This window comes from Pseudomonas sp. A25(2017) (assembly GCF_002001065.1).
GTDB lineage: Bacteria > Pseudomonadota > Gammaproteobacteria > Pseudomonadales > Pseudomonadaceae > Aquipseudomonas > Aquipseudomonas kilonensis.
In genome coordinates this window covers 1-56,568 of the sequence record NZ_MUOA01000076.1, presented here as the reverse complement: position 1 = coordinate 56,568, position 56,568 = coordinate 1, and the positions used below count along the sequence as shown (strand labels likewise).

Below are 56,568 nucleotides of genomic sequence, written 5' to 3'. Positions count from 1 at the left end.
GTTGGGATGACCTGATCTTCACCCATATTTCCGCAAAGGTTCCCGGTACCGAGGATTTCCTGATCAACCCGTTCGGGATGATGTTCCATGAAATCACCGCCTCGAGCCTGGTCAAGGTCGATCAGGCCGGCAACAAATTGATGGACAGCCCCTACGAGATCAACCCGGCCGGCTACACCATCCACAGCGCGGTGCATGAGGTGCGCCATGATGTGGCCTGTGTGCTGCACACCCACACCGCTGCTGGCGTGGCGGTATCGGCCCAGAAGCAGGGGGTGCTGCCGATCAGCCAGCAATCGCTGTTCGTGCTGTCGAGCCTGGCTTATCACGCCTACGAAGGGGTGGCCTTGAATCACGAAGAAAAGGCTCGCTTGCAGGCGGACCTGGGCGAGAGCAACTTTCTGATGCTGCACAACCATGGCTTGCTGACCTGCGGCGGGACCATCGCCGATACCTTCCTGATGATGTTCACCTTTCAGCGGGCCTGTGACATTCAGGTCCTGGCGCAGAGCGGCGGGGCCGAACTGATTGCCATCGAGCCGCAGATCCTGGCTGGCGCCCGGGCGATGATCGCCGGGGTGACCAAAAGCGCCCAGGGCATGGGCGGCGCGTTGGCCTGGCCGGCGTTGTTGCGCAAGCTCGATCAACAAGATGCCGGGTATAGAAGTTGATGGCCCTGGCCCAGATTCCCCTGCGTATCTGGCGCCAGCGCAGCCAGATCTTCATGTTCCGTGGCCATGCCATCCGTTACTGGGTGGCCGGGCAGGGTGAGCCGCTGCTGCTGATCCACGGTTTTCCCACCGCCAGCTGGGATTGGCATTACCTGTGGCAACCGCTGGTGCAACGCTACCGGGTGATCGCGTGTGACATGCTCGGTTTCGGTGACTCCGCCAAACCGACGGATCACGTCTACAGCCTGCTGGAGCAAGCCGATCTGCAACAGGCCCTGCTCGCGCACCTGAATGTGCGGGGCGCGCTGCATGTGCTGGCCCACGATTACGGCGACAGCGTGGCCCAGGAGCTGCTGGCGCGGCATTACGAAGCGCGCATCCACCTCGCCAGTTGTGTCTTTCTCAATGGCGGCCTGTTCCCGGAAACCCACCGCCCGGTCTGGGCCCAGAAACTCTTGCTCAGCCCGCTGGGGTGGCTGTTGGGGCGGGCGTTCTCCCGGGAAAGCCTGGTCAGCAGCTTTCGGCAGATTTTCGGCCCCAGGACCACCCCCACTGAAAGCGAGTTGGATGATTTCTGGAGCCTGGTGCAAGCCCATCACGGTCCGAGGATCATGCACAAGCTCATCGCCTATATTCCCGAACGCCGTGTGCAGCGTGATCGCTGGGTGCAGGCGATGCAGCGCGGCGACGTGCCGTTGCGGGTGATCGACGGCGCGCTCGACCCGATTTCCGGTGAACACATGGTGGCGCGCTACGAGGCCCTGATCCCAAACCCTGACACGGTGTTGCTGCCCGACATCGGTCATTACCCGCACATCGAGGCACCCGTGCAGGTGCTCAAGCATTACCTGGCGTTTCGCGAAGCCATCGCCGCACCGCACAGACAAATGGCCTGTTCATGACGACTTGGCATTGCAGCAGACCTGTGGGAGCGGGTTTGTGTGGGAGCGGGCTTGCTCGCGAAGGCGTCAGCACATCCAGCATCTATCCTGACTGAAAGACCGCTTTCGCGAGCAAGCCCGCTCCCACAGTTTTTCGGGTGTTTACGAGATTGCATTCCACTGCAAATCCCTTGTGGGAGCGAGCCTGCTCGCGATAGCGGTGCCTCTGCCAGCAGGAAAATCGAATATGCCGCTGTGGCCTGGGCCTGCATCATCCCCTCACCTTATCGGTCACTATTCACTTGCAACCGTGTTGATTGTGACCGGCCGACTTGTGCCGGACACTCGTGCCCATTGTCCTGTCCGCCTGCTGGAGTTCTGCCATGAGTGAGTCTGTGCGCTTCGAAGATAAAGTCGTGATCGTCACGGGGGCCGGCGGAGGCCTGGGACGCGCACATGCGCTGCTGTTCGCCAGGCAAGGTGCGAAAGTGCTGGTCAACGACCTTGGCGGCTCGGCTCAAGGGGAAGGGGCCAACGCCTCGGCAGCAGACCGGGTGGTCGCCGAAATCCGCGAGGCGGGCGGCATCGCCGAGGCCAACCACGACTCGGTGACCGATGGCGACAAGCTGGTACAAAACGCCCTCGACGCGTTCGGTCGCGTCGACGTGGTGGTCAACAACGCCGGGATCCTGCGGGACAAGACGTTCCACAAAATGGACGACGCCGATTGGGACCTGGTCTACCGCGTCCACGTCGAGGGCGCCTACAAGGTCACCCGGGCCGCGTGGCCGCACCTGCGTGAGCAAAACTACGGGCGAGTGATCTTCACCGCTTCCACCTCGGGCATCTACGGCAACTTCGGCCAATCCAACTACGGCATGGCCAAGCTCGGCCTCTATGGTTTGACTCGGACCCTGGCTATCGAAGGCCGCAAGAACAACATCCTGGTCAATGCCATCGCCCCCACCGGCGGCACGCGCATGACCGAAGGCCTGATCCCGCCGCAGGTATTCGAACAACTCAAGCCCGAACTCGTCAGCCCGCTGGTGGTGTACCTGGCCAGTGAGAATTGCCAGGAAACCTCCGGCCTGTTCGAAGTGGGCGGCGGCTGGATGGGCAAGGTGCGCTGGGAGCGCAGCCTGGGCGCGGGCTTCGATCCGCGCAAAGGCTTTTCGCCCGAAGACGTCGCCGCCCATTGGCAGCAGATCTGCGACTTCGAGGATGCGGTGCACCCGAACGACAACCTGGAAGCCTTGAAAGAAATGATGGCGAACCTGCAACGCCACGCCATCTAGACCTCACTGCCCGGGTCGGTTGCCGTCAGCCGCGGCAACCGTGCTCATGGACAATACTTTCGCCAGGGCCGCCGGGTTCTCGGCGGTCTCGATACCCATCACACCGTCATATCTCGCCGGGCGGAAGTGCCCTTGGGAATCAGTGACGAGGTCGACGATTTCAATGCAGTCGAAGTCTCGTTCAGGTTGCGTCGATTCCCCCAACTGCTCATCCCCGAATGCCAGGCGCACTGTTTTTGTCCGCATAAAAAAGGCCGCTGCAAAAAGCAGCGGCCTAAGCGTGACGTTGCAAAGGAGCTACAAACCAACGTCGGTAAACACGGGATGATGGACCGATACGCCAATCCATCCGAAGACGGTGTGCCAGGCATGAGGGATGCCATGAGGCTTGTGCTTGCAGGCCCGTTGCCCTGAAAGCCCGGCCAGCATAGGCATCGAGCCTTGCGGGAAACAGCCCGGATCCGGACATGCACCGTTGCAAGGCGCGTAACAGTCGAAGGCCGGGCATGAGTATGCGCGGCGCTGATGACCCATCATCCAGTCCATCCATGCACGGCGCAAAGGCCCGGGCCGCATGGGCTGTAATCCTTTTTAGGTACAGCGCGAATACCTCCTTGGTGCGCTTATCGCCCATGGCGTGCGGCAGTAGGGTGAAGCTTCTGTCACTCACCGGGGAAGACGCATGACAACAATAACAATGCGCGCCATCTTCAAGCCGCAGGCGCTGGCCGTTGCGGTGGCCTTGGGTTGCTGTGCCCAGGCGCAGGCCGTTTCATTCAACATTGGCGAGATCGAGGGTCAGTTCGATTCGTCGCTGTCCGTGGGCGCGAGCTGGGGCATGCGCGACGCGGACAAGGACCTGATCGGCACGGTCAACGGCGGTACGGGCCAGTCCTCCACCGGTGACGATGGGCGGCAGAACTTCAAGAAAGGCGAGACCTTTTCCAAAATCTTCAAAGGCCTGCACGACCTCGAACTCAAGTACGGCGATACCGGCGTGTTCGTGCGCGGCAAGTACTGGTATGACTTCGAACTCAAGGACGAGAGCCGTCCGTTCAAGGACATCAGCGACAGCAATCGCAAGGAAGGCGCCAAGTCCTCGGGGGCGCAGATTCTCGATGCCTTCGTCTATCACAACTATTCCATCGCCGATTTGCCGGGCACTGTGCGCGCCGGTAAGCAGGTGGTCAGTTGGGGGGAAAGTACCTTCATCGGCAACTCCATCAACAGCATCAACCCGGTGGACGTGTCCGCGTTCCGTCGCCCCGGTGCGGAGATCAAGGAAGGCCTGATCCCGGTGAACATGCTGTTCGCCTCCCAGGGTTTGACTGACAAGCTGACCATCGAAGGGTTCTACCAACTGGAGTGGGACCAGACGGTTGTTGATAACTGCGGTACGTTCTTCGGCAATGACGTGGTGGCCGATGGTTGCACCAGTGGCTACACCGTGGGCAGCCCGGCGATTGCGCCGTTCGTGCCATTGACTCAGGCCTTTGGCCAGGGCATTGAGGTGAATGACGAAGGCGTTGTCATTGCTCGCAGCGGCGACCGTGACGCCCGTGATTCCGGCCAGTGGGGCACGGCGTTGCGCTGGCTCGGCGATGACACCGAGTACGGCCTGTACTTCATGAACTATCACAGCCGCACGCCTACTGTCGGCACCACCACGGCAGACGCCTCTACGCTGGCCGTGCTTGGGAACCTGGGGCCAGGGGGTATGATCCCGATTGCCGAAGGACTTGCCCCCGGCAGCGGTGCGGGCCTGGCGCAAAGCGTGATGCTGGGACGCGGTCAGTACTACCTCGAGTACCCCGAGGACATTCGCCTGTACGGCGCCAGTTTCTCCACGACGTTGCCCACCGGTACCGCGTGGACCGGCGAAGTCAGCTACCGCCCCAACGCACCGGTGCAGGTCAATACCAACGACCTGACCCTGGCGCTGCTTAACCCGATTGCCGGTGGCGCGGCTTCACCCATCGCGACCTCGGCCGGGGCGGACAACACCGGCTACCGTCGCAAGGAAATCACCCAGGTCCAGAGCACCCTGACGCACTTCTTCGATCAGGTACTGGGCGCCGATCGCCTGACCCTGGTCGGCGAGGCGGCGGTGGTGCACGTCGGCGGTTTGGAATCGAAGGACAAGCTGCGTTACGGCCGCGATTCGGTCTACGGCCAGTACGGGTTCAATGGCGACACCGATGGCTTCGTCACCTCGACGTCCTGGGGCTATCGCGCCCGGGCGATTCTCGATTATTCCAACGTGATCGGCGGGGTGAACTTCAAGCCCAACGTGTCCTGGTCCCATGACGTGGCCGGCTATGGCCCCAACGGCCTGTTCAACGAAGGCGCCAAGGCCGTCAGCCTCGGTGTCGATGCCGATTACCGCAACACCTACACCGCCAGCCTCAGCTACACCGACTTTTTTGGCGGCGATTACAACGTTCTCGAAGACCGCGACTTTCTCGCGTTGAGCTTCGGCGTGAACTTCTGATCTGGCTGACAAGGAAAACCCAATGCGCAAGATGATCCTGCAATGCGGTGCCCTGGCCTTGAGCCTGCTGGCCGTGAACGTGATGGCGGCGGTCTCGCCGGAGGAAGCGAACAAACTGGGCACCAGCCTGACGCCGTTGGGCGCGGAAAAAGCCGGCAATGCCGATGGCTCGATTCCGGCCTGGACCGGCGGCATTGCGAAAAACGCCGGGGCCGTGGACAGCAAGGGCTTTTTGGCCGACCCATTCGCCAATGAAAAACCGTTGTTCACCATCACCGCCGCGACCGTGGACAAGTACAAGGACAAGCTGTCCGAAGGTCAGGTCGCGATGTTCAAGCGCTACCCGCAAACCTACAAGATCCCGGTCTACCCGACCCATCGAAGCGTGGGCCTGCCGCCGGAAATCTACGAGTCGGCCAAGCGTAGCTCCCTCAACGTCACGTCCATCAACGACGGTAACGGCCTGTCCAATTTCACCGGCAACCGCTACTACGCCTTTCCGATTCCGAAGAACGGCGTGGAAGTGCTGTGGAACCACGTCACCCGTTATCACGGTGGCAACCTGCGCCGGGTCATCACCCAGGTCACGCCGCAAACCAATGGCAGCTTCACGCCGATCCGCTTCGAAGAAGAAATCGCCGTGCCGTTCCTGATCAAGGACGCCGACCCGGAAAAGGCCAGCAACGTGCTGACCTATTTCAAGCAGTCGGTCACCGCCCCGGCGCGCCTGGCCGGTAACGTGCTGCTGGTGCATGAGACCCTCGACCAAGTGAAGGAACCGCGCCTGGCCTGGATCTACAACGCCGGCCAACGTCGTGTGCGTCGCGCCCCGCAAGTGGCCTACGACGGCCCGGGCACCGCCGCCGACGGGTTGCGCACCTCCGACAACTTCGACCTGTTTTCCGGCGCGCCGGACCGTTACGACTGGAAGCTGATCGGCAAGAAGGAAATGTACATCCCGTACAACAGCTACAAGCTCGATTCGCCAAGCCTCAAGTACGACGATGTGATCAAGGCCGGTCACATCAACCAGGACCTGACCCGTTATGAATTGCACCGCGTCTGGGAAGTGGAAGGTACGGTCAAGCCCAGCGAGCGGCACATCTATGCCAAGCGTCACATGTACTTCGACGAGGACAGCTGGCAGGCGGCGCTGGTGGATCACTACGACGGTCGCGGCCAACTGTGGCGGGTGGCCGAAGGTCATGCCCAGTTCTACTATGACCATCAGAACCCGGGCTACACCCTCGAGGCGCTCTACGACATCATCGCCGGTCGCTACATCGCGCTGGGGATGAAGAACGAAGAGAAACACAGCTACCAATACGGTTTCGAAGCCAAGGCAGCCGACTACACGCCGGCGGCGCTGCGTTCGGAGGGGGTTCGATAAGTCTGACTGTTGGAAAGATAACTGTGGCGAAGGGATTTATCTGTGGGAGCAAGGCTTGCCCGCGATGGCCGCACCGTGGTCTGAAAGCTGAACCGCGTTATCGTTCATCGCGGGCAAGCCTTGCTCCCACAGTGAATCCTTTCCCCACAAGGTTGTGTCTGATTTGATCATCGTGATCGACCGGCAGCGCTCCTGCCGGTCGTTTTTTTATGGGCGCCAATCAGCGCGCTGAATACTTCTCCAAAGCTCGGCGACACAGGACTAGGGTGGTGAGATAACAATAAACAGGATCTTCCCCCATGACCGCCATGACTCCGTGTCCGGACCGTCCAGGATTGCTGCCGCGCCTGTCCTCGACGCATCTGCCGCGGCGGTCCCTGAGCGAGCCGCTGCTGACGTCCGAAGCGCGGGTAAAACTGCTCTGCGCGCCCGCGGGCAGTGGCAAGAGTGCGTTGTTCGCCGAGTGCTTCCTGCAGGCCCCCAGCGACTGTCGACTGCATTGGTTGCCACTGGGGGGCGCGGCGTTGAGCGCGGCGCAAATGTGCGAGCAGCTGGCCCAGGCCCTCGGGTTGCCCCTGCAGGACGAAGCGGGACTGCTGGCCCACCTGGCGCGTTTGCAAACCCCCACATGGTTGTTCCTGGATGATTACTGCCGGGCGCCGAATCCCGAACTGGACCAGTTGCTCGACCGTCTGTTGAACACCAGCAGTCCGGCGTTGCACCTGTGGTTGAATGGCCGCCGCCGTCCCCACTGCAACTGGCCGCGGCTGTTGCTTGATGACGAGCTGCACGAGTTTGATGCGCAGGCGTTGTTCTTCACCCCTGACGATATCCAGCCACTGCTTCGTCATCTGCCCGGCCCCCAGGCTGCCCGCACCGCCCGCGAGGTGATTCAGCGCAACGGTGGCTGGTGTGCCGGGGTGCGCATCACCTTGCTTTCGCGCTGCGAATGGGCGCGCAGTCAGGCGACGCCAGGACGACCGGGGACCTTGCTCGACTACTTGGAGTACGAACTGTTCAGCACCCTGACCCCGGATCTGGCGCAGGCCTGGCGTGTGCTGGCGCATCTGCCGCGCTTCAATGCCCGGTTGTGTGAACACCTGTTCGGCGACACCGTGGGTGCGCAATGCCTGCCGTTGTTGCTGGAGCTGGGGTGTTTCATCGAGCCGTGGGAACAGACCTCGGATTGGTTGCAGATTTTCCCGGCCCTGGCCCGGCTGGTGCGCGAAGAGCCCTGGTCGCAGGGGCGTTCCTGGCATCGACGGGCCTGTCAGTGGTTTGCTGCCGAGCAGGACTGGCAAATGGCGTTCGAGCAAGCCATGTTGGCCGAGGAGTTCGAGACTGCCGTGAGTTTCTTGCAGCATCTGAGCTTCGAGCACGTCTTGCAGCGCCGCAACGTGGTGCTGTTGCTGGGCTTGCACGATCAACAAGGCGAAGCGCTGAGCCTCGGTACGCCGCAATCGGTGGGGTTGGTCACCGCTGCGCTGTTGTTCGCCGGACGCTTCGACGCGGCATCGACATGCATTGAGCAACTGGCCCGGTTCATGCCGCAGCCTTCGGCCTGCCGGCAGCGACAGGTGCTGGCCAGGTGGCTGGTCTTGCAGGGCTGGTTGTCGCACCTCTCGGGTGATGGTGAACTGGCGCGCGAGCATTTCCTCCAGGCCCAGGCCAGTCTGGACCCCGACGCCTGGGCCCAACGGGTGCTGTGCCTGGGAGGGCTGACGCAGCAGGCGCTGATTGCAGGCGAACTGGCTTCTGCGCATCGGATCAACCGCCAGGCACTGTGCCTGGCGCGTGCGCAAGGCTCGCTGGTATTCGAAGGGTTGCTGGAACTGGACCACGCCCAAGTCCTGGAACAACGTGGCGCGCCTCACCGAGCGGATCATCTGCTGGCCGCCGTTCAGGCGCTGCTGGATAAACCGGGCCAGGATTTTTCCCCGTTGTTGGGACGTATTGCCCTGCGGCGCGGGCGCCTGGCATTGCGCATGGGCTTCGAGGAACGGGCCGCCGAGCAGTTTCAAACGGGCCTGGAAACGGGCCTGCACAGCCAGGACAAACAGGTGCTCTATGGCTTTCTCGGCAAGGCCAGCGTGGCGGCCAACCAGGGCGACTATGGCGAGGCTTTCATGCAATTGCGCGATGCCGAGCGGATCATGCAGCAGCGGCACATCCCCGACACCGTTTACCGTGGCGTGTTGTTGCAAACCAGTTGCCAGTTCTGGTTGCAACAGGGGCGGGCGGAACTGGCCCATGAGGCCTTGACCCGCGTCTTGCGCCATTTTCACGGACCGCAGGCCAAGCACGCACCTCCCGCGACCCTGGAGTTGATTGCGCGGCTTGAATACCTGTTGGTGTTGGCCGAGGTCTACCTGCAACGGGCACAGGATCCGCAGGCGCGCCTGCAAGCCATGATCGACCGGGCACAACAGAGTGAAATGCACAGCTTGGAAACCGAACTGCATCTGGTATTGACGGAGGTTGTCTGGTTGTCCGGCGATCGTTCCCAGGCCCGGACACTCCTGCAAGAGGGGCTCAAGCGAGTCACTTGCTGGCGGGCCCAGCAAGCCTTGTGCGAGCTGCGCTTGCGCCAGCCCGAGTTGGTGCGCTGGGCACAATCGGCAGAGCCGGTCGAGCTGCCTGCCAGCACCGAGGACACCTTGCTCAGTCATCGCGAACTGGAAGTCCTGGAGCTGATTGCGCAAGGTCATTCAAACCAACAGATTGCCGAAAAGCTGTTCATATCGTTGCACACGGTGAAAACCCATTCGCGGCGGATCCACAGCAAGTTGGGCGTCCAGCGGCGTACGCAGGCGGTGGCAAAAGCCAAGGTCATGGGGGTGATGGGCTAATGTCCCCATCGGCAACTGATCACCCTCATCTCAATGATCTAGTGATCAGGATTGTCCCGGATTTACTGGGCTGATCCCGGACCCGCTTCATACCCCATCCGCCAACTCACGGCCCGGGTCGCCGCCAACAGGCGTTGCGCCGCCGGGCCGTTTTCGTCGGCGTGGAACAGCGAGGTCGGACCAACGATGGTCATCACCGCTTTCACCTCGCCGACGGCATTGAAGACCGGAGCGGACAAGGCATCCACGCCCGGCATCAGCAAACCATGCACATGGTGCAGGCCGCGACTGCGAATCTGCTCGCACAGGGCGGCATAGACGTGGTCGTCGGCCAGAGCGTGGCGCTCGGTGCCCTGTACTTCCTGCTCGCGCAAGCCGATGGTCTCGCGCGCCGGCAGATAAGCGCTGAACACCAGCCCGGTGGACGAACTGAGCAGTGGCAATACCGAGCCCAGTTGCGTCACCACGGTCACGGCCCGCACGGCGGGTTCGATGCGCACCACGGTCGCGCCATGGTTGCCCCACACCGCCAGGAAGCAGGTTTCGTTCAAGTCGTCGCGCAATTCGGCCAGGGGCAGGGCGGCCACTTGCAGCACGTCCATGCCGTTGAGCGCTGCCAGGCCTACGCGCAGGGCCTCGCGGCCCAGGCCGTAGTGGTTGGTGGCGGCGTTCTGCTCGGCAAACCCACTGGCGATCAAGGCCTGCAGATACCGATGAACCTTGCTCGCCGGCATTTGCACGTGTTCGGCCAGCCGCGACAGCGACGTGGAGGGCGACAGTTCGGCCAGGGCCTTGAGGATGTCGGTGCCGACTTCGGCCGAGCGGACTTTCTGTTTACCGTTGCTGAGCGGGGTTTCCATAAAGGCGCAGGGTCCAGAGGCGAATGGGCGTCTTTATAGCTTGACGGTCGCCGTCGAGCAAATTACGTTATGCGTAATTGAATTACGATAAAAATAACCCGGTGCGCCTCAACCACTCCGTTGAGTGACGGGCCGCATTCCTGGAGGCTCCATGAACCTCGATTCCCCAGCGTCGGACCTGGCTTACCAATCAGGCTTGGGCAACGAATTTGCCAGCGAGGCATTGCCTGGCGCACTGCCCGTCGGCCAGAACTCGCCGCAGAAAGCCCCGTACGGTCTCTATGCCGAGTTGTTCTCCGGCACGGCGTTCACCATGGCCCGCAGTGAAGCGCGGCGTACCTGGATGTATCGCATCCGGCCGTCGGCCAATCACCCGGCCTTCACCAAGCTCGAACGGCAACTGGCGGGAGGCCCGTTGGGCGACGTCACGCCCAATCGCCTGCGTTGGAACCCGCTGGAGATTCCCGCCGAGCCCACCGATTTCATCGATGGGCTGGTGTGCATGGCGGCCAATGCCGGTGCGGACAAACCGGCCGGCATCAGCCTTTATCAGTACCGGGCCAACCGCTCCATGGAGCGGGTATTTTTCAATGCCGACGGTGAATGGCTGATCGTGCCGCAACTGGGACGGCTGCGGATCACCACCGAGTTGGGCGTGCTGGAACTGGCACCGCTGGAAATCGTCGTGCTGCCCCGGGGCCTGAAATTTCGCATTGAACTGCTCGACCCGCAGGCCCGTGGTTACCTCGCCGAAAACCATGGCGCGCCGCTGCGCCTGCCGGACCTCGGGCCCATCGGCAGCAATGGCCTGGCGAACCCGCGGGACTTCCTGACGCCGGTCGCCCATTACGAAAACCTCGCGCAACCGACCCCGCTGGTGCAGAAATTTCTCGGTGAGTTGTGGGGTTGCGAGCTGGATCATTCGCCCCTCGACGTGGTGGCCTGGCACGGCAACAACGTGCCGTATAAATATGATCTGCGCCGCTTCAACACCCTTGGCACGGTCAGCTTCGATCACCCGGACCCGTCGATTTTCACCGTGCTGACCTCGCCCACCAGCGTCCACGGCCTGGCCAACCTCGATTTCGTGATCTTCCCGCCACGCTGGATGGTGGCGGAAAACACCTTCCGTCCGCCGTGGTTCCACCGCAACCTGATGAACGAATTCATGGGCCTGATCCAGGGTGCCTACGATGCCAAGGCCGAAGGTTTCCTGCCGGGCGGCGCGTCCTTGCACAGCTGCATGAGTGCCCATGGCCCGGACGGCGAGACCTGTACCAAGGCAATCAACGCTGAACTTCAACCAGCGAAAATCGACAACACCATGGCGTTCATGTTCGAGACCAGCCAAGTGCTGCGTCCAAGCCGTTTCGCCCTGGACTGCCCGCAATTGCAAACCGACTACGATGCATGTTGGGCCTCGCTGCCTGTCACGTTCGACCCGACCCGGAGATAACCCATGACTCAACTTTCCCCTGCCCGTAGCTGGGTCGCCTGTGCCAACGGCCATGCGGACTTCCCGTTGCAGAACCTGCCATTGGGTATCTTCAGTGTCGATGGCGGTGCCCTGCGCAGCGGCGTGGCGATTGGCGAGCGGATTTTCGATCTGCAGGCGGCGCTGCACGCGGGCTTGTTTGACGGCGCGGCACGCCAAGCTGTCGAAGCCATGGCCGACGGCCAGTTGAATGCATTTTTCGACCTGGGCCGAGGCGCCCGGGTTGCCCTGCGTGAACGACTGCTGGAACTGCTGCGCGAGGACAGCTCCCTGCGTGGCAAGGTAGAAGCCCTGGGCGCGAAATTGCTGCTCCTCGCTGCCGACTGCCAAATGCACTTGCCGGCCAGGATCAACGACTACACCGACTTCTACGTCGGTATCGAGCACGCGCAGAATGTCGGCAAGCTGTTCCGCCCCGACAATCCGTTGCTGCCCAACTACAAATACGTCCCCATCGGTTACCACGGTCGCGCCTCGACCATTCGCCCGTCCGGCACCGACGTGCGCCGTCCCAAGGGCCAGACCCTGCCAGCGGGCCAGGCCGAGCCGACCTTCGGCCCGTGTGCGCGACTGGACTATGAGCTGGAGCTGGGCATCTGGATTGGCAAGGGCAATGCCCTGGGCGAACCGATCCCCATCGGCGATGCCGCCGAGCACATCGGCGGGTTCTGCCTGCTCAACGACTGGTCGGCCCGAGATATCCAGGCGTGGGAATACCAGCCCTTGGGACCATTTCTGTCGAAGAGTTTCCTGACCAGTATTTCGCCATGGGTGGTGACGGCTGAAGCCCTGGAACCGTTCCGTCGCCCGCAACCGGCACGCCCGGAAAGCGATCCGCAACCGCTGCCGTATCTGCTGGACAAGCGTGACCAGGCCGGCGGTGCCTTCGACATCGAACTGGAAGTCCTGTTGCTGACCGAGGCCATGGGCGAGCAAAACCTGCCGGCCCAGCGCCTGACCCTGAGCAACACCCAGTACATGTACTGGACCGTGGCGCAAATGGTTGCGCACCACAGCGTCAACGGTTGCCAGTTGCAGGCCGGCGACCTGTTTGGCTCGGGCACCTTGTCGGGCCCTGAAAACCATCAATTCGGCAGCCTGCTGGAAATCACCGAAGGCGGTAAAAAACCGATCGAACTGGCGTCTGGCGAAGTGCGCCGATTCCTTGAGGACGGTGACGAAATCATCTTGCGAGCCCGCTGCCGCCGCGAGGGTTTCGCGTCCATCGGCTTCGGCGAGTGCCGGGGCAAGATTCTGCCGGCGCGTTGAGGGGCAGCGCATGGAACTCTATACCTACTACCGCTCTACCTCGTCCTACCGGGTACGCATTGCGTTGGTGCTCAAGGGCCTGGATTACCAAGCCTTGCCCGTCAACCTGATCGCTGCGCCTGGGGGCGAGCATCGCCAGCCGGCCTACCTGGCGATCAACCCCCAGGGCCGGGTACCGGCGTTGCGTACCGATGAGGGCGCGCTGCTGGTGCAATCGCCCGCCATCATCGAATACCTGGAAGAACGTTATCCACAGGTGCCGCTGCTCAGCGCCGACCTGGCGGTGCGCGCCCATGAGCGTGGCGTCGCCGCGCTGATCGGTTGTGATATTCACCCCCTGCACAACGTCAGCGTGCTCAACAAGCTGCGGCAGTGGGGCCACGATGAAACGCAGGTGACGGAGTGGATCGGGCACTGGATCAGCCAGGGATTGGCGGCGGTGGAGCAGTTGATTGGCGACGACGGCTATTGCTTCGGTGCAGTGCCGGGGCTGGCGGATGTGTACCTGATCCCGCAGTTGTACGCGGCCGAGCGGTTCAATGTTTCGTTGCTGGCGTATCCGCGGATCCGTCGCGTCGCGGCCTTGGCGGCTGGGCATGCGGCGTTCCAGCAGGCGCACCCGGCGAATCAGCCGGATACTCCTACTTGATATTGATGTTGGCTGGTCTGCCGTCTTCGCGAGCAAGCCCGCTCCCACATTGATTCGGGTGTACGCCGATCAAATGTGTGGGAGCGGGCTTGCTCGCGAAGGCGATTCAACCGTCGACAAAGATGTGCAGCCTTACGACCACTCAATGCACCACCGAATTCGGCGGCAAATGCCCCAGCCGCTCCGTCAGCCGGATTCGCTGGATCGGATCGTCGCTGAGCATCAGGGCATGCTCCAGGTCGAAGCGTTCGGCGTTGGGGCAATCGAGTCGTTGATACAGGCTGGCGCGGGCCAGGTAGTCGGCGGCGCTGGCGTTGCCCAGTTCCAGCACCCGTTCGGCGTCGATCAGGGCCGCGATGTAATCGTCGTTCGCCAGATGCAATTGACGCAGGTTGCGCGACAGGCGTTGCAGCATCTGCATCGGCTCGGCGTTGACCAGGTGCTCAGCCTTGAGCGGCATGTTCGTGCCGTATTGGCGCTGTAGCAGTTCCCGGCAGTCATTGGGGTACAACCGCCGGCCACCGCACGGATCGAGCAGGTGATCGGCGCCGGGTACCTTCAACAGGAAATGCCCGGGGAAATTGACACCGACCATCGGAATTTCCAGGCCTCGGGCCAGTTCCAGGGCAATCAGGCCGAGGGCCAGGGGTTGCCCGCGTTTGCGTGCCAGGACTTTGTCCAGCAGCGCCGCTCGCGGCCGTAGAGGTGTGAAGTCGTCCTGGGCGAAACCCAAGTCATTGAGTCGCCGCAGCAAGGGCTGGCCCAGTTCGCTGACTGGCAGCATCGGCAGGCCATGGCTGACCCGCTGTTGCAGCTCCTTGAAATCCTTCAGCAAGGCCGGTACGTCGACCTCGCGATCATGTTCGGCAGCGATCCACAGCGCCGCTTCGAACAGCGCCGGTGGCGAGCGGTGCAGACAATCAAAAAAGGCTTGGCGCGGTTTCATCAAACTCTCCGGGCTATGCTCCCGTTTTAGCCCTGCCATGGATTTTCGTCCAGTCTCGGAAAGAGGCTGCAACAGGTTATGCCGAAAAAGAATGATCACCCTGGGTACTTATTCCGGCGTGCTCCAGCAAATTTCGACTGCACGCCTATACTGGCGAAACAAACAAAAGTGATTCGGGAGCCTTTCGATGTTTGCTCTCATGCAAAGCTCCCGCCTTGAATCGCTGCACCTAAGCGTAGACCCGGCAACCGGGTTGAAGGCGGTGATTGCCATTCATTGCAGTCGTCCGGGGCCCGCCCTGGGGGGCTGTCGTTACCTTGCCTACCCCGACGACGAAAGTGCCGTGGTCGATGCCGTGCGGCTGGCCCAAGGCATGAGCTACAAGGCGGCGCTGGCCGGCTTGCCCGTGGGCGGCGGGGTGGCGGTGATCATGCGCCCGGCCCATGTCGAGAGTCGGGCGGCGCTGTTCGAAGCCTTCGGCCGTTGTATCGAGCAATTGGACGGGCGCTACATCACAGCCATCGACAGCGGCACGTCGGTGGCCGACATGGATTGCATCGCCCTGCAGACTCGTCATGTCACCAGTACCACGGCCTCGGGAGACCCCGCGCCCCATGCGGCGATGGGAGTCTTTGCCGGCATCCGTGCCACCGCCATGGCCCGTCTGGGCAGCGATAACCTCGAAAGCCTGCGGGTAGCGATCCAGGGCCTGGGCAATGTCGGTTATGCCCTGGCCGAACAGCTGCACGCGGCGGGTGCCGAACTGCTGGTCAGTGACATCGACCCCGGCAAGGTGCAATTGGCGATGGAGCAACTGGGCGCCCACCCGATCGCCAACGACGCGTTGCTCAGCACGCCCTGCGACATCCTTGCCCCCTGCGGACTGGGTGGGGTGCTCAACAGCCAAAGTGTGGCGCAACTGCGCTGCTCGGCCGTTGCCGGCTCGGCCCATAATCAGTTGAGCAACCTGCAAGTGGCCGACCAGTTGGAAAGACGTGGAATTCTCTATGCGCCGGATTACGTGATCAACTCCGGCGGGCTGATCTACGTCGCGCTGAAGCATCGCGGCGAAGAACTGTCGACGATCACTGCGCATTTGTCGAAGATCGGTGCCCGGCTCACGGAAGTCTTTGCCCACGCCCAGGCGGAGAAGCGCTCACCGGCGCGGGTGGCCGATGAGCTGGCGGAGCGTTTGTTGTACCGCTGAAAATCAAAAGGAAGTAATGGGTAGCAGTGAAGCAGCCTATCTGTGGGAGCAAGGCTTGCCCGCGATGCAGGCGCCGCGACTGTTCAGGCTAACCGAGTCATCGTTCATCGCGAGCAAGCTTTGCTCCCACAGATGCAATTACCTCAGCAGATACACCGGAAAGCACTCGCACAAATGCATCACTCGGCGTCGGGTGTTTTCCAGACGCGCCGCGTTGTCCGGCTGTTCCAGCAGGTCGGCGATCAAGTTCGCCACTTCGGCACATTCCGCTTCGCCAAAGCCGCGCGTGGTCAGTGCCGGCGTGCCGATGCGAATGCCGCTGGTGATGGCCGGTTTCTGCGGATCGTTGGGGATCGCGTTTTTGTTCAGGGTGATGTGGGCACTTTCCAGCAGCGCCTCGGCGTCTTTGCCGGTGATGTTCATCGAGCGCAGATCGAGCAGGAACATGTGGCAGTCGGTACCGCCGGACACCACCCGCAAGCTGCGTCGGGTCAGGACGTCGGCCATGACCCGGGCGTTGTCGATCACCCGCTGCTGGTAATGCTTGAACCCGTCGCCCAAGGCTTCGTTGAACGCCACGGCCTTGGCGGCGATGACGTGCATCAGCGGGCCGCCCTGGTACACCGGGAAAATCGTCTTGTCGAGCAGGGCACCATATTGCGCCTTGGCCAGGATCAGACCGCCGCGCGGGCCGCGCAAGGTCTTGTGGGTGGTAGAGGTGATGAAGTCGGCGATCCCCACCGGCGACGGGTACACGCCGGCAGCGATCAACCCGGCGTAGTGCGCCATGTCCACCATCAGGTAGGCGCCGATTTCATCGCAGATTTTGCGAAAGCGCTGGAAGTCGATGGTCCGCGAATAGGCCGAGGCCCCGGCGATGATCATCTTCGGCCGGTGTTCCCTGGCCAGGGCTTCCATTTCTTCGTAGTCGAGGGTTTCGGTTTCCGTGTCCAGGCCATAGGAAAATGCCCGGTAGATCTTGCCGGAAAAATTCACCGAGGCGCCGTGGGTCAGGTGGCCGCCATGGGCCAGGGACATGCCCAGGATGGTGTCGCCGGGTTCAAGTACCGCCAGGAAAACCGCCTGGTTGGCCTGGGAACCGGAGTGCGGCTGCACGTTGACGTATTCGCAGTTGAACAACTTGCGAGCGCGTTCGATGGCCAGGTTCTCGATTTCATCGACGACCTTGCAGCCGCCGTAGTAACGCTTGCCCGGATAGCCTTCGGCGTATTTGTTGGTGAGCACGGAACCCTGGGCCTGGAGCACTTCCTCGCTGACATAGTTTTCCGAAGCGATCAGCTCCAGGTGGGTTTCCTGGCGGTTGCGCTCGCGGTCGATCAGGCGGGCAATGGTGGGGTCGAAATTGTGCAGGCTCATGGTGTGATTCCTTGGGTAAGTGCTTCGGCCAGTGGCGCAGTCACGTAGTGCGGCAACACCCGTGGCTGGCTTTAGTCGAGTCGGTCAGGCTGGTGGGTGGCAAGCGTTCGATTGGTTGCATCGAGCGGTCATGGTCGGCTGCCCTCGGCGATAACGGTGGCCTTGCGTTCGCGGGTGTAGGTCAGCACGAAGTGCGCCACGAGGCCGAAGATCAAGCCCCAGAATGCAGCAGCCAGGCCGAGGAAGCTCATGCCCGAAGCTGTTACTAGGAAGGTGATCAGGGCAGCTTCGCGTTGTTTCTCGTCAGCCATGGCGCCGGTCAGTCCGGCACTGATCGCGCCAAACAAGGCGAGGCCGGCGAGGGAGGCGATCAATTCTTTCGGCAGTGCGGAGAACACCGAGGCCAGGGTGGCGCCAAAGGTGCCCATCAGAATGTAGAACACCCCGCAGGCGATCCCGGCCATGTAGCGTTTATCGCGGTCTTCGTGGGCTTCGCGGCCGGTGCAGATCGCTGCGGTAATGGCCGCCAGGTTAAAACCGTGGGAACCGAACGGGGCCATCAGGATCGAGCCAATCGCGGTGACCGAAATGATCGAGCGTGCTGGCGTGTTGTAGCCCGAGGTGCGCAACACGGCCATGCCTGGCACGTACTGGCCGGTCAAGGTCACCAGCGCCAGGGGCAGGCCGATATTGATGATTGCGTGCCAGCTCCATTCAGGGGCGATGAAGACCGGCTGGGCCACGGCGATGGTGATCGAGGTGCTGTTGAGTTCACCGAACGAGGCGGCCACCGCGCAACCGACGATCAGCACCGACAGGATCGCGTAGCGTGGCGAAAAGCGCTTGAAGATCAGGTACGCCGCGATCATCGCCAACACCAGCGCCGGCTGCAGCTTGATCGAGGTGAACAGCTCGGCGCCGAAGCGGAACAGGATCCCGGCGAGCATGGCGGCGGCAATGGCCTTGGGCAGGCGGCTCATCAATTTGTCGAACGCACCGGACAGGCCGACCAGCGCGATGATCACCGACGCCACCACATAGGCACCGATGGCCTGGGGCAGGGTCACGGTGGGCAGCATCGACACCAGTAACGCTGCCCCCGGTGTCGACCACGCGGTGATGACCGGAACACGCAGGCGCCAGCTCAGGAGCAGTCCGGTAATCCCGCTGCCAATGGAAATGGCCCAGATCCATGAAGACACCACGTCGTTGGGCAGGTGCGCTTCCTTGGCTGCCTGGAACACGATGATGAGCGGGCCGGCGTAGGAAATGATCACGGCGATGAAGCCCGCGATGATCGCCGACAGGGATAGATCCTTTCTGAATGTGTCCATGATGTCTCGACTTGGCGCGACAGGGGCGCGCAGTGAATGATTGAGTCGATTGCTTCGATTCTAGATTAGTGTATTTGAATGAATTGAATTGATTCAATAGGAGGCGAGATTGTTACGAGATATTTTTCTGCTATGACGGGTTGTTTTTGCGTCTTTAAGTAGCTAACTATTTGATTTTAATTGATATTATTTATTATGAAAAATTCTCAATGTCGCATTGAGAAACGATTCAATAATCGATTCAATCGATTCAATTTGTTGATTGTGTCGAATTATTAGTTACCTAACCTCCATGTGATATGCTCGGATATTCATCATTTCTACGATGGGCAGTGATCATTCATGTGGGTTCCCCAGCTAAGCGAGTTCAGCCAGCCGATGTATTTGTCGATTGCCGATGCATTGGCGCGCGATATCAACAACGGCGTGCTGAACGAGGGCGATCGCCTGCCGACCTTGCGGGAGCTGGCCACCACCTTGAATGTCACGCCGGGCACCATCAGCCGGGCCTATAGCGAGGCTCATCGGCGTCGGTTGGTGCAGGGGGAAGTGGGGCGTGGCACCTACGTGCTCAACCAGAAGCAGCTGGAACTGCCGGCCAGCAACAGCGCCTCCGCGCCGCTGAACCTGGGGCAATCCGAACTGCTCGATCTTTCGATCATCAAGCCCTACAGCGAAACCCTGGAGTACTGGTTGCGCGGCGCGCTGGTGGGCATGGCAAAAAGCACCGATTTCGCGCGTGCACTGGATTACGCGCCGGATGGCGGGCACCCGGCGCATCGCGAGGCGGGGGCGCAATGGTTGCGTCATTCATTGCCCGACGCGCAATGGCAGCAAGTGGTGATCACCGCAGGGGCCCAGCATGGCTTGATGGTCGCGATGAGCGCCCTGACCAATGCGGGTGACCTGGTGCTCTGCGAAGCGCTTTGCTACCCCGGCATCATTTCCCTGGCCCATGGCCTGGAGCGCCGCCTGCGCGGCGTGCCGATGGATGACGAAGGCATCATTCCTGAAGCGTTGCGCGAACTGTGCCTGCGCGAGAAACCGGCGATGCTGGTTTGCGTGGCGACCTGCCAGAACCCGACGGCGGCGATCATGTCGCAGAAACGTCGGGCCCAGATCGCCGCGCTTGCCGAGGAATTCGACTTCATCATCCTGGACGATGATATCTATGGCTTCCTCGCCACCGATCCGTCGATCAAGCCACTGTCGGCCTTTGCGCCGGACCGTTCGGTGTACCTGACCAGCCTGTCGAAATCGGTCATGCCGGCGCTTCGCGTCGGTTACATCTACAGCCCGCCTAAATTGCTGTCGCGCCTGACCTCGATGGTGCGCAGCAGTGTCTGGATGCCGTCGCCGTTGACCGCGCAGTTGGCCAGCAATGTGATTACCGAAGGCCTGGACAAGAAACTGATCCGCATCCAGCGCAACGAGGCGGCGGGGCGACAAGCGATCGCCCAGGAAATCTTTGCCAATTTCGAGCTCAAGACCCAGCCATATTCCTATCACGTCTGGTTGACGCTGCCGGAGCCATGGACCAGCGACGAGTTCACCATGCTCGCCCGGGCCAACGGCGTACTGCTGCTCAGCGGCACCCAGTTCCAGGCTGAGCGCTCAGGCACCACTCGGTGCGTGCGGCTGGTGTTGATGTCCCCCACCAGCCAGGACGAACTGCGCTTCGCCCTGACCAAACTGGCCAGCTTGATCGATTCGGATCCGCGTCGTTATTACTAAAAAGATCGCAGCCTTCGGCAGCTCCTACACGGTGTTCCACGTAGGGCTGTCGAAGGTTGCGATCTTTTTGGTTATTCGTCTGACGGATTGAGCAGTTCGGACAAGGCGTCCGGTTGGCTCTTGAATGCCTTGGCGAACACATCACGATTCTTCGCCATGTAGATCCCGGCTTCCTCGACCTGTTGCTCGCTCAGCGATGGAACGGCTTTTTGCAACACCTCTGCCAGCAATTCGGCGAGTTCCAGCATTTTGTCATGACGGTCAGCTTCGGCTTTATCCATGAACAAGCGCTCCAGATCTCGGCTGCTGCGGTATACCACTTCGACGGCCATTCACCACCTCACATGCCTTCACATTGGTTGTCTTTGTGACTACTGTATTTATATACAGGCAAAAGGATAAGCGAATCCTCTTGCTTTGGATAGTGGCTTTTTAATGTAGACCGATTTCGGCATGTGAGGGCAAAGCTTGTGGGTGAAAAGTTTGCGGGAGCAAAGCTTGTGTGGGAGCAAAGCTTGCTCGCGATCAGGCCGCATGAAACTCTCCAAAGTGCCGGATACCAGCCTATCGCCATCTCACCCCCAGGCGCTGGCCTTTTTTCTGCATGCAGAACAACCGTCACGTCCAACCCGCATCATCCGGTCGAACCGACCTAAGGAAACTACATCGTGAAAATCAACTGGGCCGAGAACCTGCGCCAGAACGTCCATCAACTGGCCGAGTCCCTGGGAAACCTGTTCGTCGAGACCTTCCACTACCTGGCGCTGTTCGCCATCGGTGCGGTGACCGCGTGGGCGGCGGTGATGGAGTTCTTGCAGATGCTCGAGACTGGGCACATCAAGATCGACGACATCCTGCTGCTGTTTATCTACCTGGAATTGGGGGCCATGGTCGGGATCTACTTCAAGACCAACCACATGCCGGTGCGGTTTCTGATCTACGTGGCGATCACGGCGCTGACGCGGCTGCTGATTTCCAACGTCTCCCACCACAGCCCGCCCGACCTGGGGATCATTTACCTGTGCGGTGGCATCCTGCTGCTGGCGTTTTCGATCCTGGTGGTGCGCTACGCTTCGTCGCAGTTCCCTTCGGTGAAGATCGAGCACCCGCACCGCAAGGTCGGTGCGGGTACCAGCGAGCATGCCGAAGTGGAGAAAGGAGAAATCTAAATCCCGACGGCAGAGGGCGCCGGCCCCTGGGCGTGCGGTGGTGGCAGCTTGATGTTGTCACCGCCAGTCATGGCTTCGAGGATGGCCACGGCGCTGTGGCCCTGCTCGATGGCGATCCCGAACTGAATACTTTGCACCAGGCGCTTGAGCCGTTCCGGGTCGTTGCGCTGCTGGGCGCTGATCATGCGTTTGGCGACGACGCGCCCGCTCTTGGACAGGGTCAGCATGATGCTGCCATCCAGGCCCTGGATACTCAGGTTGATTTGATAATGCGGCGCAAAAGCGTCGGTAATGATCTGAAAAGGGTTGTCCATGATGCGTCACCGCCTGATTGAACGTGCAGTTGTTGACCGGCCGTGATCGGGATTAGTTCGCAACACCAGACCATCGGCCATTCCATGATCGTGTTCATCGCAAGATTCCTGGGGGCCAGGCAGGCCTCAGGATCAAAAGATCGCAGCCTGCGGCAGCTCCTACAGGGAGTTAGCAAGTGGCATGCCGGAAAAACTGTCGGACAATGATCCCGGAGCCTAAGCGCCGGACGCTCTGGAATGCGGCTATGGCCGCTGCCCGTTTCGGGGCAATAACGCGCGGATGTTCGTTGACGGTGCAGGCGGGGGGGATGATTTGCGGTGGGTAGGCAGGGCAGGGGTAACTCCCGACATTAACAGCGCTTTTGCCCGTTGTCTGGCTTTATTTGCGTATGAATATTTATCTTTTTCTAGGGGTTGAATTGTTCTTCCGCCAGCCCGACTCTGTATTCAAGGGGCCGTTGCATCAACGTCGACGGCCCCCGGCGAGCTAGCTGAAATAAGGGATGAACTATGCAAATCCAAGTCAACAGCGATAACCATATTCAAAGCAGCATCCGACTGGAGGAGTGGGTACGTACTACCATCGAAAGCACGCTCGAACGTTATGAAGAGGACCTGACACGGGTTGAGGTTCATTTGCGGGACGAGAACGGCGACAAGCCCGGTCCCCATGATCTGCGTTGCCAGCTTGAAGCACGGCCGAAGGGCCATCAGCCGATTTCCGTGACGCACAAGGCCGACTCGCTGGAACTGGCGATCGAAGGCGCGGCGACCAAACTTGAAAGTGCCCTGGAGCATTTGTTCGGCAAACTGCGCGGCAAGCGCGCCGCCGTTGAGAAATCGAGCGAATCCGTAGCCTTGGCCGATGCGATGCTGGAAGAGGAGTTCCTGGAAAACGAACGGGCCGCGCTTCACGGCTAAACCCTCGTTCATTTCACTTGCGACTGAAAAACGGGCCTGCAATCGCAGGCCCGTTTTGTTTTATTGGTTTGGTTTCCGCTTCTGCATTGATCACATTCTCCTGTGGGAGCGAGCCTGCTCGCGATGGCGATAGCCGGGGTTAACGCAAAAACGCCTGCCGATACTCTCCAGGCGTCGCGCCCAGGGCCTGGCGGAAGCGATTGGTGAAGTGGCTGGCGCTGGCAAATCCGCAGGCCAATGCCACCTCGCCCAACGGTTGTGAAGTGCTGCGCAACAAATGCCGCGCGCAGGTCAAGCGTCTAGCCAGCACATATTGATGAGGAGGCAGCCCGAAGCTTTCGCGGAACATTCGCGCGAAGTGGTATTCGGACAACGCACACAACGCCGCCAATTGGCCGAGGCTGATGGCATCGGCCAAGTGGCTGTCGACGTAATCCACCAGCAACCGCCGCTGATGAGCGGCCAGGCCGCCTTTGAGGCGAAGTCCCTGACGCTGGCCCACCTGGCTGAGCAGCAGGTGATTGAGCAAGTCATGGGCCAGGCTGGTGGTCAGCAGGCGTTCACCGGGTTCGTCCCAGTTCAGCGCGATCAACTGGCGAAAACGCTGTGCCTGTCGCGGGTCGTCGAGGAACGTCTCCTCGTGCAGTTGCACCTGCCGCGGTTCGCGGTCCAGCAGCGTGACGCACCCCAGGGCGAATTGTTCAGCGCTGAAATACAGGTGGGCAAGGCGAATGTCGCCGTTGATGACCCAGGCCGATTGATGTCCGGCGGGCAGTACGCAGAGTTTGCCCGGCGCGCCCGTGGTGTCGGGCCGCTCGCGGCGAAACGTACCGGTGCCGCCAGCGATGTAGCATGACAGCGTATGGTGGGTCGGCGCCTCGTAGTCCTGGGCGTCGTGGTGATTGCTCCACAAAGCGGCCGCCAAGCCGTCCCCGAGCTCGGCGCTGTGCTCCAGGCGAGCATTGGGCGAGCTGTTGAGGGCTTGAAAGACTTGCAGGGTTTGCAGTGTGGGCATGATCGGTTCTCCAACGCTTGCATCCTACTCCGTCGGCCGATCCACGCCAGCCAGCCTGCCGAAAAAACCGCAAGTTTATGCAAGCGCCGGGTCAATGGCGGCGTGACACTGGGGGCCATTGCCAGGAGTCGCCGTCATGAACCTCTCGTTGTACCTGCTCACCGTGCTCATCTGGGGCACCACCTGGATTGCCCTGAAACTGCAACTGGGCGTGGTCGCCATCCCGGTTTCGATCGTTTATCGGTTTGGCCTCGCGGCGTTGATCCTGTTCGCGATGCTCCTGCTCAGCCGGCGCTTGCAGGCGATGAACCGGCGCGGCCATTTGATTTGCGTTGCCCAGGGCCTGTGCCTGTTCTGCATCAACTTCATGTGCTTCCTGACCGCCAGCCAATGGATTCCCAGTGGGTTGGTCGCGGTGGTGTTTTCCACCGCCACGCTCTGGAACGCCCTCAATGCCCGCGTGTTCTTCGGTCAGCGGATTGCGCGCAACGTGCTGTTGGGTGGTGTCCTGGGGCTTTCGGGGCTGGCGCTGCTGTTCTGGCCGGAACTGGCCGGCCATAGCGCAAGCCCGCAAACCTTGCTTGGCTTGGCGCTGGCGTTGCTGGGCACCTTGTGTTTCTCGGCGGGCAACATGCTCTCGAGCCAGCAACAGAAAGCCGGCCTCAGGCCGTTGACCACCAATGCCTGGGGTATGGCCTATGGCGCGGCGATGTTGGCGGTGTGGTGTGCGTTCAAAGGCATCCCGTTCGACATGGAATGGAACACGCGCTACATCGGCTCGCTGTTGTACCTGGTGATCCCGGGGTCGGTGATTGGCTTTACCGCCTACCTGACGCTGGTGGGGCGCATGGGGCCGGAGCGGGCGGCGTATTGCACGGTCCTGTTTCCGGTGGTGGCGTTGAACGTCTCGGCGTTTGTCGAGGGCTACCAGTGGACGGCGCCGGCATTGGTGGGGTTGGTGCTGGTGATGCTGGGGAACGTGCTGGTGTTTCGCAAGCCTCGGCCAGTGGCCGCGAAAGTCGCGCTGACATAACGTCTAGCGATAATCCCGTGGCGAGGGAGCAAGCTCCCTCGCCACAGTGTGTTCTATTTCCAGACTTTCGGGTTGACCAGGTTCTTCGGTCGCTCGCCCAGCAATGCACTGCGCAGATTATCCACAGCCAGATCGGCCATGGCGGCGCGGGTTTCGTGGGTGGCCGAGCCGATGTGGGGCAGGGTGACGGCGTTTTTCAACTGGAACAGCGGCGATTCGGCCAGCGGTTCTTTCTCGTAGACATCCAGCCCGGCGCCGCGGATGCGATTGTTCTGCAGGGCTTCGATCAGCGCTGGCTCATCCACCACCGGGCCCCGGGAAATGTTGACCAGGATGGCGCTCGGTTTCATCAGGCCCAATTCTCGCTGGCCGATCAGATGGCGGGTCTTCTCGCTTAATGGCACGACGAGGCAGACGAAGTCCGCTTCGGCCAGCAACTGGTCCAGTTCGCGAAATTGTGCGCCCAACTGGTTTTCCAGTTCGGTCTTGCGGCTGTTGCCGCTGTAGAGGATCGGCATGTTGAACCCCAGCCGGCCACGCCGGGCAATGGCCGCACCGATGTTGCCCATGCCGACGATACCCAGGGTCTTGCCATGTACATCGCTGCCAAACAGTTGCGGGCCGACTGTCGCCTGCCATTGGCCAGCCTTGGTCCAGGCGTCCAGTTCGGCCACGCGCCGGGCGCTGCTCATCAGCAGGGCGAAGGCCAGGTCGGCGGTGCTTTCGGTGAGCACGTCGGGGGTGTTGGTGAGCAGGATCCCGCGCTCATTGAAGTAGGCCAGGTCATAGTTGTCGTAGCCCACCGATATGCTGGATACCACTTGCAGGTTCGCAGCACCTTGCAGTTGCTCGCGCCCGAGCTTGCGACCGACCCCGATCAGTCCGTGGGCGTGGGGCAGGGCTTCGTTGAACTGTGCGTTGATATCGCCCTTGGACGGGCTCGGCACGATCACGTCGAAGTCCTGTTGCAGGCGCTCGACCATCTGGGGCGTGATACGGCTGAAGGCAAGTACGGTTTTTTTCATCGTGCAAGGCTCGTCGGGGAGAAGATACCAAGCACGCTAACATTCCTGGCGAGGGTTAGGCGAGAGGGAGTTTGATTGGGATATCGCAAACGCCACCTGTGGGAGCGGGCTTGCTCGCGAAGGCGTCGGGTCAGCTTGCATTGATTTTGAATGCCAGACCGCTTTCGCGAGCAAGCCCGCTCCCACATTTGATTTGTGGTGGGCTCAGATTTTGTAACCACTAAAAATTCTTACGCCGCCCGCAGTGAAATAAAGGCGTAATTGACCGGCGCCTCAGTGACCACCCGCGCGCCGCTGGCCAATACCTGGTGGGCCACATCATCGCCAGACAGATGGAACTGCCACTCACTGGTGTGTTGTTGCGCCGGTTGCAGGCGCGCCTGATCGAGGGCGGCCACGAATGCGCTCATGTCCGGCAGGTACGCGGTGAAGCCGTCGCCCTTGAGCGCGGTAATGCGGATGCCCAGGGCGGCGCAGATGCGGTCCTTGATGGCGATTTCTTCACGGTCGGCCTGGCGTGAACGCTCGATCAGCCGGACCAGTTCCTGGTCGACCAGTTCACCGCCGAGTATCAGTTGTGGCCCGGTTTCCCACGACTCTGGCGGGCATTCCTTGATGGCGATATTGAGGGGGATGTGCGGGTTGATTTCCATCGGATAGATGCGGCACACCAAGGGTCGGCGCTCGTAGATGCGGCACAGGTTTTCTTCGTCAAGATTACGACAACGGCCGACGTTGTAGGCGGCAAAGGTGATCGCCACAAGGGCCTCGGTGCTGCCGCTGTGAACCACCGCCGAGCGGCGCTCGGCATGCTCGCGTTGCCCTGCCGGCAGGCCGAGGCCGTTGGGCAGGAAGGCTTCCACCAGGACAATCACCTGGCCGCCGTCGTCCGCCCACATCCGGGCCTCGTCGAGGGTCAGGGGAACATGGTGATCGGTGCAGCATTTGCCGCACCCTACACAGGAAAACGTTGTGTTCATTGAGCGCCCGGTCGCAGAAGGCTGGGGACGGCGACAGAAAAACGCCGTGATGGACCGTGCGAAGCAAGTTATGCGCCACTCACCCGTCGGTAGCGGCAGGGCGGATCGAGTCCCACTCGGTCACGTAGGCGGTTTTGGTTTTTTTGCGGTAGAGGCACAACTCGGTGCCGATCGCCCCTTTCATGTGCTTCTGCGGATATTGACCTTGCAGCAACAGCGCGGTGTAGCCGACCCGGTCGTCGAATTGAGCGGCGCTACCCACCGGCTCAGCACTCTTCAAACCGCTGGCCTTGATGCAACTGGCCAGCACGGCTTTGTCGTGGGTGGCCCAGGCGTCCGGGCTGGAGGCATGAGCCTGGGAGGCCAGGACAGTGAGGCCAAGGAGAATCAATAGACGGTTTTTCATCAGGGCGCCTTGTTCCGGGAAGCCAGGACAAGAGTATGCCTGAGGTTGTCGGACGGTGATCGCTCCCGCGCTGGAACGCAGAAGCGAGCAACCGATATGACTCAGTGACCTTGTTCGGCAACGGCCTTGGCCGCCGTGATCAGGCACTTGGTCAGTTCCGGTGAGGAAAACTTGGTGAGCACACCGTTGGCGCCGGCCAGCCGGGCTTTTTCGCTGTTCATGGCGCTGTCCAGCGAGGTGTGCAGCAACACGTAGAGGTGGGCGAAGTCCGGTGTTTCGCGCAGGGTCCGGGTGAGGGCGTACCCGTCCATCTCCGACATCTCGATGTCCGAGACGATCAGGTTGATCTGTTCGGCCGTGCCTTGCAGGTCCAGCAGACACTCGATGGCTTCCTTGGCACTGCGGGCGGTGTGGCATTGCAGGCCGAGGTTGCGCAGGGTGTGCACCGATTGCTGCAGCGCGACCTGGCTGTCATCGACCACCAGGATCCGTGCGTTGCCCAGCACCTCGGCGTCTTCCATGCTCAGTTCGGTCGGCGCGGTTTCGATCTGTGCCGGTGCGATGCCGTGGATGACCTTTTCGATGTCCAGTACCTGCACCAGCGTGCCGTCCACCGAGGTCACGCCGGTGATGTACGAACGCACACCGCCGGAGCCGTAGGGCGGCGGTTTGATGTCGGTGGTCAGGCAATGCACGATCTTGCTCACCGCTTGCACATGCAAGCCCTGTTTGGAGCGGCTGACGTCGGTGACGATCAGGCAGCCGCCATCCGGGTCTTCCAGGGGCCGCTCGCCAATGGCGCGGCTCAGGTCGATCACCGACAACGATGTCCCGCGCAGGGTGGCGATGCCTTTGACGTGCGGATGCGACTCCGGCAGCTTGGTCAAGGGTGGGCAGGGAATGATTTCACTGACCTTGAGCAGGTTGATTGCCATCAGCTTGCCGCTGCGCAAGGTAAACAGCAAAAGCGAAAGTGAATCTGCGCGGGCTTTGTTGGAAGACATAAAAACCTTCTGTGGAAAAAGGTGGGGCGAGCATAGCGATCGCCAGAACAGCTTGTGATATTGGGTTATCGACTTGTTGGGGACAGGCTTTAGGACGAAAGCCGTCGACAGTCAATTTCAAGTCAATGAGCTGTGAGTACACACCTTGCGGCGAGGGGATTTATCTGTGGCGAGGGGATTTATCCCCGCTGGGTTGCGTAGCAACCCCCCAGAAAGATTGAACGCATTTAGCCGGGTACTCCGAGGCGAGAGGTTTCAGGGCTGCTTCGCAACCCAGCGGGGATAAATCCCCTCGCCACAACAGCGGTCGGCAGCAACAGACGGGATTATTTAAGCCCCAACCGCCGTGCCATCCGTCCCAGGTTCGCCCGGTCCAGCCCCAGCTCCCGGGCGGCGCTGGCCCAGTTGTGCTGGTGACGCTCCAGGCAAGTGGCGATCAGCGTGCGCTGGAATTCGTCCACCGCTTCGCGCAAGTCCCCTGTTATGCCCTGCGCGGTCGGTGCCGGGTTGATGGACGAAGGTGTGGGGCTGTCTACAGGCGCCTGGGGCAAATCCAGGTCCTGGGCGCTGAGGCTGAGAATTTTCGGGCGCGTCGCGCACCGGCCCAAGGCCTTCAAGGCGCTGCGGCCGATCAGGTGTTCCAGTTCGCGCACATTGCCCGGCCAGTCGTACGCCAGCAGCGCGGCCTGGGCGTCGCTGGTCAGGCGCAGGCTGCCCAGGCCCATGCGCGAACGATTGTGTTCCAGGAAGAACCCACTGAGCAGCAGCACGTCCCGGCCGCGATCGCGCAGCGCCGGCACCTGCAGCGGATACACACTCAAACGGTGATAGAAGTCGGCCCGATAACGGCCGTTGCGCACTTCTTCGGCCAGGTCGCGATTGGTGGCCGCGATCAGGCGCACATCGACCCGGTGTTCCTTGTCCGAGCCCAGGCGCTGCAGTTGACCGCTTTGTAGTACCCGCAACAACTTGGCCTGGACGGTCAGGGACAACTCGCCCACTTCGTCGAGGAACAGAGTGCCACCGTCGGCCAGTTCGAACTTGCCGTGCCGGTCGTTCGTGGCCCCGGTGAAGGCGCCTCGTACATGGCCGAAGAGTTCACTTTCCACCAGCGTATCGGGCAGGGCCGCGCAATTGAGGCTGATGAGTGGCTGCTCGGCACGTTTCGACGCGGCATGGATGGCCTGGGCGACCAGTTCCTTGCCCACGCCGGTTTCGCCGGTGATCAGTACCGTCAGGTCGCTGCCGCCCACCAGCGCGATCTCTTCCACCAAGCGCTTGTGGGGCTTGCTCTGGCCGACCATGTCGCGAGGTTGCTGGCCGCTGGCCTGGCGATAGACCTCGGCGCGACGGTGCTCGTCCTCGGCCTTCAGGGCCAGGCGCTCGATGCGCTCGGCGGCGCTGACCGTGGCGGCGGCGAGGCTGGCGAAGGCTTGCAGGGCACTAAGGTCGATGGGCTCGAAGCGCTCCGGATCCAGCGAATCCAGGGTCAGCAGGCCCCAGGGCCGTTCGTCGACGAACAGCGGGCAGCCCATGCAGTCATGAACCTCCAGATGCTCGGCGAGCCCCTCGACCAGTCCGTCGTACGGATCGGGCAGGCCGCTGTCGGCGGCGAAGCGGGTGGGCTGCGGGTTGGCCAGCAACGCTTCGAAGCGCGGGTGTTCGCTGACCCGGAATCGCCGGCCCAGTGTATCGGTGCTCAGGCCATCCACGGCGAGCGGCACCAGGCAGTCGCCGTCCAGGCGCAACAACGCCGCCGCATCGCACGGCAGCAGGGTTCGCAAGGTGCCGAGCAGGCGCCGATAACGTTCGCCTTCAGGCAGTTCGCGGGACAGATCGGCCACCAGTGGCAGCAGGGAGGTCAGCAGGGCGGTTGCGGTCATAATGACTCCATGTAGTCGTAACGACTATAAGACTGGCCGTGTCGATATGACTACATTGTTTTTAACTGGCTGATTTTAAAGACAAAAATTTATGGCATGGAAACTGATATGACTTACCTAACTGTTATCGGTCATACGCCAGGAGTCACCCTATGCTCAGTCGAGAAGAACGCGCCATCATTCGCTCCACCGTTCCGTTGCTTGAAAGTGGTGGTGAGGCGCTGATCACTCACTTCTATCGCATGATGCTGTCCGAATACCCGCAGGTGCGCCCGCTGTTCAACCAGGCTCACCAGGCCAGTGGCGATCAACCGCGGGCCTTGGCCAACGGTGTGTTGATGTATGCGCGGCACATTGACCAACTCGATCAATTGGGCGACCTGGTGGCGAAGATCGTCAACAAGCACGTTGCCCTGCAGATCCTGCCGGAACATTACCCGATTGTCGGTTCGTGCCTGCTGCGAGCTATCGCCGAAGTGCTGGGCGCGGAGATCGCCACACCCGAAGTGATTGCGGCGTGGGGCGCAGCCTACAATCAGTTGGCCGATATCCTGATCGGCGCCGAAGCCGGCATGTACGACAAAAAGGCCGAGGCCCCGGGCGGCTGGCGTGGCGAGCGTGAATTCATCCTGACGGCCAAGGTGCAGGAAAGCTCGGAGATCACTTCGTTTTACTTTGAGCCGGCGGACAAGGGCCCGATCCTGTTGGCCGAGCCGGGCCAGTACATCGGCATGAAGCTCATGCTCGATGGCGAGGAAGTACGCCGCAACTATTCACTGTCAGCCCTGGCGGACAATGGTCAATACCGTATCAGCGTCAAGCGCGAGCCGGGCGGACGGGTGTCCAATCACCTGCATCATCATTTCGACGTCGGCAGCCGCATCCAGTTGTTCCCGCCGTCCGGGGATTTCTACCTGACTGCCAGCGACAAACCGCTGGTGCTGATCAGTGGCGGCGTTGGCATCACCCCGACCCTGGCCATGTTGCAGGCGGCGCTGCAAACCGAGCGGCCGGTGCATTTCATTCATTGCGCGCGCAACGGCCGTGCCCATGCCTTCCGCGACTGGATCGACGACCTGGCCAAGCGGCATCCGCAGCTCAAGCGCTTCTACTGCTACGACGAAGACGACGGCTTGAGCCCGGCCGCCGACAAGGTGGGGCTGTTGAGCCAGGAACAACTGGCGCAATGGCTGCCACAGCAACGTGACCTGGACGCCTATTTCCTCGGACCGAAGGGCTTCATGGGCGCCGTCAAGCGCCACCTCAAGGCCTTGGGCGTGCCGGAGCAGCAGAGCCGTTACGAGTTCTTCGGGCCGGCGGCAGCGCTGGAATAAGGTCGCGGCCAACTTGGGAAACCGGCTTGGCCTCATCGCGAGCAGGCTCGCTCCCACAAGGGGTTTGCTGTGGACACGATTCCTGTGAACACCGCAAAAAAAACTGTGGGAGCGAGCCTGCTCGCGATGGCGGCGGCAGGTCCATCCTGGGTCCAACTGACCAGAATTAATCCGCACTTAACCTTCTTGCGCTCTATTCCCCTTTCAATGTCGACGCCCGCTGCTCGTTCACTGTCATGGTCTGCGTGTAGACTTCGGGCATCCGACCGCGCGCGAGTGTCGCCGTGCTGCGCGTCGATCCATGCAGACAAAGGGAAACGCAATGAGTGAGGAAATGATGCGCTTAGGCCGTGAGCGGCGCTATCTGGTGCTACTTGGGCTGATCTGCCTGGCGCTGATCGGCGGTGCGCTGTACATGCAGGTGGCCCTCGGTGAGGCACCGTGCCCACTGTGTATCCTGCAACGCTATGCACTGTTGCTGATCGCGATCTTCGCCTTCATCGGTGCCGCCATGCGCACCCGCCGCAGCCTGACGATCTTCGAAGGCCTGGTGGTGCTCAGCGCCCTGGCCGGGGCCGGTGTGGCAGGGCATCACGTGTACACCCAGTTCTTCCCCGCGGTCAGTTGCGGCATCGACGTGTTGCAGCCGATTGTCGATGACCTGCCGCTGGCGAAGATTTTCCCGCTGGGGTTCCAGGTCGATGGCTTTTGCTCCACACCCTACCCACCGATCCTGGGACTGTCCCTGGCGCAATGGGCGCTGGTGGCCTTCGTCTTGACCGTGGTGCTGGTGCCATTGCTGGTGTCACGTAACCGCAAACAGCTTCGCTGAAACGCCTTGATGAAACGCCCCGGTTTCTCTCCTGGAGAACCGGGGCGTTTTACGTTTCACTCTCGAACCGGATCGTCCTTGATCCGAGGCAAGAATAGCCTGCGACAATGTGCGACATGTTGTCACATATCTTGAGGCGCTCAGCCTTTACGAGGGCGATTAAGCGCTCCTTCCTGTAACAAAAAGCCGTCTGGTTTCGCGAAGTGCGTATCGCCTGCAGCAGGCATTTCTAACAGCGAAGCGTCAGGTGCCAGAGGCCCCGAAAACTGGGCGCTTGCCGGGTAAAAAACCTCCTCGCGATCCCCCCGAGCTGTCTAAATCGGGCGTAGTAGCCCTACGTTTTTTGGGGTTCTTGTTGAGAATTAATTTCGATAACATGCTGGCTTGTTGCAATATCGGCGAAAGATTGTTGCCGGATCGGATAAAAATTATTTCGGGATGAGACATGGTCTACAGCGCCTCAGCTCACTACAATCGCCCGCACCGATTTTCCGACCCGGCTCAAGCTTGAGCACGAGAGTGGTCGAAGGGCGCCAGCGCCCCATGCGACCCCAAGGTGTCGGTGCCTCCAACTACCCGCACCAAATGGAATTGGGCTTGAACTAGGCCTTTGACCAACGAATAAGAACTCACTGCTGGCCCAGGATGTGTCGAACAGCCTCTGACGTTCGACGGGCAGCCCTTATTCAATCCAAGAAAATGCCAACCCTTGGCAGGGTGAAGTGTTGGCGATCAAAACCCAACTGCATTGCGCAAGCTGCTTTAGAGGTCGTGAGATGAGTAAAAACAGGTACCCCCGATTACTAGGCTTGTTGCCGCTGCTCGGCACGTTGCTGCTGGGAGGCTGCAACATGACCTTGCTCGATCCCAAGGGCCAGGTCGGCCTGGATGAGCGAAACCTGATCATCACCGCCACGCTGCTGATGTTGCTGGTCGTTGTGCCGGTCATCGTCATGACCTTCCTGTTCGCCTGGAAGTACCGCGCAACCAACACCCAGGCCACCTACACGCCGAAGTGGTCGCATTCGACCAAGATCGAAGTGGCGGTGTGGACTATTCCGGTGCTGATCATCATTGCCCTGGGTTACATCACCTACAAGTCGACCCACGCCCTGGACCCGTATCGTCCGCTGGATTCCGACGTCAAGCCGATCACCATTGAAGTGGTCTCCATGGACTGGAAGTGGTTGTTCATCTATCCAGAGCAAGGCATTGCCACGGTCAACAAGATCGTGTTCCCGGCTCATACGCCGATCAACTTCAAGGTCACTTCCGACACCGTGATGAACTCGTTCTTCATCCCGGGCCTGGGTGGCCAGATCTACGCGATGGCGGGCATGCAGACCAAGCTGCACCTGATCGCCAACCAGAACGCCGAACTCGACGGTATCTCCGCCAACTACAGCGGCGCGGGCTTTACCGGCATGAAGTTCAAAGCAATCGCCACGACCCAGGAAGATTTCGACGCCTGGGTCAACGATGTGAAGAAGGCACCTAAACAGCTTGAAAAAGCTGAATACGAAGCCCTTTCCAAGCCGAGCCAGAACAACCCAGTCGAACTCTACTCGTCGGTTACGCCGAACCTGTTCCAGACCATCATCGACAAGTATGAAGGGATGAATCCGGGCAAGCCGATGCACCACGAGAAGAACGAGAAGGAAGTGGCCCACAACATGGAAGGGATGGACATGAGTTCGCATTCAGCTGCCGGGGCAGAGGAGTAAACGATGTTTGGTAAATTAAGTTGGGAAGCGATCCCGTTCCACGAGCCGATTGTCATGGTGACCCTCGCCATCATCGCGCTCGGCGGTCTGGCGCTGTTCGCGGGGATCACTTACTTCAAGAAGTGGACCTACCTGTGGACCGAGTGGTTGACGTCGGTCGACCACAAGAAAATCGGCGTGATGTACATCATCGTCGCCATGGTCATGCTGCTGCGCGGTTTTGCCGACGCCATCATGATGCGTACCCAACTGGCCATGGCCACCGAGGGTTCGCCTGGCTACCTGCCACCTGAACACTATGACCAGATCTTCACCGCCCACGGTGTGATCATGATCATCTTCATGGCGATGCCATTCTTCACCGGCCTGATGAACCTTGCTGTGCCGCTGCAGATCGGCGCCCGTGACGTTGCCTATCCGTTCCTGAACTCCCTGAGCTTCTGGCTGCTGGTGTCCGGCGTGGTGCTGATCAACCTGTCCCTGGGCGTCGGCGAATTCGCCAAGACCGGCTGGGTTGCCTATCCACCGCTGTCGGGCCTGCAATACAGTCCGGGCGTGGGCATGGACTACTACATCTGGGCGCTACAGCTATCTGGATTGGGGACAACGCTGACGGGGGTCAACTTCCTCGCCACCGTGCTGAAAATGCGTACCCCGGGCATGAAGCTGATGGACATGCCGATCTTCACCTGGACCTGCACCTGGGCCAACGTCCTGATCGTCGCTTCGTTCCCGATCCTGACCGCTACCCTGGCCCTGCTGACGCTTGACCGCTACATGGATTTCCACATTTTCACCAATGAACTTGGTGGCAATCCAATGATGTACGTGAACCTGTTCTGGGCCTGGGGTCACCCTGAGGTGTACATCCTGATCCTGCCGGCGTTCGGGATTTTCTCCGAAGTCATCTCGACCTTCTCCGGCAAGAAACTGTTCGGCCACCACTCGATGATCTACGCTAGCGGCGCGATCTCGGTGCTGGGCTTCATGGTCTGGCTGCACCACTTCTTCACCATGGGCTCGGGTGCCAGCGTCAACGCCTTCTTCGGCCTGGCGACCATGCTGATCTCGATCCCGACGGGTGTGAAGCTGTTCAACTGGCTGTTCACCATCTACCAGGGCCGCCTGCGTTTCACCAGCCACGTGCTGTGGACCCTGGGCTTCATGGTGACCTTCGCCATCGGCGGCATGACCGGCGTACTGCTGGCCATTCCAGGTGCTGACTTCGTGCTGCACAACAGCCTGTTCGTGATCGCGCACTTCCACAACGTGATCATCGGCGGTGCGGTGTTTGGCTATATCGCCGGCTTCGCCTTCTACTTCCCGAAAGCGTTCGGCTTCAAGCTGCACGAAGGTTGGGGCAAGGCAGCGTTCTGGTTCTGGATCTCGGGCTTCTTCGTCGCGTTCATGCCGCTCTATGCATTGGGCTTCATGGGCATGACCCGTCGCTTGAACGCCACCACCAACCCTGAGTGGGTGCCGTACCTGTACGTCGCCATGTTCGGTGCGGTGCTGATCGCTGTCGGTATCGCCTGCCAGCTGATCCAGTTGTACGTCAGCGTGCGCGATCGCAACAAGCCAGAGAACATGTGCGAACACGGCGACCCGTGGAATGCCCATACCCTGGAATGGTCGACCTCTTCGCCACCGCCGTTCTACAACTTCGCCGTACTGCCCAAAGCAGACGTCATCGACCCCTTCACCGAAGCCAAGGAAGCCGGCACTGCGTACCAGGCTCCGGCCAAGTACGAGCCGATCCACATGCCCAACAACACCGCTACCGGTGTGGTCATGGGCGCGCTGCTGACCGTGTTCGGTTTCGCAATGATCTGGCACATCTGGTGGCTGGCCATCGCCAGCCTGGTTGGCACTGTCGTGTACTTCACTATCCATGCCGCCCGTGACGATCAGGGTTACATGGTGCCGGTGGATGTCATCGAGCGCATCGAAGCCGAGCAGCACAAGCGCCTGGTAGCGGCCGGGAAAGTCCCCGCCACCGCCACCCGTGTTGAAACCTCGTTGGAACAGGCTTAAACCATGTCGAATTTAGTGACCACTGTTGGACACGCCCATGGTCATGACCATGGGCACGATGACCATCACCACGACTCGGGCGAGATGACCGTATTCGGTTTCTGGCTCTACCTGATGACCGACTGCATTCTGTTTGCGTCGATCTTCGCGGTGTACGCGGTGCTGGTAAACAACGTTGCCGGTGGCCCGTCGGGCCACGACATCTTTGAACTGCCGTACGTACTGGGCGAAACCGCGCTGCTGCTGTTCAGCTCGATCACCTACGGCTTCGCCATGCTGGCGTTGTTCAAGGGCAAGAAAACCCAGGTGCTGGGCTGGTTGGCCATGACCTTCCTGCTGGGCGCCGGCTTTATCGCCATGGAGATCAACGAGTTCCATATCCTGATCGCCGAAGGCTACGGTCCAAGCCGCAGCGGCTTCCTGTCCGGGTTCTTCACCCTGGTCGGCACCCACGGCCTGCACGTGACCAGCGGCCTGATCTGGATGGCTATCATGATGTACCAGGTCCATAAAAACGGCCTGACTGCCACCAACAAGACGCGCCTGAGCTGCCTGAGCCTGTTCTGGCACTTCCTGGACGTGGTGTGGATCTGCGTATTCACCGTTGTTTATCTGATGGGGACCCTGTAAATGGCTAACGCACATTCCCATGATGGCCATGACGCCGGCCACGGCAGCGTCAAGTCCTACGCCATCGGTTTCATCCTGTCGGTGATCCTGACCGTCATCCCGTTCGGCCTGGTGATGTACCCGTCGCTGCCCAAGAGCCTGACCCTGTGGATCATCCTGATCTTCGCCGTGGTCCAGGTACTGGTGCACCTGGTGTACTTCCTGCACCTGGACCGCTCCGCCGCCCAACGTAACAACGTGGTCGCGTTTGTCTTTGCCGCGATCGTGATTGTCCTGCTGGTCGGCCTGTCGTTGTGGATCATGTTCAGCATCCACACCAACATGATGGCGCACTGAGGAAAGTCCGGATGTCCCTGAAGCACTTTATCCAAATCACCAAGCCGGGGATCATTTTCGGTAACGTGCTTTCTGTGGCAGGCGGGTTTTTCCTGGCCTCGAAAGGGCATGTCGATCTGGCCATCTTCCTGGCGGCGATGATCGGCACTTCCCTGGTGGTGGCGTCCGGTTGCGTGTTCAACAACTGCATCGACCGCGACATCGATATCAAGATGGAGCGCACCAAGAATCGGGCGCTGGTCCAGGGCCTGATTCCGGTGCAACTGGCCCTGGCATTCGCCACGGTGCTGGGCGTGGCCGGCGTGGCGCTGCTGTACTGGGTGGCCAACCCGTTGGCGGCGTTGTTCGCGGTGATCGGTTTTGTCATCTACGTCGGCTTCTACAGCCTGTACCTCAAGCGCAAGTCGGTCCACGGCACGCTGGTGGGCAGTCTGTCGGGGGCGATGCCGCCAGTGATCGGCTACGTAGCGGTGAGCAACAGCTTCGACATGGCGGCGCTGACGCTGCTGGTGATGTTCAGCCTGTGGCAGATGCCGCATTCCTACGCCATCGCGATCTTCCGTTTCAACGACTACCTGGCGGCCTCGATTCCGGTGCTGCCGGTCAAGCGCGGTATCCGCGTGGCCAAGAAGCACATCCTGCTCTACATCCTGGCCTTCCTGGTGGCGACCTTGATGCTGACCTTCAGCGGCTACGCCGGCATGAGCTACCTCGCCGTCGCCGCTGCCATGGGCATGTACTGGCTGTACATGGCCTGGACTGGCTACAAGGCGGTGGATGACACGGTCTGGGCACGCAAGCTGTTCGTGTTCTCGATCTTCACCATCACCGCCCTGAGCGTCATGATGTCCCTGGACTTCAAGGTGCCGAGTGAGCTGCTGCTGACCTACGCGCCTTAAGCTTCAGACGCTGCAAAAAAAGCCCCGCCTTCGAGAGAAACGCGGGGCTTTTTCTTGGACGCTGCCCGAAGGATCGTTCCTACGCTCCGCGTGGGAATGCAGCCCGGGACGCTCTGCGTCCCCCAAGAGCCGAACGCGGAGCGTCCGAGGAGGCATTCCCACGCGGAGCGTGGGAACGATCGACAAGGGGAAAACTCAGCGTGGGCTTATTGCTGGGCGAGGCTGTAGCCGTCGAAGGCTTTCTGCTGTTGCAGGGCGGTGACGATGCCTTTGCGGGTGGCCGGTTGTTCGGTGCCGTCGTTGTCCAGGAAGGTTTCGCTTTCCAGCTCGGCTTCGTCGCCTTCGCCTACGAAGTTGAAGCCCAGGAACTCGAAGGCCTCGCGGTCGACGTTCGGCTTGGAGCGTGGTGTGCGCAGGGGCAGGGTGACGCTGATGCCGTCCTTGCTGATGACAAACACTTCGGCTTCCTTCTTGGCTCGCGAGGCCTTGCCCTTGCTGCCGCTCGGGTTGCTGATGGCCTGGTGGGTCTGGTTCAGCACTGTCAGGGCCAGGCCGTAGACCAGCTCCTGGAACGACGGGTCGTCCTTGTAGCTGGAGAGGATGCGGCTGATCGGGAAGCGGCTGCTCAGGTCTTCCAGGGCCGCGAAATCGGCGGCTTCGGCGTCTTTGAGTTGTTTGAGCTGGCCCATCAGTTCGTAGGCCTTGTCGTCGTCGAAGGCATCGTGAGCCTGGCGGATGGCGTTGCGCAGCTCGCGGATCTGGTCGCTTTCGCGGTTCGACTGGAACGCATCGAGGACCATTTCGCTGATGGTTTTAGCCTGGGGCAGATGCTGTGAAAGATTGATGGAGTTTTCGTATTCCGCTTTGGACGACAGGGTGACTACGGATTCAGCGGTGTTGGAATCGGACATTGAAATTTCACTACTTCTGTTAGCGGGATGAGGCGAGAAAGGCATTGAGCTTTTTTCCGGTCGCCTAATCTATTGGACGCGGGCGGTGTTGTCACGGTCGGCGCTCATTCACAAATCACATTCTTGCCCGACAGCTTGGAGCGATACAGCGCCTGGTCCGCCCGGTGCAGCAACGTCACGTGCTGTTCATCGTCGAACCGCTGCACCACGCCAAAACTCATGGTGATCTGGAAGTCGCCCACCGGCAGCAGGTCGGACAGGCCCCGGCGAATGCTTTCCGCCAGCAGGCGGGCATCGGCCAGGGTGGTGTTGGGCAAAATCATGATGAATTCGTCACCGCCCCAACGCACCAGCAAATCGCCGTCGCGCTCGCAGCGCTTGACGCTCTGCACCACTTGCACCAGCGCTGCGTCGCCGAAGGCGTGGCCGTAGCGATCATTGATGTCCTTGAAGTCGTCGACGTCCATGGCGATCAGCGACAACGGCTCGCGGAAACGTTGCGCGCGTTCACAGGCCAGTGGCAGCGCCTGATCCAGGCGATAACGGTTGGCGACCCGCGTCAGGGAGTCGGTTTCGGCAAGCCTGCGGTTCTCGTCGAGCTGGATCTGCAACTGATGGTTGACTCGGGACAGTTCACTGGTGCGTTCTTCGATGATGGCTTCCAGGGATTTGTTGCGCCGTTCCAGCTGTTCGAACAGGCGCTTCTTGTCATCGATGCTGCGATGGGCGCCGATCATGCGCGCCACCGTGCCGTCCGGGTTGCGGGCGATCACGTAGCCGCGATCCTCGATCCAGATATAGGAACCGTCGTGGGTGCGGCAGCGGTATTCGGCTTGATAGACGTGGGATCGGTGTTCCAGGTAATCGTCGAACAACGCCATGACCCGTGGGTAGTCATCCGGGTGGATCACGCTTTCCCAGGTCAGCACGGTGTTGTCCAGTGAGTGGGGCAGGTAGCCAAGCATCGTGTACCAGCCGGGGTTGCGGTAGACGAAGCCGGTGTTGGCATTCCAGTCCCAGATGCCATCGCTGACCAGTTCCAGGATGGTGTGCAGTACGCCTTCGTCCAGATCGGACAGGTCGAACCGCAGCATGTCGATGTTCGAGGCATCTCCCATCGTTGTTCCCTCAATCAGCCTTGATATCAAAATGCTCGTCCAAGGAGGAAGAGTAGCTGATGGGGTGCGGGGTCACTAGCGGGGTAGCGACGTCCAGCCAAGCCAGGGCACGCTTTTGTGGCGAGGGGATTTATCCCCGCTGGGTTGCGCAGCAACCCCAAAGCTGTCGGTTCACATCGCAGGTGAGTCGGGTTGATGATTTTTGGGGCCGCTACGCGACCCAGCGGGGATAAATCCCCTCGCCACAAGGGCTTGTCCACAACATCATTCGGCTGGGGTTTGGGGTTTGCCCCATTTCTCCAGCGCGAACTCGACAAAGCTGCGCAGTTTCGGCAGGCGGTAGCGATCCTGCGCGTACATCAGGCTCATTGGGCGATGGGGCAACTGATAGCCCTGCAACAAGGTCACCAGGTGACCATCCTTCAGGTCCTGGGCCACCAGCGCATCGGGCAGCATCACCACGCCCATCCCGGCCAGGGCGGCGCGATGCAGGCCCGAGGAACTGTTGATCAGCATCGGTCCGTTCACCGGTACCTTGATCTCGCCGTCCGGGCCGTTGATCGGCCAGTGATCCTGGGCGAAGCGCCATTCGTCTGCTGCCGAATAGGCGAACGACAGGCAGTCGTGCTGCTGCAGGTCCGCAGGTTTTTCCGGTGTGCCGCGCCGAGCCAGGTAGGCAGGGGAGGCGCAGATGGTCAGGGTGTAATCCACCAATGGGCGGGCAATCAGTTTCGGGTCGGGATGGCCGAGGCGGATAGCGACGTCGAATCCATGTTCGAGCAGGTCCAGGCGCTGGTTGGTCAGCACCACATCGAGTTTGACCTGGGTGAAGCGCTGGCTGAATTCGGCCAGCGCCGGTGCGAGGCGTTCGGAGCCGAAGGTCAGCGGCGCGGTGATGCGCAGGGTGCCGTTGGGCTCGCCCTGGGTCTGTTCGGCCAGGCGTTCGGAGTCGGCCACCAGCCCCAGTACTTCCAGGCAGCGTTGGTAGTAGGCCGAGCCGAACTCGGTCAGGCGCTGGCGCCGCGTCGTACGGTTGATCAGGCGCACGCCGAGACGTTGCTCCAGCGCACGAAGATGATTACCCACCATGGTGGTGGACATTTCGCACGCCTGGGCCGCCGCCGTCAGGCTTCCGGTTTCGACCACCTTCACGTAAACGGTCATCGCCTGGAATAAATCCATTATCAAGCTCGGCTTTTAAATGATTGAAGTAAAGCAGCGTTTATCCAGCCTTGGTGGCTAACCATACTGGAAAAAACCAACCAAATGGAGCTTGATGCCATGACCGCTGCCTGCCTGATGACCACTTACCAACCCCTGGCGCTGAGTTTCACCCATGGCTTGGGGACGCGCCTGTGGGACCAGGACGGCCGCGAATACCTCGATGCGGTGGCGGGCGTGGCGGTGACCAATGTCGGCCACTCTCACCCGCGGCTGGTGGCTGCCATCAGCGAGCAGGCCGGCCTGCTGTTGCACACGTCCAACCTGTACAGCATCGATTGGCAACAACGCCTGGCGCAAAAGCTCACTCAGCTGTCGGGGCTGGAGCGGGCGTTTTTCAACAACTCAGGCGCCGAGGCCAACGAAACCGCACTGAAACTGGCACGCCTCTATGGTTGGCACAAGGGCATCGAGCAGCCGTTGGTGGTGGTCATGGACAATGCGTTCCACGGGCGCACCTTGGGCACGATGTGCGCCAGTGACGGCCCGTCCGTGCGGCTGGGCTACCACCGGTTGCCGGGGGATTTCATCAAGGTGCCGTTCGGCGATCTCGCGGCGTTGGAAGCGATCCAGCAGGCTCATGCCGAGCGCATCGTCGCGGTACTGGTGGAGCCGATCCAGGGCGAGAGCGGTGTGCAAATCGCCCCGCCGGGTTACCTCAAGGCCTTGCGGCAGTTGTGCAGCCGGCGCGCCTGGCTGTTGATGCTCGATGAGATCCAGACCGGCATCGGCCGTACCGGCCAATGGTTCGCGTTCCAGCACGAGGGCATCGTGCCGGACGTCATGACCCTCGCCAAAGGCCTGGGCAACGGCGTGCCCATTGGGGCCTGCCTGGCGCGGGGCAAGGCAGCCGAGCTGTTTACCCCTGGCAGCCATGGCAGTACGTTCGGCGGTAATCCGCTGGCCTGTCGGGTCGGCTGCACGGTGCTGGACATCATTGAGCAACAAGCGCTGGTGGACAACGCCAGGCATCAGGGCCAACAGTTGCTGAGCCGGCTGCGGGCCGAGTTGGCGGACAATCCGAATGTCTTGGCGATTCGCGGCCAGGGTTTGATGATCGGTATCGAACTCAAGCAACCGGTCCGCGACTTGGCCCTTCGCGCCGCCCGGGACCACGGCCTGCTGATCAATATCACTCGGGGCCAGACCATCCGCCTGCTGCCGCCGTTGACGATCGATGGACGGGAAGTGGAGATGATTGTCCGGGGCGTGAGCCGCTGTCTGGCGCAGGGGTGAGGGGCGTTCGCCCGGACGACGAGTTCTTATGGGTCAGCCGGGCGAAGCGCGACGCAGCGCGACGGAATTTTTAACGATTGCCGCGTTCCAACGCCTGCCAGAGTCGATTGCCTACACTTTGGCATTCAGACTGAAAACCCAGGAGCATCTTCATGTTCACCTCGCGTCGCTTGATCGTTGTCGCAACTGCCGTGGCCTTGTTGTCCGGCTGTGCGTCGCCCAACCCCTATGACAACCAGGGCCAGGCCTCTACCGAATCGTCGGGCATGAGCAAAACCGCCAAGTACGGCGGCCTCGGTGCACTGGCGGGTGCGTTGGCCGGTGCGGCCATCGGTCACGATAACCGTGGCAAGGGTGCGTTGATCGGTGCAGCGGTGGTGGGGGCTTCCGCGGCCGGTTACGGCTACTACGCCGACCAGCAGGAAAAGAAGCTGCGCGCGAGCATGGCCAATACCGGCGTTGAAGTGCAGCGCCAGGGCGACCAGATCAAGCTGATCATGCCGGGCAACATCACCTTCGCCACCGACTCGGCGAACATCGCCTCCAGCTTCTACCAGCCGCTGAACAACCTGGCCAACTCCCTCAAGGAGTTCAACCAGAACCAGATCGAAATCGTCGGCTACACCGACAGCACCGGCAGCCGCCAGCACAACATGGACCTGTCCCAGCGTCGTGCGCAGAGCGTGGCGACCTACCTGACGTCCCAGGGCGTGAGCGGTGCCAACCTGTCGGCCCGTGGCGCCGGCCCGGACAACCCGGTGGCCAGCAACGCCGACGTCAATGGCCGTGCGCAAAACCGTCGTGTCGAGGTCAACCTCAAGGCCATTCCCGGCCAGCAGTACCAGGCGCCGCAGCAGCAGGGCCAGACTTACCAGCAGTATCCGTAAGCGCTGGGCGGTAAATGAAAAGGGGGCTCTGGAAACAGGGCCCTTTTTTTGTCAGTCAGTTTCTATCCGCCTGATGCAGCCCCTTGTGGTGAGGAGATTTGTGGGAGCAAAGCTTGCTCGCGAAACAGGCGGGTGAGGTGTTGGCTTAAGCCCGCTTTAAATGTGGGAGCGAGCTTGCTCGCGATGGCGGTGTGTCTGAGACGGTGATGTTGGATGTGCCGGCGTCATCGCGAGCAAGCTCGCTCCCAGAGGGGGATTTTCTTGAGGCAATAAAAAAGCCCGCCCGATCATGTGATCGGGCGGGCTTTTAGGTGTTGCCTGGAGATTACTTCTTCAAACCGTAATGCTCATCGAGCATGCCGGGCGAATTCGGGGCCTTGGGGGCGTAGTCCCGGGGCGGTTCCTGATCCTTTGGCGGGGTCAGGCGTTCCCGTGGCGTCTGTGCCGAATCGGCTTGCAGGGCGGCCAACAGGCGTTGGCGAGTCTGCTCGTCCAGGGCCAGGCGATTGGCACCCTCGGACAAATGATCCTGGACTTCCTGGTAGCTCTGGGTGAGTTTTTTCACCAGGGACGCGGTGCTGTTGAAGTGGGTGACCACTTCATTCTGATAACTGTCGAAACGTTCCTGGATGTCGTCCAGCTGACGTTGCGTGCTGTTGGGCACCGCGTTGGGCAGCAGTCGGGCAAGCAGGAATCCAATGGCGACACCGGCAACCAGGGCAAGAGTCGGCAACAACCAAACTAAGAGCGAGTGTTCCACGAGTCCTTCCTCTATAAACGGCTTTGCTTTACGTTAACGGCTCGGACCTGCGCTGTATACCGCGAAGAACATCGCAATCATGCCAGGCACAGACTTTAGCTAGACGAGTCGACCCAATTCGAGGTCACGGAGTTCTTTCCCTTGCTTATGCGCGAAACCCCTGTAGTCATCGATGGCCCGGCGGGCCAACTGGAAGCCTTGTACCTGGACAGCGAGGCTCCCCGTGGCCTGGCGCTGATCTGCCACCCGAACCCGGTGCAGGGCGGGACCATGCTCAACAAAGTGGTCTCGACCCTGCAACGCACTGCCCGCGATGCTGGCCTGGTTACGTTGCGTTTCAATTATCGTGGCGTGGGTGCCAGTGCCGGCACTCATGACATGGGCACCGGCGAAGTGGACGACGCCCAGGCTGTCGCCCAATGGCTGCGGGAAAAATACCCGCAATTGCCGCTGACCCTGTTCGGTTTTTCCTTTGGCGGCTTTGTCGCCGCCAGTCTGGGCGGGCGCCTGGAAGCCCAGGGCCAGCCGGTCAAGCACCTGTTCATGGTGGCCCCGGCGGTGATGCGCCTGGACGAGCAGTCGCCCTTGCCGACAGGTGGCGAGTTGACCGTGATCCAGCCGGAAACCGACGAAGTGGTCGATCCGCAGCTGGTTTACGAATGGTCCGACACGCTCCAACGTCCCCATGAGCTGCTGAAAGTGGCAGAATGCGGACACTTTTTTCATGGCAAGCTGACCGATCTCAAGGATCTGATCCTGCCGCGCCTCTCGAATTGACAGCAGTCTGACAAGCGATAACCCATGACGACGCGTACCCGTATCCTGACCGGCATCACCACCACCGGCACCCCGCACCTGGGCAACTATGCCGGCGCCATCCGTCCGGCGATCCTCGCCAGCCGCGACAGCAACGCCGATTCGTTCTACTTCCTGGCTGACTACCACGCCCTGATCAAGTGCGATGACCCGCTGCGTATCCAGCGTTCGCGCCTGGAAATCGCCGCTACATGGCTGGCCGGCGGCCTGGATGTGGACCGCGTGACGTTCTATCGCCAGTCCGATATTCCCGAGATCCCGGAGCTGACCTGGCTGCTGACCTGCGTCGCCGCCAAGGGCCTGCTCAACCGTGCCCACGCCTACAAGGCGTCGGTGGACAAGAACGTCGAGACCGGCGAAGACCCGGACGCCGGCATCACCATGGGGCTGTACAGCTACCCGGTGTTGATGGCCGCCGACATCCTGATGTTCAACGCCCACAAGGTGCCGGTCGGTCGCGACCAGATCCAGCACGTGGAGATGGCCCGCGACATCGGCCAGCGCTTCAACCACCTGTTCGGCCAGGGCAAGGAGTTCTTCACCATGCCCGAGGCGCTGATCGAGGAAAGCGTCGCCACGCTGCCGGGCCTCGATGGCCGCAAGATGTCCAAGAGCTACGACAACACCATCCCGTTGTTCAGCAGCGCCAAGGACATGAAGGACGCGATTTCGCGAATCGTCACCGACTCCCGCGCCCCGGGCGAAGCCAAGGATCCGGACAATTCGCACCTGTTCACCCTGTTCCAGGCCTTCGCCACTGCCGCACAGTCCGCGGAGTTCCGCAGCGAACTGCTGCAAGGCCTGGGGTGGGGCGAAGCCAAGAACCGCCTGTTCCAGCTGCTCGACAGCGAGCTGGGTGAAGCGCGTGAGCGTTATTACCAGTTCATCGAGCGTCCGTCGGACCTTGAAGACATCCTGCAACTGGGCGCGAAAAAAGCCCGGGCCGTGGCTACACCGTTCCTCAACGAACTGCGCGAGGCTGTTGGCCTGCGTTCGTTTGTCAGCCAGGTCCAGGTGGCCGCCAGCACCAAGAAGAAAGCCGCCAAGGCTGCACGCTTTGTCAGCTTCCGCGAAGACGACGGCAGTTTCCGCTTCCGACTGCTGTCCGCCGACGGCGAGCAACTGTTGCTGTCGCGCAACTTTGCCGATGGCAAGGCGGCCGGCCAGGTCACCAAGCAACTGCAAGCCGGCCAGCCGCTGGATGTACGAAGCGACGACCTGGGTTTCAGCGTCTGGCTCGACGGCGAGTGCGTGGCGAATAGCCCGGCCTTTGCTGACAGCGCCGCGCGGGATGCCGCCGTCGATGCGTTGCGCGTTGCCTTGACGCCTGCCCAGGACTGATCCCGGCACGTCACCCGACCATCGGCCCGAATAAGGGCCGATTGCCATTCCTCTGGGCCGTCGCTACAGTGACGGCCCGTTTTTGTTGCCTTGCTAACGAATATGACGCCCCTAGAACGATATCAAGCTGATCTGAAACGCCCGGAGTTCTTCCACGACGCAGCCCAGGAAACGGCGGTGCGGCATTTGCAGCGCCTGTACGACGACCTGGTCGTGGCAGCGAACAACAAGCCTGGCCTGTTGGGCAAACTGTTCGGCAAAAAAGACCAGGCACCGGTCAAGGGCCTGTATTTCTGGGGCGGCGTGGGCCGTGGCAAGACCTACCTGGTGGACACCTTCTTCGAAGCGTTGCCGTTCAAGGAGAAGACACGGACGCACTTCCACCGTTTCATGAAGCGCGTGCACGAGGAAATGAAGACCCTGGGCGGCGAGAAGAACCCGCTGACCCTCATTGCCAAGCGGTTCTCCGACGAGACCCGGGTGATCTGCTTCGATGAGTTCTTCGTTTCCGACATCACCGACGCCATGATCCTCGGCACCTTGATGGAAGAGCTGTTCAAAAACGGCGTGACCTTGGTCGCCACCTCGAACATCGTGCCGGACGGCCTGTACAAGGACGGCCTGCAGCGGGCGCGTTTCCTGCCGGCCATTGCGCTGATCAAGGAACACACTGAAATCGTCAACGTCGACAGCGGCGTCGACTACCGCCTGCGTCACCTCGAACAAGCGGAGCTGTTCCACTTTCCGCTGGATGCCGCTGCCCAGGAGAGCCTGCGCAAGAGCTTCCGCGCCCTGACGCCGGAATGCACCCAGGCCGTGGAAAATGATGTATTGGTCATCGAAAATCGCGAAATCCGCGCCGTGCGTACGTGCGATGACGTGGCCTGGTTCGACTTCCGCGAACTGTGCGACGGCCCCCGCAGCCAGAACGACTACATCGAACTGGGCAAGATCTTCCACGCCGTGCTGCTGAGCAATGTCGAGCAGATGAGCGTCACCACCGACGACATCGCCCGTCGTTTCATCAACATGGTCGACGAGTTCTACGACCGTAACGTGAAGCTGATCATTTCGGCCGAAGTCGAACTCAAGGACCTCTACACCGGCGGTCGCTTGACCTTCGAATTCCAGCGGACCTTGAGTCGCTTGCTGGAGATGCAGTCCCACGAATTCCTGGCGCGGGCGCATAAGCCGTAGGGAAATTCGGAACACCAAAAAAGGCCTGCGATTGCGGGCCTTTTTATTTGCTGATTCCCCACTTAACCCCTGTGGGAGCGAGCCTGCTCGCGATGGCGGTGTGTCAGCCAGCACAAATATCGGCTGATAAGCCGCCATCGCGAGCAGGCTCGCTCCCACATTGGACTTGTATTCAGCCTAGGCCTACGCCGCCTGCTGAAACTGCTGCCGATACTGGTTCGGCGACAGGTCGGTATGTTGCCGGAACAACCGGGCAAAGAAGCTCGCGTCGTCGTAGCCGACTTCATAGCTGATGGTCTTGATGCTCTTGCGGCTGCCGGAGAGCAGGCCCTTGGCGGTTTCGATCCGTAGCCGTTGCAGATAATGCAGCGGTTTGTCACCGGTGGCGGTCTGGAAGCGGCGCATGAAATTGCGGATGCTCATGCCATGTTCCCGGGCAACATCCTCGAAGCGGAATTTATCGGCGAAGTGCTCTTCGAGCCATTGCTGGATCTGCAGGATGATCACGTCCTGGTGCAGTTTCTGCCCGCCGAAGCCGATCCGCCCCGGCGAATAGCTGCGTTGCACTTCATACAGGATATCCCGCGCCACGGCCTGGGCCACGTTGGCGCCACAGAAGCGTTCAATGAGATAAATGTAGAGGTCGCAGGCTGAGGTCGTGCCGCCGGCGCAGAACAGGTTGTCGGCGTCGGTCAGGTGCTTGTCCTGGTTCAGGTATACCTGGGGGAAGCGCTCCTTGAAGGCGTTGAAGAAACGCCAGTAGGTGGTGGCTTCCTTGCCATCGAGCAGCCCGGCCTCGGCCAGCCAGAACACCCCGGTGGCTTCGCCGCAGAGTACCGCGCCGCGCGCGTGTTGTGCGCGCAGCCAGGGCAAGACTTGGGGATAACGTTGGCAGAGGGTGGTGAAATCATCCCAGAAGGCCGGCAGGATGATGACGTCGGTATTTTCCAGGCCACCGTCCACCGGCATGATCACGTCGCTGAAGCTGTTCACCGGTTTGCCATCGGGGCTGACCAGCCTGGTTTCAAACGCCGGGGTCAGGCCGTGGCCCAGTTGTTTGCCATAGCGCAGGCTGGCCAGGTGGAAAAAATCCTTGGCTTGCATGAGGGTGGAGGCGAAGACCCGGTCGACTGCCAGGATGCTGACGCGCCGCAAGGGCGTGGAGGCGTGCATAGACATAGTTCATCTTTATTTTTATAGGGGAAAGTGGTCAACAGACGGCTGGATCGTCTTATTTTTTGTCGGATGTGTCCAGTGTCCTGTCGCACACCGCAGGCTTAGGCTTTGTTGGATAACCATGCCCAACAATAACCAAAGGTGCGCCATGATCCCAAGAACACTGTTCAGTCCCGAGCACGAATTGTTTCGCGACAGCGTACGAACCTTCCTTGAAAAAGAAGCCGTGCCGTACCACAGCCAGTGGGAAAAACAGGGGCATGTCGATCGCCAACTCTGGAACAAGGCGGGGGAGGCGGGCATGTTGTGCTCGCACCTTCCTGAAGCCTATGGGGGGCTGGACGCAGATTTTCTCTACAGCACGGTGGTGATCGAGGAGATCGGACGCCTGGGGCTGACGGGGATCGGCTTCTCGCTGCATTCCGACATCGTTGCGCCGTACATCCTGCATTACGGCAGCGAAGCGCTGAAACATAAGTACCTGCCGAAGCTGGTGTCTGGCGAAATGGTCACGGCCATCGCCATGACCGAGCCGGGCGCCGGTTCCGACCTGCAAGGGGTGAAGACCACGGCGGTGCTGGACGGTGATGAATATGTCATCAATGGCTCGAAGACCTTCATCACCAACGGCTTCCTGGCAGACCTGGTGATCGTGGTCGCCAAGACCGATCCGAAGGCCGGCGCCAAGGGCACCAGCCTGTTCCTGGTGGAAGCGGGTACGCCAGGCTTTGAGAAGGGCAAGCGCCTGGAAAAAGTCGGCATGAAGGCCCAGGACACGTCGGAATTGTTCTTCCAGGATGTCCGTGTACCGAAGGAGAACCTGCTCGGGCAGGCCGGCATGGGCTTCGCCTACTTGATGCAGGAGCTACCCCAGGAGCGCCTGACCGTCGCCATAGGCGGCCTGGCGTCGGCCGAAGCGGCGCTGCAATGGACCCTGGACTACACCCGCGAGCGCAAGGCGTTCGGCAAATCCATCGCGGACTTCCAGAACACCCGTTTCAAGCTCGCGGAAATGGCCACCGAAATCCAGATCGGCCGGGTCTTCGTCGACCGCAGCCTGGAATTGCACCTGCAAGGCAAGCTGGACGTGCCGACGGCGGCGATGGCCAAGTACTGGGGCACTGACCTGCAATGCAAGGTGCTCGACGAATGCGTGCAGTTGCATGGCGGCTACGGCTTCATGTGGGAATACCCGATTGCCCGGGCGTGGGCGGATGCGCGGGTGCAGCGGATCTATGCCGGGACCAATGAGATCATGAAGGAGATCATTGCGCGGTCGCTTTGATGTCGTAGTGACTGTTAGGCCGCTATCGCGAGCAGGCTCGCTCCCACAGGGGTTGTATGTCGATCACAAATGAGTGGTCAGACATAAATCCAATGTGGGAGCGAGCCTGCTCGCGATGGGGGCTATGAATCAATCAAGGCGCCGGGTTCGGCTGATCCTTGTGAATCGCCTCGATCCCCGCCAGCACTTCATCCGACAGTTTCAGCTCGAAACTGGCGATGTTGCTGTCCAGTTGCTCCAGCGTGGTGGCGCCAATGATGTTGCTGGTCACGAACGGCTGCCGGGTGACGAACGCCAGGGCCATCTGCGCGGGGTCCAGGCCATATTCGCGGGCCAGGGCGACATAACGGCTGCACGCTGCTTCCGATTGTGGGTTGAAGTAGCGCATGAAGCGGCTGTACAGCGTCAGGCGGCCCTTGGCTGGCCGTGCGCCGTTTTCGTATTTGCCCGATAGAAAGCCAAATGCCAGTGGCGAGTAAGCCAGCAGGCCGCATTGCTCGCGAATGGCGATTTCCGACAGGCCGATCTCGAAGCTGCGGTTGAGCAGGTTGTACGGGTTCTGGATCGACACCGCCCGCGGCCAGCCACGGGCCTCGGCCAGGGCGAGGAACTTCATGGTGCCCCACGGCGTTTCGTTGGACAGGCCGATGTGGCGGATCTTGCCGGCGCGAACCTGTTCGTCCAGGGCTTCGAGGGTTTCCTCCAGCGGGGTGAACGTTTCGTCGGCCTTGTGCTGGTAACCCAGTTGACCAAAGAAGTTGGTGCTGCGCTCCGGCCAATGCAGCTGGTAAAGATCGATCCAGTCGGTCTGCAGGCGCTTGAGGCTGGCGTCCACGGCTTCGACGATGTGGCGGCGGTTGTGCTTGAGGTTCTTGTCGCGGATGTAGTCGATGGTATTACCGGGGCCGGCGATCTTGCTCGCCAGGATCCAGTCGGCACGGTCGCCGCGACTCTTGAAGTAATTGCCGATGTAGCGTTCGGTGGTGGCGTAGGTTTCGGCCTTGGGTGGCACCGGGTACATCTCGGCGGTGTCGATGAAATTGATGCCGGCAGCCTTGGCGCGTTCGATCTGGGCGAAGGCCTCGGCCTCGCTGTTCTGCTCACCCCAGGTCATGGTTCCGAGGCACAGGGCACTCACGTTCAGATCGGTACGGCCTAGCGGGCGATAGTCCATCGGGAGCTCCTTGGGCAAAACAATCATAAAAGCAGGTTGAAATATTTTTCGCAATCTGCATAATTGCGCACCTCTTTCTGCAGTGGAAGTGATGCGCCGCCGCCGAAGAATCTTGCCGTTGAACGGACGCGCCGACCCGAGCCCCCGAAAGCGTCTGTATCCGGCTGCCTTTGACTTGTCAAAGTACGCACTATTCAGTAAGATCCGCCGTCTAATTTACAGGGCGGCCCCTGAGGCTATAAAGAATGAAAACTTTTACTGCTAAACCGGAAACAGTAAAGCGCGACTGGTTTGTCGTCGACGCTGCTGGTCAGACCCTGGGTCGTCTGGCCACCGAAATCGCGAGCCGTCTGCGTGGCAAGCACAAGCCTGAGTACACCCCTCACGTTGACACCGGTGACTACATCGTCGTGATCAACGCTGAGCAAGTACGTGTTACTGGCGCTAAAACCACTGACAAAATGTACTACTCCCACTCCGGTTTTCCTGGCGGCATCAAGTCGATCAACTTTGAAAAGCTGATCGCCAAAGCCCCTGAGCGCGTGATCGAGACCGCGGTTAAAGGCATGCTGCCTAAGAACCCACTGGGTCGCGACATGTATCGTAAGCTGAAGGTTTATGCGGGCGCTGCTCACCCTCATACTGCTCAGCAGCCCCAAGAACTGAAGTTTTAACGGAATAGTTCATTATGTCGGCGACTCAAAATTACGGCACTGGCCGTCGCAAGACTGCAACCGCACGCGTTTTCCTGCGTCCGGGCACTGGTAACATCTCCATCAACAACCGCTCCCTGGATAACTTCTTCGGCCGCGAAACTGCCCGCATGGTAGTTCGTCAGCCGCTGGAACTGACCGAGACCGTCGAAAAATTCGACATCTACGTCACTGTTATCGGTGGTGGTGTAAGTGGTCAAGCTGGCGCAATCCGCCACGGCATCACTCGCGCCCTGATGGATTACGACGAGACTCTGCGTGGTGCTCTGCGCAAAGCCGGCTTCGTAACTCGCGATGCTCGCGAAGTTGAACGTAAGAAAGTCGGTCTGCGTAAAGCGCGTAAGCGTCCGCAGTACTCGAAGCGTTAATTTCGCTTCCGCTTTCAAAAGGCGCCCAGTTCCTCACGGAGCTGGGCGTTTTTTTATGGGCAAAAGAATTGCTCTGTGACAACTTGCCACATTCGTAGAGCCCCTATACTACAAGGCTTGGCGGTTTGGCCGCATGGTAATTACCTTGTCAGAATTGGGGCTTTTCATTACCATTCGGCAAAATTTTTATAAGTTCAGATTTTTACTTAGTAGACGCCTGATCTAACAGGCCACAAAGCTGATGGGAGAGGACTGAATGAGCAATGACGGCGTGAATGCAGGCCGGCGTCGCTTCCTGGTAGCAGCCACATCCGTGGTGGGTGCTGCAGGAGCGGTGGGGGCTGCGGTCCCGTTCGTGGGGTCATGGTTTCCCAGTGCCAAGGCGAAAGCCGCAGGTGCACCGGTGAAAGTGAATGTCAGCAAGATCGAGCCAGGCCAGCAGATGATTGCTGAATGGCGCGGCCAGCCGGTGTTCATCGTCCGCCGTACAGAGGAAATCCTGGGGAATCTGAAAAAGATCGAGGGTCAGTTGTCCGACCCGTCCTCCAAGAACTCGGTCCAACCGGAATACGTCAATCCTGAAACGCGTTCGATCAAGCCAGAGGTTTTGCTGCTGATCGGAATTTGTACGCACCTGGGTTGCTCGCCAACGTTCCGTCCTGAAGTGGCTCCTGTCGATCTGGGCAAGGACTGGGTCGGTGGTTATTTCTGCCCTTGCCACGGCTCCCACTACGACCTGGCTGGTCGCGTCTACAAGTCGCAGCCTGCACCTCTGAACCTGCCAGTTCCCCCGCATTCCTATGAGACCGACGACATCATTGTCATCGGCGTCGATACGGAGAAAGCGTGATGAGCAAATTCATGGATTGGGTTGATGCGCGCTTTCCCGCGACCAAAATGTGGGAAGACCATCTCAGCAAGTATTACGCTCCGAAGAACTTCAACTTTTTCTACTTTTTTGGCTCCCTGGCGCTGCTCGTTCTGGTCAACCAGATCGTTACCGGTGTCTGGCTGACCATGAGCTACACCCCGTCGGCGGAAGAAGCGTTTGCTTCCGTCGAATACATCATGCGCGACGTCGAGTACGGCTCGATCCTGCGTCTGCTGCACTCCACCGGCGCTTCGGCGTTCTTCATCGTGGTCTACCTGCACATGTTCCGTGGCCTGCTCTACGGTTCGTACCAGAAGCCTCGTGAACTGGTGTGGGTCTTCGGCATGCTGATCTACCTGGCGCTGATGGCCGAGGCCTTCATGGGCTACCTGCTGCCGTGGGGCCAGATGTCCTACTGGGGTGCCCAGGTGATCATCTCGCTGTTCGGTGCGATCCCGGTCATCGGTGACGACCTGACCCAGTGGATTCGTGGTGACTACCTGATCTCGGGCATTACCCTGAACCGCTTCTTCGCCCTGCACGTGGTCGCGCTGCCGATCGTGATCCTTGGCCTGGTGGTGTTGCACATCCTGGCCTTGCACGAAGTCGGCTCGAACAACCCGGATGGCGTGGACATCAAGAAGCACAAGGACGAGAACGGCATACCGCTGGATGGCATCGCCTTCCACCCGTACTACACCGTGAAAGATATCGTCGGCGTGGTGGTCTTCCTGTTCATCTTCTGCTCCATCGTGTTCTTCTTCCCGGAAATGGGTGGTTATTTCCTCGAGAAGCCGAACTTCGAGCAGGCGAACGCCTTCAAGACCCCTGAGCACATTGCCCCGGTCTGGTACTTCACGCCGTTCTACGCGATCCTGCGGGCGATCCCGGACAAGCTGCTGGGCGTTATCGCCATGGGCGCGGCGATCGCTGTGCTGTTCGTCCTGCCGTGGCTGGACCGCAGCCCCGTCAAGTCGATGCGCTACAAAGGCTGGCTGAGCAAGATCTGGCTCGTGGTGTTCTGCATCTCGTTCGTGATCCTCGGCGTGCTGGGTGTACTGGCGCCGACGCCAGGACGCACGTTGCTGTCGCAGGTTTGCACCTTCCTGTACTTCGCCTACTTCATTCTGATGCCGTTCTACACCAGGCTCGAGAAGACCAAACCGGTTCCGGAAAGGGTGACTGGCTGATGAAAAAGCTATTTGCTGTACTGATTCTCGCGGCTATGCCTGCACTGTCCTTTGCTTCTGCCTCTGCTGGTCCGGAGCTGGAAAAAGTCGACATCGACGTTTCCGACAAAGCGGCCATGCAGGACGGCGCACGTACGTTCGCCAACTACTGCATGGGTTGCCACAGTGCCAAGTTCCAGCGCTACGAGCGCGTTGCCGATGACCTGGGCATTCCTCATGAGCTGATGCTCGAGAAAGTGGTGTTCACCGGTGCCAAGCTGGGCGATCACATGACCATCGGCATGCAGCCTGCGGACGCCAAGACCTGGTTCGGCGCCGCGCCGCCGGACCTGACCCTGGTCGCTCGTGTGCGTGGGACTGACTGGCTTTATGGTTACCTGCGTTCGTTCTACGAAGATCCTGCGCGTCCATGGGGCGTGAACAACAAGGTCTTCCCGAACGTCGGCATGCCTAACGTTCTGGTCGGCCTCCAGGGTCGCCAGGTGGTAGGCTGCAAACAGGTTCAGATCGTTGAGGACGGTAAGAAGCAATTCGATCCGCTGACCGGCACCGCTTTGACGCATGAAGCCTGCGACCAGCTGACTGTATTGCCGAACACCGGCAGCCTGACGCCGGAGCAGTTCGACGAGAAGGTCAAGAATCTGGTGACCTTCCTGGCCTACTCGGCCAACCCGGTGAAGCTGGAGCATCAGCGCATCGGTACCTATGTATTGCTGTACCTGGCGTTTTTCTTCGTATTCGCTTACCTGCTCAAGCGTGAATACTGGAAAGACGTGCATTGATAAAGCTGTAAGCCATTGCTGTTAATCGTGCGCGCCCAAGGGCGTCTCTAGACATGTAACGAGCCTGGCCCGCCAGGTGTTACGGGAGACGCCCTCTGGGCGCGCTCGTTTTTCCGTTTTTCGATAATTTCAACAAGCGAGGAGGATCGCCATGGGCGTGACCAATCGGTTGGCCTGTTACTCCGACCCCGCCGACCACTATTCCCACCGGGTACGCATCGTACTGGCAGAGAAGGGTGTCAGCGCCGAGATCATTTACGTTGAAGCGGGCCGTCAGCCGCCGAAGCTGATCGAGGTGAACCCTTACGGCAGCCTGCCCACACTGGTCGATCGTGACCTGGCTTTGTGGGAGTCGACCGTGGTGATGGAATATCTGGATGAGCGTTATCCGCATCCACCTTTACTGCCGGTGTACCCTGTCGCGCGTGCCAACAGCCGTTTGCTGATCCATCGCATCCAGCGTGACTGGTGCGGGTTGGTGGATCTGATCCTGGATTCTCGGACCAAGGAGCCGGCGCGGGTCGTCGCGCGCAAGGAATTGCGTGAAAGCCTGACTGGCGTATCGCCACTGTTCGTCGACAAGCCGTTTTTCCTCAGTGAGGAACAAAGTCTGGTGGATTGCTGCCTATTGCCCATACTCTGGCGTTTGCCGATTCTGGGTATCGAACTGCCGCGGCCTGCCAAGCCGCTGCTTGATTATATGGAGCGCCAATTCGCGCGTGAGGCTTTCCAGGCGAGTCTGTCTGGCGTCGAACGTGACATGCGCTAAGGCTTAAGGAGCCGCTATGAACTCCAGTCGACCTTATCTGGTCCGCGCGCTCTACGAGTGGATTGTGGACAACGATTGCACCCCGCACATGCTGGTCAACGCCGAGTTTCCGTCGGTGCAGGTGCCGCAGGGTTTTGCCAATGACGGGCAAATTGTCTTGAACGTGTCGCCAGCCGCTGTGCGTCACCTGCACATGGATAATGATGCTGTCAGCTTCGAAGGGCGCTTCGGTGGTGTGCCGCACACTTTGTACGTGCCTATTGCTGCGATCCTGGGGATTTATGCTCGGGAGAATGGCCAGGGCATGGTGTTTGAGCTGGAAGCGCCGATTGATGGCGAAGAAGAGTTCGAGCCGGATGATGATCTGCCGCCACCGGATGACGAGCCGCCGCGTCCTAGTGGGCGGCCGAGTTTGAAAGTGGTGAAGTAGGTAGATATGTGCCAGATACGGGCTGTTTGAAAGCTTGGTGACTTGGTTAAGAAAATGCCCGTGTCGTGAGATGTGGGCATTTTTTTTGTGTCATGGTTGGTGTGTATATCCGTTTCTGCTGTAACGGCGGCTTAGGGTTCCGCCCTTACGGCGGCTCACTTTTGAGAAGCCCGGGAGCCGGCCCAGTCAAAAGTAAGCAAAACGCTTTATGCCCCACCACTCGGCACCTCGCCTAGGCTCGGTGTGCCCTCACTCCGGCATTGCTCCGTGGGCCCGCCGCGAAGGGCCATCCATGGCCCAGCGCGGCTAACCCGGCATCCATGCCGGGTTGCCCAC

The 56,568-nt window shown here is 60.6% G+C and carries 53 protein-coding genes (1 of these 53 only partly in view); 34 read left to right on the top strand and 19 right to left on the bottom strand.

The genetic code is table 11. The features are described from left to right. From B0E42_RS19955 to B0E42_RS19940, 3 genes are all read left to right on the top strand, one after another. Positions 1-671 carry the 3' portion of a class II aldolase/adducin family protein gene (locus B0E42_RS19955; protein WP_018604190.1) on the top strand. Its footprint begins 112 nt before the window's first position, so 671 of the gene's 783 nt are visible here — the last part of the coding sequence; its start codon lies beyond the left edge, outside the window; it ends in the stop codon at positions 669-671. After that, positions 671-1,573 (top strand): alpha/beta fold hydrolase, encoded by a 903-nt coding sequence (locus B0E42_RS19950; protein WP_053181809.1) that lies wholly within the window; start codon positions 671-673, stop codon positions 1,571-1,573. The genes B0E42_RS19955 and B0E42_RS19950 overlap by 1 nt, the downstream gene beginning before the upstream one ends. Positions 1,574-1,935: 362 nt before the next feature. After that, complete coding sequence (locus B0E42_RS19940; protein ID WP_077507116.1) at positions 1,936-2,847, top strand: SDR family oxidoreductase; 912 nt, start codon at positions 1,936-1,938, stop codon at positions 2,845-2,847. A 3-nt stretch (positions 2,848-2,850) separates the two neighbouring features. Here the strand turns inward: B0E42_RS19940 and B0E42_RS19935 are convergent, their stop codons facing one another. Continuing rightward, complete coding sequence (locus B0E42_RS19935) at positions 2,851-3,078, bottom strand: hypothetical protein (protein ID WP_077507115.1); 228 nt, start codon at positions 3,076-3,078, stop codon at positions 2,851-2,853. Between the two features lie 451 nt (positions 3,079-3,529). On the opposite strand from B0E42_RS19935, the gene B0E42_RS19930 reads away from it, so the two are divergent. The 3 genes from B0E42_RS19930 to B0E42_RS19920 all read left to right on the top strand — a co-directional run bounded on the left by B0E42_RS19930 (position 3,530) and on the right by B0E42_RS19920 (position 9,577). Continuing rightward, a complete protein-coding gene (locus B0E42_RS19930; protein WP_033062544.1) occupies positions 3,530-5,338 on the top strand; it encodes a DUF1302 domain-containing protein in 1,809 nt (602 codons plus the stop codon). Between the two features lie 22 nt (positions 5,339-5,360). Beyond that, the gene (locus tag B0E42_RS19925) at positions 5,361-6,728 is read left to right on the top strand and encodes a DUF1329 domain-containing protein (RefSeq protein ID WP_077507114.1); all 1,368 of its coding nucleotides are present in this window, start codon (positions 5,361-5,363) and stop codon (positions 6,726-6,728) included. 299 nt (positions 6,729-7,027) lie between these two features. Beyond that, complete coding sequence (locus B0E42_RS19920; protein ID WP_077507113.1) at positions 7,028-9,577, top strand: LuxR C-terminal-related transcriptional regulator; 2,550 nt, start codon at positions 7,028-7,030, stop codon at positions 9,575-9,577. Between the two features lie 62 nt (positions 9,578-9,639). On the opposite strand, the gene B0E42_RS19915 is transcribed toward B0E42_RS19920, so the two are convergent. Continuing rightward, a complete protein-coding gene (locus B0E42_RS19915; RefSeq protein ID WP_024616600.1) occupies positions 9,640-10,437 on the bottom strand; it encodes an IclR family transcriptional regulator in 798 nt (265 codons plus the stop codon). A 151-nt stretch (positions 10,438-10,588) separates the two neighbouring features. On the opposite strand from B0E42_RS19915, the gene hmgA reads away from it, so the two are divergent. The 3 genes from hmgA to maiA are packed head-to-tail and all read left to right on the top strand — an operon-like array spanning position 10,589 to position 13,850. After that, positions 10,589-11,893 carry a homogentisate 1,2-dioxygenase gene (gene hmgA, locus B0E42_RS19910; RefSeq protein ID WP_018604206.1) on the top strand — a complete coding sequence of 435 codons (1,305 nt, stop codon included), beginning with the start codon at positions 10,589-10,591 and terminating at the stop codon, positions 11,891-11,893. 3 nt (positions 11,894-11,896) lie between these two features. Continuing rightward, the gene (gene fahA / locus B0E42_RS19905) at positions 11,897-13,201 is read left to right on the top strand and encodes a fumarylacetoacetase (protein ID WP_077507112.1); all 1,305 of its coding nucleotides are present in this window, start codon (positions 11,897-11,899) and stop codon (positions 13,199-13,201) included. Between the two features lie 10 nt (positions 13,202-13,211). Continuing rightward, positions 13,212-13,850 (top strand): maleylacetoacetate isomerase, encoded by a 639-nt coding sequence (gene maiA, locus B0E42_RS19900; RefSeq protein ID WP_077507111.1) that lies wholly within the window; start codon positions 13,212-13,214, stop codon positions 13,848-13,850. 142 nt (positions 13,851-13,992) lie between these two features. Here maiA and B0E42_RS19895 read toward each other — a convergent pair whose 3' ends face one another. Further along, a complete protein-coding gene (locus B0E42_RS19895; protein WP_077507110.1) occupies positions 13,993-14,796 on the bottom strand; it encodes a SirB1 family protein in 804 nt (267 codons plus the stop codon). A 187-nt stretch (positions 14,797-14,983) separates the two neighbouring features. Between B0E42_RS19895 and B0E42_RS19890 the strand changes: the two genes are divergently transcribed. Beyond that, positions 14,984-16,003 (top strand): Glu/Leu/Phe/Val dehydrogenase dimerization domain-containing protein, encoded by a 1,020-nt coding sequence (locus B0E42_RS19890; protein ID WP_053181781.1) that lies wholly within the window; start codon positions 14,984-14,986, stop codon positions 16,001-16,003. A gap of 138 nt (positions 16,004-16,141) precedes the next feature. On the opposite strand, the gene glyA is transcribed toward B0E42_RS19890, so the two are convergent. Together glyA and B0E42_RS19880 are read right to left on the bottom strand one after the other, a co-directional pair. After that, on the bottom strand, positions 16,142-17,380 hold the full coding sequence (gene glyA, locus B0E42_RS19885; RefSeq protein WP_077507109.1) for a serine hydroxymethyltransferase: 1,239 nt from the start codon (positions 17,378-17,380) through the stop codon (positions 16,142-16,144). A 128-nt stretch (positions 17,381-17,508) separates the two neighbouring features. Next, positions 17,509-18,714 (bottom strand): benzoate/H(+) symporter BenE family transporter, encoded by a 1,206-nt coding sequence (locus tag B0E42_RS19880; protein ID WP_077507108.1) that lies wholly within the window; start codon positions 18,712-18,714, stop codon positions 17,509-17,511. A gap of 342 nt (positions 18,715-19,056) precedes the next feature. Between B0E42_RS19880 and B0E42_RS19875 the strand changes: the two genes are divergently transcribed. After that, the gene (locus tag B0E42_RS19875) at positions 19,057-20,448 is read left to right on the top strand and encodes a PLP-dependent aminotransferase family protein (RefSeq protein ID WP_053181772.1); all 1,392 of its coding nucleotides are present in this window, start codon (positions 19,057-19,059) and stop codon (positions 20,446-20,448) included. Between the two features lie 71 nt (positions 20,449-20,519). Here the strand turns inward: B0E42_RS19875 and B0E42_RS19870 are convergent, their stop codons facing one another. After that, entirely contained in the window at positions 20,520-20,780 is a 261-nt protein-coding gene (locus B0E42_RS19870; RefSeq protein WP_003205410.1) for a YebG family protein, read from the bottom strand. A 336-nt stretch (positions 20,781-21,116) separates the two neighbouring features. Here B0E42_RS19870 and B0E42_RS19865 point away from each other — a divergent pair, with 336 nt between their 5' ends. Then, positions 21,117-21,617 (top strand): phosphate-starvation-inducible protein PsiE, encoded by a 501-nt coding sequence (locus B0E42_RS19865; RefSeq protein ID WP_018604220.1) that lies wholly within the window; start codon positions 21,117-21,119, stop codon positions 21,615-21,617. On the opposite strand, the gene B0E42_RS19860 is transcribed toward B0E42_RS19865, so the two are convergent. After that, complete coding sequence (locus tag B0E42_RS19860) at positions 21,614-21,931, bottom strand: DUF3509 domain-containing protein (protein ID WP_018604222.1); 318 nt, start codon at positions 21,929-21,931, stop codon at positions 21,614-21,616. The two genes, B0E42_RS19865 and B0E42_RS19860, sit on opposite strands and share 4 nt — an antisense overlap. A 510-nt stretch (positions 21,932-22,441) precedes the next feature. On the opposite strand from B0E42_RS19860, the gene B0E42_RS19855 reads away from it, so the two are divergent. Then, complete coding sequence (locus B0E42_RS19855) at positions 22,442-22,852, top strand: HPF/RaiA family ribosome-associated protein (protein WP_018604223.1); 411 nt, start codon at positions 22,442-22,444, stop codon at positions 22,850-22,852. Positions 22,853-22,991: 139 nt separating this feature from the next. Here B0E42_RS19855 and B0E42_RS19850 read toward each other — a convergent pair whose 3' ends face one another. Further along, on the bottom strand, positions 22,992-23,867 hold the full coding sequence (locus B0E42_RS19850; RefSeq protein ID WP_018604226.1) for a helix-turn-helix domain-containing protein: 876 nt from the start codon (positions 23,865-23,867) through the stop codon (positions 22,992-22,994). A 136-nt stretch (positions 23,868-24,003) separates the two neighbouring features. On the opposite strand from B0E42_RS19850, the gene B0E42_RS19845 reads away from it, so the two are divergent. Continuing rightward, positions 24,004-24,900 carry a DMT family transporter gene (locus B0E42_RS19845; protein ID WP_077507107.1) on the top strand — a complete coding sequence of 299 codons (897 nt, stop codon included), beginning with the start codon at positions 24,004-24,006 and terminating at the stop codon, positions 24,898-24,900. A gap of 53 nt (positions 24,901-24,953) precedes the next feature. Here B0E42_RS19845 and B0E42_RS19840 read toward each other — a convergent pair whose 3' ends face one another. The 5 genes from B0E42_RS19840 to norR form a co-directional block, all read right to left on the bottom strand. Next, a complete protein-coding gene (locus tag B0E42_RS19840) occupies positions 24,954-25,925 on the bottom strand; it encodes a D-glycerate dehydrogenase (RefSeq protein ID WP_077507106.1) in 972 nt (323 codons plus the stop codon). A gap of 230 nt (positions 25,926-26,155) precedes the next feature. After that, entirely contained in the window at positions 26,156-26,905 is a 750-nt protein-coding gene (locus tag B0E42_RS19830; protein ID WP_077507104.1) for a YkgJ family cysteine cluster protein, read from the bottom strand. A gap of 79 nt (positions 26,906-26,984) precedes the next feature. Next, positions 26,985-27,311 (bottom strand): hypothetical protein, encoded by a 327-nt coding sequence (locus B0E42_RS19825; RefSeq protein ID WP_077507103.1) that lies wholly within the window; start codon positions 27,309-27,311, stop codon positions 26,985-26,987. Positions 27,312-27,412: 101 nt separating this feature from the next. Further along, the gene (locus B0E42_RS19820; RefSeq protein WP_014340109.1) at positions 27,413-28,315 is read right to left on the bottom strand and encodes a chemotaxis protein CheV; all 903 of its coding nucleotides are present in this window, start codon (positions 28,313-28,315) and stop codon (positions 27,413-27,415) included. Between the two features lie 326 nt (positions 28,316-28,641). Beyond that, positions 28,642-30,198 (bottom strand): nitric oxide reductase transcriptional regulator NorR, encoded by a 1,557-nt coding sequence (gene norR, locus B0E42_RS19815; RefSeq protein ID WP_077507102.1) that lies wholly within the window; start codon positions 30,196-30,198, stop codon positions 28,642-28,644. A 152-nt stretch (positions 30,199-30,350) separates the two neighbouring features. On the opposite strand from norR, the gene hmpA reads away from it, so the two are divergent. The 7 genes from hmpA (at position 30,351) to cyoE (ending at position 37,987) form a co-directional block, all read left to right on the top strand. Then, positions 30,351-31,532 carry an NO-inducible flavohemoprotein gene (gene hmpA, locus B0E42_RS19810; RefSeq protein ID WP_053181748.1) on the top strand — a complete coding sequence of 394 codons (1,182 nt, stop codon included), beginning with the start codon at positions 30,351-30,353 and terminating at the stop codon, positions 31,530-31,532. Between the two features lie 322 nt (positions 31,533-31,854). Further along, positions 31,855-32,364 (top strand): disulfide bond formation protein B, encoded by a 510-nt coding sequence (locus B0E42_RS19805; RefSeq protein ID WP_014340106.1) that lies wholly within the window; start codon positions 31,855-31,857, stop codon positions 32,362-32,364. A gap of 776 nt (positions 32,365-33,140) precedes the next feature. Beyond that, on the top strand, positions 33,141-34,088 hold the full coding sequence (cyoA, locus tag B0E42_RS19795; protein WP_024616398.1) for a ubiquinol oxidase subunit II: 948 nt from the start codon (positions 33,141-33,143) through the stop codon (positions 34,086-34,088). A gap of 3 nt (positions 34,089-34,091) precedes the next feature. Next, entirely contained in the window at positions 34,092-36,122 is a 2,031-nt protein-coding gene (cyoB, locus tag B0E42_RS19790; RefSeq protein ID WP_077507101.1) for a cytochrome o ubiquinol oxidase subunit I, read from the top strand. A gap of 3 nt (positions 36,123-36,125) precedes the next feature. After that, positions 36,126-36,752 (top strand): cytochrome o ubiquinol oxidase subunit III, encoded by a 627-nt coding sequence (locus tag B0E42_RS19785; RefSeq protein WP_014340103.1) that lies wholly within the window; start codon positions 36,126-36,128, stop codon positions 36,750-36,752. Then, on the top strand, positions 36,753-37,088 hold the full coding sequence (gene cyoD / locus B0E42_RS19780; RefSeq protein WP_014340102.1) for a cytochrome o ubiquinol oxidase subunit IV: 336 nt from the start codon (positions 36,753-36,755) through the stop codon (positions 37,086-37,088). 11 nt (positions 37,089-37,099) lie between these two features. Further along, complete coding sequence (cyoE, locus tag B0E42_RS19775) at positions 37,100-37,987, top strand: heme o synthase (protein ID WP_018604246.1); 888 nt, start codon at positions 37,100-37,102, stop codon at positions 37,985-37,987. Positions 37,988-38,193: 206 nt separating this feature from the next. Here the strand turns inward: cyoE and B0E42_RS19770 are convergent, their stop codons facing one another. The 3 genes from B0E42_RS19770 to B0E42_RS19760 form a co-directional block, all read right to left on the bottom strand. After that, positions 38,194-38,898 carry a hypothetical protein gene (locus tag B0E42_RS19770; protein ID WP_077507100.1) on the bottom strand — a complete coding sequence of 235 codons (705 nt, stop codon included), beginning with the start codon at positions 38,896-38,898 and terminating at the stop codon, positions 38,194-38,196. A 104-nt stretch (positions 38,899-39,002) separates the two neighbouring features. Next, on the bottom strand, positions 39,003-40,016 hold the full coding sequence (locus B0E42_RS19765; RefSeq protein ID WP_077507099.1) for a sensor domain-containing diguanylate cyclase: 1,014 nt from the start codon (positions 40,014-40,016) through the stop codon (positions 39,003-39,005). A gap of 264 nt (positions 40,017-40,280) precedes the next feature. Then, positions 40,281-41,198: a LysR family transcriptional regulator gene (locus B0E42_RS19760; RefSeq protein WP_077507098.1), complete on the bottom strand. Its 918-nt coding sequence runs from the start codon at positions 41,196-41,198 to the stop codon at positions 40,281-40,283. 99 nt (positions 41,199-41,297) lie between these two features. Here B0E42_RS19760 and B0E42_RS19755 point away from each other — a divergent pair, with 99 nt between their 5' ends. Further along, the gene (locus tag B0E42_RS19755; RefSeq protein ID WP_077507097.1) at positions 41,298-42,473 is read left to right on the top strand and encodes an aspartate aminotransferase family protein; all 1,176 of its coding nucleotides are present in this window, start codon (positions 41,298-41,300) and stop codon (positions 42,471-42,473) included. A 152-nt stretch (positions 42,474-42,625) separates the two neighbouring features. Further along, positions 42,626-43,360, top strand: a complete 735-nt coding sequence (locus B0E42_RS19750; RefSeq protein WP_018604257.1) for an OmpA family lipoprotein — start codon at positions 42,626-42,628, stop codon at positions 43,358-43,360. Positions 43,361-43,685: 325 nt separating this feature from the next. Here B0E42_RS19750 and B0E42_RS19745 read toward each other — a convergent pair whose 3' ends face one another. Next, positions 43,686-44,120 (bottom strand): YhcB family protein, encoded by a 435-nt coding sequence (locus B0E42_RS19745; RefSeq protein ID WP_014340085.1) that lies wholly within the window; start codon positions 44,118-44,120, stop codon positions 43,686-43,688. Positions 44,121-44,267: 147 nt separating this feature from the next. Between B0E42_RS19745 and B0E42_RS19740 the strand changes: the two genes are divergently transcribed. The 3 genes from B0E42_RS19740 (at position 44,268) to zapE (ending at position 47,474) form a co-directional block, all read left to right on the top strand. Continuing rightward, positions 44,268-44,897, top strand: coding sequence for an alpha/beta hydrolase (locus tag B0E42_RS19740; protein WP_077507096.1), 630 nt, complete (start codon positions 44,268-44,270; stop codon positions 44,895-44,897). Positions 44,898-44,921: 24 nt separating this feature from the next. Continuing rightward, complete coding sequence (locus B0E42_RS19735; RefSeq protein ID WP_053181737.1) at positions 44,922-46,277, top strand: tryptophan--tRNA ligase; 1,356 nt, start codon at positions 44,922-44,924, stop codon at positions 46,275-46,277. Between the two features lie 102 nt (positions 46,278-46,379). Next, positions 46,380-47,474 (top strand): cell division protein ZapE, encoded by a 1,095-nt coding sequence (zapE, locus tag B0E42_RS19730; protein ID WP_077507095.1) that lies wholly within the window; start codon positions 46,380-46,382, stop codon positions 47,472-47,474. Positions 47,475-47,657: 183 nt separating this feature from the next. Here zapE and B0E42_RS19725 read toward each other — a convergent pair whose 3' ends face one another. Continuing rightward, positions 47,658-48,554 carry a GlxA family transcriptional regulator gene (locus B0E42_RS19725; RefSeq protein WP_172681177.1) on the bottom strand — a complete coding sequence of 299 codons (897 nt, stop codon included), beginning with the start codon at positions 48,552-48,554 and terminating at the stop codon, positions 47,658-47,660. Between the two features lie 244 nt (positions 48,555-48,798). Here B0E42_RS19725 and B0E42_RS19720 point away from each other — a divergent pair, with 244 nt between their 5' ends. Then, the gene (locus B0E42_RS19720) at positions 48,799-49,935 is read left to right on the top strand and encodes an acyl-CoA dehydrogenase family protein (RefSeq protein ID WP_077507094.1); all 1,137 of its coding nucleotides are present in this window, start codon (positions 48,799-48,801) and stop codon (positions 49,933-49,935) included. 133 nt (positions 49,936-50,068) lie between these two features. On the opposite strand, the gene B0E42_RS19715 is transcribed toward B0E42_RS19720, so the two are convergent. Then, a complete protein-coding gene (locus B0E42_RS19715; RefSeq protein WP_077507093.1) occupies positions 50,069-51,109 on the bottom strand; it encodes an NADP(H)-dependent aldo-keto reductase in 1,041 nt (346 codons plus the stop codon). Positions 51,110-51,354: 245 nt separating this feature from the next. Between B0E42_RS19715 and rplM the strand changes: the two genes are divergently transcribed. From rplM to B0E42_RS19680, 7 genes are all read left to right on the top strand, one after another. Continuing rightward, positions 51,355-51,783: a 50S ribosomal protein L13 gene (gene rplM / locus B0E42_RS19710; RefSeq protein ID WP_003205365.1), complete on the top strand. Its 429-nt coding sequence runs from the start codon at positions 51,355-51,357 to the stop codon at positions 51,781-51,783. A 14-nt stretch (positions 51,784-51,797) separates the two neighbouring features. Then, positions 51,798-52,190 (top strand): 30S ribosomal protein S9, encoded by a 393-nt coding sequence (gene rpsI / locus B0E42_RS19705; RefSeq protein ID WP_003205364.1) that lies wholly within the window; start codon positions 51,798-51,800, stop codon positions 52,188-52,190. Positions 52,191-52,446: 256 nt separating this feature from the next. Then, entirely contained in the window at positions 52,447-53,040 is a 594-nt protein-coding gene (gene petA / locus B0E42_RS19700; RefSeq protein ID WP_018604281.1) for a ubiquinol-cytochrome c reductase iron-sulfur subunit, read from the top strand. Next, complete coding sequence (locus B0E42_RS19695; RefSeq protein ID WP_014340078.1) at positions 53,040-54,251, top strand: cytochrome bc complex cytochrome b subunit; 1,212 nt, start codon at positions 53,040-53,042, stop codon at positions 54,249-54,251. Before petA ends, B0E42_RS19695 begins: the two co-directional genes overlap by 1 nt. Next, positions 54,251-55,033 carry a cytochrome c1 gene (locus B0E42_RS19690; protein WP_018604286.1) on the top strand — a complete coding sequence of 261 codons (783 nt, stop codon included), beginning with the start codon at positions 54,251-54,253 and terminating at the stop codon, positions 55,031-55,033. Before B0E42_RS19695 ends, B0E42_RS19690 begins: the two co-directional genes overlap by 1 nt. 151 nt (positions 55,034-55,184) lie before the next feature. Beyond that, a complete protein-coding gene (locus tag B0E42_RS19685) occupies positions 55,185-55,802 on the top strand; it encodes a glutathione S-transferase N-terminal domain-containing protein (protein ID WP_003178195.1) in 618 nt (205 codons plus the stop codon). A gap of 16 nt (positions 55,803-55,818) precedes the next feature. Further along, positions 55,819-56,232, top strand: coding sequence for a ClpXP protease specificity-enhancing factor (locus B0E42_RS19680; protein ID WP_018604290.1), 414 nt, complete (start codon positions 55,819-55,821; stop codon positions 56,230-56,232). The last annotated feature ends 336 nt before the right edge of the window (positions 56,233-56,568 follow it).

Coding starts and splice junctions, on each gene's coding strand:
- B0E42_RS19785 (WP_014340103.1), top strand. CDS start 36,126: ATGTCGAATTTAGTGACCACTGTTGGACACGCCCATGGTCATGACCAT.
- B0E42_RS19920 (WP_077507113.1), top strand. CDS start 7,028: ATGACCGCCATGACTCCGTGTCCGGACCGTCCAGGATTGCTGCCGCGC.
- B0E42_RS19830 (WP_077507104.1), bottom strand. CDS start 26,905: ATGAACACAACGTTTTCCTGTGTAGGGTGCGGCAAATGCTGCACCGAT.
- hmgA (WP_018604206.1), top strand. CDS start 10,589: ATGAACCTCGATTCCCCAGCGTCGGACCTGGCTTACCAATCAGGCTTG.
- B0E42_RS19760 (WP_077507098.1), bottom strand. CDS start 41,198: ATGGATTTATTCCAGGCGATGACCGTTTACGTGAAGGTGGTCGAAACC.
- glyA (WP_077507109.1), bottom strand. CDS start 17,380: ATGAGCCTGCACAATTTCGACCCCACCATTGCCCGCCTGATCGACCGC.
- B0E42_RS19805 (WP_014340106.1), top strand. CDS start 31,855: ATGAGTGAGGAAATGATGCGCTTAGGCCGTGAGCGGCGCTATCTGGTG.
- zapE (WP_077507095.1), top strand. CDS start 46,380: ATGACGCCCCTAGAACGATATCAAGCTGATCTGAAACGCCCGGAGTTC.
- B0E42_RS19860 (WP_018604222.1), bottom strand. CDS start 21,931: ATGGACAACCCTTTTCAGATCATTACCGACGCTTTTGCGCCGCATTAT.
- B0E42_RS19870 (WP_003205410.1), bottom strand. CDS start 20,780: ATGGCCGTCGAAGTGGTATACCGCAGCAGCCGAGATCTGGAGCGCTTG.
- fahA (WP_077507112.1), top strand. CDS start 11,897: ATGACTCAACTTTCCCCTGCCCGTAGCTGGGTCGCCTGTGCCAACGGC.
- cyoD (WP_014340102.1), top strand. CDS start 36,753: ATGGCTAACGCACATTCCCATGATGGCCATGACGCCGGCCACGGCAGC.
- B0E42_RS19720 (WP_077507094.1), top strand. CDS start 48,799: ATGATCCCAAGAACACTGTTCAGTCCCGAGCACGAATTGTTTCGCGAC.
- B0E42_RS19735 (WP_053181737.1), top strand. CDS start 44,922: ATGACGACGCGTACCCGTATCCTGACCGGCATCACCACCACCGGCACC.
- norR (WP_077507102.1), bottom strand. CDS start 30,198: ATGACCGCAACCGCCCTGCTGACCTCCCTGCTGCCACTGGTGGCCGAT.
- B0E42_RS19740 (WP_077507096.1), top strand. CDS start 44,268: ATGCGCGAAACCCCTGTAGTCATCGATGGCCCGGCGGGCCAACTGGAA.
- B0E42_RS19940 (WP_077507116.1), top strand. CDS start 1,936: ATGAGTGAGTCTGTGCGCTTCGAAGATAAAGTCGTGATCGTCACGGGG.
- B0E42_RS19840 (WP_077507106.1), bottom strand. CDS start 25,925: ATGAAAAAAACCGTACTTGCCTTCAGCCGTATCACGCCCCAGATGGTC.
- B0E42_RS19825 (WP_077507103.1), bottom strand. CDS start 27,311: ATGAAAAACCGTCTATTGATTCTCCTTGGCCTCACTGTCCTGGCCTCC.
- B0E42_RS19715 (WP_077507093.1), bottom strand. CDS start 51,109: ATGGACTATCGCCCGCTAGGCCGTACCGATCTGAACGTGAGTGCCCTG.
- B0E42_RS19820 (WP_014340109.1), bottom strand. CDS start 28,315: ATGTCTTCCAACAAAGCCCGCGCAGATTCACTTTCGCTTTTGCTGTTT.
- cyoE (WP_018604246.1), top strand. CDS start 37,100: ATGTCCCTGAAGCACTTTATCCAAATCACCAAGCCGGGGATCATTTTC.
- B0E42_RS19915 (WP_024616600.1), bottom strand. CDS start 10,437: ATGGAAACCCCGCTCAGCAACGGTAAACAGAAAGTCCGCTCGGCCGAA.
- rplM (WP_003205365.1), top strand. CDS start 51,355: ATGAAAACTTTTACTGCTAAACCGGAAACAGTAAAGCGCGACTGGTTT.
- B0E42_RS19765 (WP_077507099.1), bottom strand. CDS start 40,016: ATGGGAGATGCCTCGAACATCGACATGCTGCGGTTCGACCTGTCCGAT.
- petA (WP_018604281.1), top strand. CDS start 52,447: ATGAGCAATGACGGCGTGAATGCAGGCCGGCGTCGCTTCCTGGTAGCA.
- B0E42_RS19925 (WP_077507114.1), top strand. CDS start 5,361: ATGCGCAAGATGATCCTGCAATGCGGTGCCCTGGCCTTGAGCCTGCTG.
- B0E42_RS19755 (WP_077507097.1), top strand. CDS start 41,298: ATGACCGCTGCCTGCCTGATGACCACTTACCAACCCCTGGCGCTGAGT.
- B0E42_RS19850 (WP_018604226.1), bottom strand. CDS start 23,867: ATGCCCACACTGCAAACCCTGCAAGTCTTTCAAGCCCTCAACAGCTCG.
- B0E42_RS19690 (WP_018604286.1), top strand. CDS start 54,251: ATGAAAAAGCTATTTGCTGTACTGATTCTCGCGGCTATGCCTGCACTG.
- rpsI (WP_003205364.1), top strand. CDS start 51,798: ATGTCGGCGACTCAAAATTACGGCACTGGCCGTCGCAAGACTGCAACC.
- B0E42_RS19875 (WP_053181772.1), top strand. CDS start 19,057: ATGTGGGTTCCCCAGCTAAGCGAGTTCAGCCAGCCGATGTATTTGTCG.
- B0E42_RS19930 (WP_033062544.1), top strand. CDS start 3,530: ATGACAACAATAACAATGCGCGCCATCTTCAAGCCGCAGGCGCTGGCC.
- B0E42_RS19750 (WP_018604257.1), top strand. CDS start 42,626: ATGTTCACCTCGCGTCGCTTGATCGTTGTCGCAACTGCCGTGGCCTTG.
- cyoA (WP_024616398.1), top strand. CDS start 33,141: ATGAGTAAAAACAGGTACCCCCGATTACTAGGCTTGTTGCCGCTGCTC.
- cyoB (WP_077507101.1), top strand. CDS start 34,092: ATGTTTGGTAAATTAAGTTGGGAAGCGATCCCGTTCCACGAGCCGATT.
- B0E42_RS19845 (WP_077507107.1), top strand. CDS start 24,004: ATGAACCTCTCGTTGTACCTGCTCACCGTGCTCATCTGGGGCACCACC.
- hmpA (WP_053181748.1), top strand. CDS start 30,351: ATGCTCAGTCGAGAAGAACGCGCCATCATTCGCTCCACCGTTCCGTTG.
- B0E42_RS19685 (WP_003178195.1), top strand. CDS start 55,185: ATGGGCGTGACCAATCGGTTGGCCTGTTACTCCGACCCCGCCGACCAC.
- B0E42_RS19950 (WP_053181809.1), top strand. CDS start 671: ATGGCCCTGGCCCAGATTCCCCTGCGTATCTGGCGCCAGCGCAGCCAG.
- B0E42_RS19695 (WP_014340078.1), top strand. CDS start 53,040: ATGAGCAAATTCATGGATTGGGTTGATGCGCGCTTTCCCGCGACCAAA.
- B0E42_RS19895 (WP_077507110.1), bottom strand. CDS start 14,796: ATGAAACCGCGCCAAGCCTTTTTTGATTGTCTGCACCGCTCGCCACCG.
- B0E42_RS19770 (WP_077507100.1), bottom strand. CDS start 38,898: ATGTCCGATTCCAACACCGCTGAATCCGTAGTCACCCTGTCGTCCAAA.
- B0E42_RS19890 (WP_053181781.1), top strand. CDS start 14,984: ATGTTTGCTCTCATGCAAAGCTCCCGCCTTGAATCGCTGCACCTAAGC.
- B0E42_RS19680 (WP_018604290.1), top strand. CDS start 55,819: ATGAACTCCAGTCGACCTTATCTGGTCCGCGCGCTCTACGAGTGGATT.
- B0E42_RS19880 (WP_077507108.1), bottom strand. CDS start 18,714: ATGGACACATTCAGAAAGGATCTATCCCTGTCGGCGATCATCGCGGGC.
- B0E42_RS19855 (WP_018604223.1), top strand. CDS start 22,442: ATGCAAATCCAAGTCAACAGCGATAACCATATTCAAAGCAGCATCCGA.
- maiA (WP_077507111.1), top strand. CDS start 13,212: ATGGAACTCTATACCTACTACCGCTCTACCTCGTCCTACCGGGTACGC.